The sequence below is a fragment of the Carbonatibacter coralli genome, from assembly GCF_039592655.1.
Classification (GTDB): Bacteria; Pseudomonadota; Alphaproteobacteria; order Kiloniellales; family Kiloniellaceae; genus Carbonatibacter; species Carbonatibacter coralli.
In genome coordinates, this window is sequence record NZ_JBBUTJ010000007.1 from 1 (window position 1) to 57302 (window position 57302).

The 57302-nt window shown below is 53.5% G+C and carries 51 protein-coding genes (1 of these 51 running past the window's edge); 33 read left to right on the forward strand and 18 right to left on the reverse strand.

The window, feature by feature from the left end; translation table 11 throughout:
- Window positions 1-45: 45 nt before the first annotated feature.
- The gene (locus AAAH10_RS13975; protein WP_343564640.1) at window positions 46-1137 is read right to left on the reverse strand and encodes a putative sugar O-methyltransferase; all 1092 of its coding nucleotides are present in this window, start codon (window positions 1135-1137) and stop codon (window positions 46-48) included.
- A 647-nt stretch (window positions 1138-1784) separates the two neighbouring features.
- On the opposite strand from AAAH10_RS13975, the gene AAAH10_RS13980 reads away from it, so the two are divergent.
- Complete coding sequence (locus AAAH10_RS13980; protein WP_343564642.1) at window positions 1785-2069, forward strand: hypothetical protein; 285 nt, start codon at window positions 1785-1787, stop codon at window positions 2067-2069.
- A 267-nt stretch (window positions 2070-2336) separates the two neighbouring features.
- Here AAAH10_RS13980 and AAAH10_RS13985 read toward each other — a convergent pair whose 3' ends face one another.
- From AAAH10_RS13985 to AAAH10_RS13995, 3 genes are all read right to left on the reverse strand, one after another.
- Complete coding sequence (locus tag AAAH10_RS13985) at window positions 2337-2858, reverse strand: GNAT family N-acetyltransferase (RefSeq protein WP_343564644.1); 522 nt, start codon at window positions 2856-2858, stop codon at window positions 2337-2339.
- 72 nt (window positions 2859-2930) lie between these two features.
- The gene (locus AAAH10_RS13990) at window positions 2931-3188 is read right to left on the reverse strand and encodes a YjhX family toxin (protein ID WP_343564646.1); all 258 of its coding nucleotides are present in this window, start codon (window positions 3186-3188) and stop codon (window positions 2931-2933) included.
- Window positions 3189-3577: 389 nt separating this feature from the next.
- Window positions 3578-6091, reverse strand: a complete 2514-nt coding sequence (locus AAAH10_RS13995; protein WP_343564648.1) for a putative bifunctional diguanylate cyclase/phosphodiesterase — start codon at window positions 6089-6091, stop codon at window positions 3578-3580.
- A gap of 358 nt (window positions 6092-6449) precedes the next feature.
- On the opposite strand from AAAH10_RS13995, the gene AAAH10_RS14000 reads away from it, so the two are divergent.
- Both AAAH10_RS14000 and AAAH10_RS14005 read left to right on the forward strand, forming a co-directional pair.
- Window positions 6450-6758 (forward strand): hypothetical protein, encoded by a 309-nt coding sequence (locus AAAH10_RS14000; protein ID WP_343564650.1) that lies wholly within the window; start codon window positions 6450-6452, stop codon window positions 6756-6758.
- Window positions 6759-7395: 637 nt separating this feature from the next.
- Entirely contained in the window at window positions 7396-9516 is a 2121-nt protein-coding gene (locus AAAH10_RS14005; protein WP_343564652.1) for an O-antigen ligase family protein, read from the forward strand.
- A 175-nt stretch (window positions 9517-9691) separates the two neighbouring features.
- On the opposite strand, the gene AAAH10_RS14010 is transcribed toward AAAH10_RS14005, so the two are convergent.
- Both AAAH10_RS14010 and AAAH10_RS14015 read right to left on the reverse strand, forming a co-directional pair.
- The gene (locus AAAH10_RS14010; RefSeq protein WP_343564654.1) at window positions 9692-10228 is read right to left on the reverse strand and encodes a cytochrome b; all 537 of its coding nucleotides are present in this window, start codon (window positions 10226-10228) and stop codon (window positions 9692-9694) included.
- Between the two features lie 2 nt (window positions 10229-10230).
- Window positions 10231-10611 (reverse strand): antibiotic biosynthesis monooxygenase family protein, encoded by a 381-nt coding sequence (locus tag AAAH10_RS14015; RefSeq protein WP_343564656.1) that lies wholly within the window; start codon window positions 10609-10611, stop codon window positions 10231-10233.
- A 77-nt stretch (window positions 10612-10688) separates the two neighbouring features.
- On the opposite strand from AAAH10_RS14015, the gene AAAH10_RS14020 reads away from it, so the two are divergent.
- Window positions 10689-11114 carry a MarR family winged helix-turn-helix transcriptional regulator gene (locus AAAH10_RS14020; protein WP_343564658.1) on the forward strand — a complete coding sequence of 142 codons (426 nt, stop codon included), beginning with the start codon at window positions 10689-10691 and terminating at the stop codon, window positions 11112-11114.
- 23 nt (window positions 11115-11137) lie between these two features.
- Here AAAH10_RS14020 and AAAH10_RS14025 read toward each other — a convergent pair whose 3' ends face one another.
- The 4 genes from AAAH10_RS14025 to AAAH10_RS14040 form a co-directional block, all read right to left on the reverse strand.
- Window positions 11138-11731, reverse strand: a complete 594-nt coding sequence (locus AAAH10_RS14025; RefSeq protein ID WP_343564660.1) for a nucleotidyltransferase family protein — start codon at window positions 11729-11731, stop codon at window positions 11138-11140.
- Window positions 11732-11738: 7 nt separating this feature from the next.
- On the reverse strand, window positions 11739-12731 hold the full coding sequence (locus AAAH10_RS14030) for an XdhC family protein (protein ID WP_343564663.1): 993 nt from the start codon (window positions 12729-12731) through the stop codon (window positions 11739-11741).
- Window positions 12732-12853: 122 nt separating this feature from the next.
- A complete protein-coding gene (locus AAAH10_RS14035; RefSeq protein ID WP_343564665.1) occupies window positions 12854-15061 on the reverse strand; it encodes a xanthine dehydrogenase family protein molybdopterin-binding subunit in 2208 nt (735 codons plus the stop codon).
- A gap of 2 nt (window positions 15062-15063) precedes the next feature.
- Window positions 15064-15522, reverse strand: coding sequence for a (2Fe-2S)-binding protein (locus AAAH10_RS14040; protein WP_343564666.1), 459 nt, complete (start codon window positions 15520-15522; stop codon window positions 15064-15066).
- A gap of 166 nt (window positions 15523-15688) precedes the next feature.
- Here AAAH10_RS14040 and AAAH10_RS14045 point away from each other — a divergent pair, with 166 nt between their 5' ends.
- Window positions 15689-16612 (forward strand): LysR family transcriptional regulator, encoded by a 924-nt coding sequence (locus AAAH10_RS14045; protein WP_343564667.1) that lies wholly within the window; start codon window positions 15689-15691, stop codon window positions 16610-16612.
- A gap of 8 nt (window positions 16613-16620) precedes the next feature.
- Here AAAH10_RS14045 and AAAH10_RS14050 read toward each other — a convergent pair whose 3' ends face one another.
- Window positions 16621-17535, reverse strand: a complete 915-nt coding sequence (locus AAAH10_RS14050; RefSeq protein ID WP_343564669.1) for a LysR family transcriptional regulator — start codon at window positions 17533-17535, stop codon at window positions 16621-16623.
- A 107-nt stretch (window positions 17536-17642) separates the two neighbouring features.
- Here AAAH10_RS14050 and AAAH10_RS14055 point away from each other — a divergent pair, with 107 nt between their 5' ends.
- Genes AAAH10_RS14055 through AAAH10_RS14065 form a run of 3 tightly spaced genes read left to right on the forward strand, consistent with a single transcriptional unit; the run spans window position 17643 to window position 18554 of the window.
- A complete protein-coding gene (locus AAAH10_RS14055; protein ID WP_343564671.1) occupies window positions 17643-17951 on the forward strand; it encodes a putative quinol monooxygenase in 309 nt (102 codons plus the stop codon).
- Window positions 17951-18169 carry a DUF2798 domain-containing protein gene (locus AAAH10_RS14060; protein WP_343564673.1) on the forward strand — a complete coding sequence of 73 codons (219 nt, stop codon included), beginning with the start codon at window positions 17951-17953 and terminating at the stop codon, window positions 18167-18169. The genes AAAH10_RS14055 and AAAH10_RS14060 overlap by 1 nt, the downstream gene beginning before the upstream one ends.
- A 10-nt stretch (window positions 18170-18179) precedes the next feature.
- Entirely contained in the window at window positions 18180-18554 is a 375-nt protein-coding gene (locus AAAH10_RS14065; RefSeq protein ID WP_343564675.1) for a RidA family protein, read from the forward strand.
- A 13-nt stretch (window positions 18555-18567) separates the two neighbouring features.
- Here AAAH10_RS14065 and AAAH10_RS14070 read toward each other — a convergent pair whose 3' ends face one another.
- Window positions 18568-19407, reverse strand: coding sequence for a hypothetical protein (locus tag AAAH10_RS14070; protein ID WP_343564677.1), 840 nt, complete (start codon window positions 19405-19407; stop codon window positions 18568-18570).
- Between the two features lie 255 nt (window positions 19408-19662).
- Between AAAH10_RS14070 and AAAH10_RS14075 the strand changes: the two genes are divergently transcribed.
- Entirely contained in the window at window positions 19663-20547 is an 885-nt protein-coding gene (locus AAAH10_RS14075; RefSeq protein WP_343564679.1) for a CPBP family intramembrane glutamic endopeptidase, read from the forward strand.
- A 61-nt stretch (window positions 20548-20608) separates the two neighbouring features.
- On the opposite strand, the gene AAAH10_RS14080 is transcribed toward AAAH10_RS14075, so the two are convergent.
- On the reverse strand, window positions 20609-21481 hold the full coding sequence (locus tag AAAH10_RS14080) for a MurR/RpiR family transcriptional regulator (RefSeq protein WP_343564681.1): 873 nt from the start codon (window positions 21479-21481) through the stop codon (window positions 20609-20611).
- Window positions 21482-21695: 214 nt separating this feature from the next.
- On the opposite strand from AAAH10_RS14080, the gene AAAH10_RS14085 reads away from it, so the two are divergent.
- The 11 genes from AAAH10_RS14085 to AAAH10_RS14135 all read left to right on the forward strand — a co-directional run bounded on the left by AAAH10_RS14085 (window position 21696) and on the right by AAAH10_RS14135 (window position 35287).
- Entirely contained in the window at window positions 21696-22544 is an 849-nt protein-coding gene (locus AAAH10_RS14085) for an N-formylglutamate amidohydrolase (protein WP_343564683.1), read from the forward strand.
- A 22-nt stretch (window positions 22545-22566) separates the two neighbouring features.
- Entirely contained in the window at window positions 22567-23073 is a 507-nt protein-coding gene (locus AAAH10_RS14090) for a TRAP transporter small permease subunit (RefSeq protein WP_343564685.1), read from the forward strand.
- On the forward strand, window positions 23073-24398 hold the full coding sequence (locus tag AAAH10_RS14095) for a TRAP transporter large permease (protein ID WP_343564687.1): 1326 nt from the start codon (window positions 23073-23075) through the stop codon (window positions 24396-24398). The genes AAAH10_RS14090 and AAAH10_RS14095 overlap by 1 nt, the downstream gene beginning before the upstream one ends.
- A 94-nt stretch (window positions 24399-24492) precedes the next feature.
- On the forward strand, window positions 24493-25533 hold the full coding sequence (locus AAAH10_RS14100) for a TRAP transporter substrate-binding protein (protein ID WP_343564689.1): 1041 nt from the start codon (window positions 24493-24495) through the stop codon (window positions 25531-25533).
- A gap of 89 nt (window positions 25534-25622) precedes the next feature.
- Entirely contained in the window at window positions 25623-26999 is a 1377-nt protein-coding gene (locus AAAH10_RS14105) for a glutamine synthetase family protein (protein WP_343564690.1), read from the forward strand.
- Window positions 27000-27014: 15 nt separating this feature from the next.
- Window positions 27015-28400, forward strand: coding sequence for an aldehyde dehydrogenase family protein (locus AAAH10_RS14110; RefSeq protein ID WP_343564691.1), 1386 nt, complete (start codon window positions 27015-27017; stop codon window positions 28398-28400).
- Between the two features lie 2 nt (window positions 28401-28402).
- Window positions 28403-29548 carry an iron-containing alcohol dehydrogenase gene (locus tag AAAH10_RS14115; RefSeq protein ID WP_343564692.1) on the forward strand — a complete coding sequence of 382 codons (1146 nt, stop codon included), beginning with the start codon at window positions 28403-28405 and terminating at the stop codon, window positions 29546-29548.
- Window positions 29549-29759: 211 nt separating this feature from the next.
- The gene (locus tag AAAH10_RS14120) at window positions 29760-29897 is read left to right on the forward strand and encodes a hypothetical protein (RefSeq protein WP_343564693.1); all 138 of its coding nucleotides are present in this window, start codon (window positions 29760-29762) and stop codon (window positions 29895-29897) included.
- Window positions 29898-30000: 103 nt separating this feature from the next.
- Window positions 30001-30645, forward strand: coding sequence for a TetR/AcrR family transcriptional regulator (locus AAAH10_RS14125; protein ID WP_343564695.1), 645 nt, complete (start codon window positions 30001-30003; stop codon window positions 30643-30645).
- Window positions 30646-30751: 106 nt separating this feature from the next.
- The gene (locus AAAH10_RS14130; protein WP_343564696.1) at window positions 30752-31939 is read left to right on the forward strand and encodes an efflux RND transporter periplasmic adaptor subunit; all 1188 of its coding nucleotides are present in this window, start codon (window positions 30752-30754) and stop codon (window positions 31937-31939) included.
- Between the two features lie 165 nt (window positions 31940-32104).
- Window positions 32105-35287: an efflux RND transporter permease subunit gene (locus AAAH10_RS14135; RefSeq protein WP_343564698.1), complete on the forward strand. Its 3183-nt coding sequence runs from the start codon at window positions 32105-32107 to the stop codon at window positions 35285-35287.
- Between the two features lie 73 nt (window positions 35288-35360).
- Here the strand turns inward: AAAH10_RS14135 and AAAH10_RS14140 are convergent, their stop codons facing one another.
- Both AAAH10_RS14140 and AAAH10_RS14145 read right to left on the reverse strand, forming a co-directional pair.
- A complete protein-coding gene (locus AAAH10_RS14140) occupies window positions 35361-35600 on the reverse strand; it encodes a hypothetical protein (RefSeq protein ID WP_343564699.1) in 240 nt (79 codons plus the stop codon).
- Window positions 35601-35622: 22 nt separating this feature from the next.
- A complete protein-coding gene (locus AAAH10_RS14145) occupies window positions 35623-36804 on the reverse strand; it encodes an aminotransferase class V-fold PLP-dependent enzyme (RefSeq protein ID WP_343564701.1) in 1182 nt (393 codons plus the stop codon).
- Between the two features lie 251 nt (window positions 36805-37055).
- Here AAAH10_RS14145 and AAAH10_RS14150 point away from each other — a divergent pair, with 251 nt between their 5' ends.
- Window positions 37056-38468, forward strand: coding sequence for a sensor histidine kinase (locus AAAH10_RS14150; protein ID WP_343564703.1), 1413 nt, complete (start codon window positions 37056-37058; stop codon window positions 38466-38468).
- Window positions 38469-38538: 70 nt separating this feature from the next.
- Here the strand turns inward: AAAH10_RS14150 and AAAH10_RS14155 are convergent, their stop codons facing one another.
- Window positions 38539-39729, reverse strand: coding sequence for a mandelate racemase/muconate lactonizing enzyme family protein (locus AAAH10_RS14155; RefSeq protein ID WP_343564705.1), 1191 nt, complete (start codon window positions 39727-39729; stop codon window positions 38539-38541).
- Between the two features lie 385 nt (window positions 39730-40114).
- On the opposite strand from AAAH10_RS14155, the gene AAAH10_RS14160 reads away from it, so the two are divergent.
- A complete protein-coding gene (locus tag AAAH10_RS14160; protein WP_343564707.1) occupies window positions 40115-41542 on the forward strand; it encodes an MATE family efflux transporter in 1428 nt (475 codons plus the stop codon).
- 47 nt (window positions 41543-41589) lie between these two features.
- Here the strand turns inward: AAAH10_RS14160 and trpE are convergent, their stop codons facing one another.
- The gene (gene trpE, locus AAAH10_RS14165; protein WP_343564709.1) at window positions 41590-43119 is read right to left on the reverse strand and encodes an anthranilate synthase component I; all 1530 of its coding nucleotides are present in this window, start codon (window positions 43117-43119) and stop codon (window positions 41590-41592) included.
- Between the two features lie 2 nt (window positions 43120-43121).
- The gene (locus tag AAAH10_RS14170) at window positions 43122-45017 is read right to left on the reverse strand and encodes a peptidylprolyl isomerase (RefSeq protein ID WP_343564711.1); all 1896 of its coding nucleotides are present in this window, start codon (window positions 45015-45017) and stop codon (window positions 43122-43124) included.
- Between the two features lie 307 nt (window positions 45018-45324).
- Here AAAH10_RS14170 and tpiA point away from each other — a divergent pair, with 307 nt between their 5' ends.
- From tpiA to lipA, 11 genes are all read left to right on the forward strand, one after another.
- Window positions 45325-46089, forward strand: coding sequence for a triose-phosphate isomerase (gene tpiA / locus AAAH10_RS14175; protein WP_343564713.1), 765 nt, complete (start codon window positions 45325-45327; stop codon window positions 46087-46089).
- A gap of 182 nt (window positions 46090-46271) precedes the next feature.
- Window positions 46272-46610: a preprotein translocase subunit SecG gene (gene secG / locus AAAH10_RS14180; protein ID WP_343564714.1), complete on the forward strand. Its 339-nt coding sequence runs from the start codon at window positions 46272-46274 to the stop codon at window positions 46608-46610.
- Between the two features lie 212 nt (window positions 46611-46822).
- Window positions 46823-48451 carry a CTP synthase gene (gene pyrG, locus AAAH10_RS14185; protein ID WP_343564715.1) on the forward strand — a complete coding sequence of 543 codons (1629 nt, stop codon included), beginning with the start codon at window positions 46823-46825 and terminating at the stop codon, window positions 48449-48451.
- A gap of 188 nt (window positions 48452-48639) precedes the next feature.
- The gene (gene kdsA / locus AAAH10_RS14190) at window positions 48640-49497 is read left to right on the forward strand and encodes a 3-deoxy-8-phosphooctulonate synthase (protein WP_343564716.1); all 858 of its coding nucleotides are present in this window, start codon (window positions 48640-48642) and stop codon (window positions 49495-49497) included.
- Window positions 49498-49560: 63 nt separating this feature from the next.
- Window positions 49561-50838, forward strand: a complete 1278-nt coding sequence (gene eno, locus AAAH10_RS14195) for a phosphopyruvate hydratase (RefSeq protein ID WP_343564718.1) — start codon at window positions 49561-49563, stop codon at window positions 50836-50838.
- Window positions 50839-50996: 158 nt separating this feature from the next.
- Window positions 50997-51314, forward strand: coding sequence for an FtsB family cell division protein (locus AAAH10_RS14200; RefSeq protein ID WP_343564720.1), 318 nt, complete (start codon window positions 50997-50999; stop codon window positions 51312-51314).
- 315 nt (window positions 51315-51629) lie between these two features.
- A complete protein-coding gene (gene pdhA, locus AAAH10_RS14205; RefSeq protein WP_343564722.1) occupies window positions 51630-52658 on the forward strand; it encodes a pyruvate dehydrogenase (acetyl-transferring) E1 component subunit alpha in 1029 nt (342 codons plus the stop codon).
- Between the two features lie 72 nt (window positions 52659-52730).
- On the forward strand, window positions 52731-54176 hold the full coding sequence (locus AAAH10_RS14210; RefSeq protein WP_343564724.1) for a pyruvate dehydrogenase complex E1 component subunit beta: 1446 nt from the start codon (window positions 52731-52733) through the stop codon (window positions 54174-54176).
- Between the two features lie 15 nt (window positions 54177-54191).
- A complete protein-coding gene (locus tag AAAH10_RS14215) occupies window positions 54192-55526 on the forward strand; it encodes a pyruvate dehydrogenase complex dihydrolipoamide acetyltransferase (protein ID WP_343564726.1) in 1335 nt (444 codons plus the stop codon).
- A gap of 27 nt (window positions 55527-55553) precedes the next feature.
- Window positions 55554-56951 (forward strand): dihydrolipoyl dehydrogenase, encoded by a 1398-nt coding sequence (lpdA, locus tag AAAH10_RS14220; protein WP_343564728.1) that lies wholly within the window; start codon window positions 55554-55556, stop codon window positions 56949-56951.
- Window positions 56952-57151: 200 nt separating this feature from the next.
- Window positions 57152-57302 carry the 5' end (the start) of a lipoyl synthase gene (lipA, locus tag AAAH10_RS14225; protein ID WP_343564730.1) on the forward strand. The gene runs 887 nt beyond the window's last position, so the window shows 151 of its 1038 coding nt (coding positions 1-151); its start codon is at window positions 57152-57154; the stop codon falls past the right edge of the window.

Sequence of the window (57302 nt, forward strand, 5' to 3'; positions counted from 1 at the left end):
CTGCACCAACAACAATCTTGCCCCGTCCAGCTGTTCTGGCTTACGCTACGCTCCAGCCGCCACAGCTGGACGGCTCATGGTGTCAAAATCTAACTTAAAGGTTGGATCACCACATGGGGGCAGGTCAAGTGTCTCTTCGGTTTTGTCTGACATTTCCACAAGGTTTGAAACTGGTAGATTTATCTTTTCGAACTCTTTTGAGATAAGGTTTTCGATCAATTTCAGGGTAACGAGGTCGATTTGTCCACCTGTCTTGACTGTATTCTCTCCAATTGTGGACATGAGCCAATACCCTTTTTGAATCAGTTTTGAGGAGATGCTCAGGTAATTTCTGACAACATCGGGTTCCATCTCCTGAAATGAGTAGGCGTTGTGTAACCAGTCGTGTTTTTGGGAAATGTCCTCAATGGCCCAGGGCGGAAGGCAGCAACATGTAACTTTGGTGCTACTGGTTTCTCTTTCGCCATTTTGCTTGAAGTCAGTGTAATTCTGAACGTCAAGCACATCGAATGTGCTCAGGAACTGTGTTGCAAGGTAGAGAGTGGCAGGGATGTCAATATTTGTCACCCGTTTCAGCTTGTCATTCAGGATAACATGGCACAGCGTTGAAAGGCCAAGTCCGGGTCCAATTTCAAGCAAGGATTCTGGTTTGTCTTCTCCTGTTGTGCTGTAGAAATAACAGGTTCTTTCCAGATAGGGGACAATCTTTGCAATGACTTTGAAGTCGTTCCATTCAAAAACATCATCTGCATTGCCGGCATCCAGATCAAAACTGAGGGGAATTTCTCCGAACTGTTTCTCCAGATACTGCAAGCGTGTTTTCGCGTTTTCTATTTTGAGCTTTCTGTAGTTCTCATAATACTTTTCCAGCAGGTGCTGATGTTCGGCAACAATTCTGTTGAAAACCGGCAGTTTGGGGAAGGTTTCAAAGATAAATCTTTTAAGAGCGTTCTCAGGGGGAATCACCCGGGGTTTTCCACCTTCTGCGAAACCTTTCAAGAGCTTGTAATTGCTTAGGAGACTCCCAATTCCGTTCCGGGTGATCTCCCGGACAATACGGTTGTTGTAGGTTTGCCAGTAGGGAGTGATTTTGTATGGACCTTCAGCGAATTGGTGGTCCTTTAACAGGTTTGCCAACAGTTGCTCGTCAGACTGTATTGGGGGCGTGAGATGTCCTTGAGGAGTATTTATTTTTATTGAAAAACAGTCACTTGTTCTAATCTGGATTGAACCCTACCCCTTTTGGGTTTTGATGGCAACTTTGCATCATTTGTGAAGGGATAAAGGATTTGTTCTGGACCACCTCTGTTCAAGATGATGAGGGGGCTGATTGTGGAAACCGGAGGATGGTCGGAGGCGGCGATATCCTCCGGTTTCCTGTTTTGAGAAAGGTCAATGAGTGGGCTGTTTGACCCTTCTGACTGGAAGATCATTGAGGGTAAAAACAGTGAAGTAAAGAAGGATAATTATATTTTTTGAGTTCTGAAATAATGCTGTTTTTCAAACGTTTAATTTTGAATGAGTAAATATTTCAGGAAGGAGAAATGTGCTGTTTGAAAGATCGGCTGCTGTGTGTAAAACAGGGCTTTCTGTTCCTTGAAACAGGATATTTCTGTGAAGCAATATTCCATCATTACCTTGGCTTGAGTGTCGCTGTGACAGGGGCCGGGCACTCTTCTGGCTGTCTTTTGGACGGGACATGATCTCAAAAGAGATGAAATAATATTGTTTTTTATACGTAGATTCATCTGTCAGCCCATGGGGTGTTGAGGTGACAGATGCGATTGGAACTGATTCAGCAACAGCAGAGAATACTGATTTATCAAAATGTGCTGGCCGGGCGCTACTTGATGACGTTCTTTGAGGATGATTTGGAGGTTCTTCGGGAGATTGTTCCCGTCCTCAAAGACGTTTTGCGACTTTTTCGATCCTGGAAGGAGACGGGGCAGTTAAACCAGAAAGAGATACTGTATCTGCATGAGATAAATATCATTTTCCGGGTACTCTATGGAAACGATCCCTGTACGCCGATTGATTTTGATCTTTTCTTTGTTCCGGAAGAAGAGTGAGGTCATTCACGGCTTTCCCGGAAAAAGAGGGCGAGCCTTTCTGCGGCTTTGTGCATTCAAATCGTCCTGTGATCCGTATCATGACTGCCTCCGGAAAGAGGAAAAGGGAATGCAGTTCCAGAGTTCCCGAATGGTATTTATTTTGTCTTCGGGTACTCTGCAGCAGCGTCTGCCCTGTGGCTGAGATGATGATCAGAAAGCTCGTGCAAAATCCTGTTGCATTGCTTCAGAAGAGATGACGGGGAGCCGGGCTCCCCCTCGTGTTTTTCAGGACGGTCTGCCGGAGGTGTCCCAGAACTCCCGCTTCATAATGGGTTTGGCAGCCATTGATGTGCCGCCCGCTCCAGACATTGAGCCGGGTTTGATTTCCAGCATTTTCCATGCTTCGTGATGTGTCATGACCTCGTGATACGGCGAAAGAACCCGGGCTGGTTCAAAGCCTCTCAACGCGTAGTATCGGGGGTGACCCAGAACAAAGATGGCATCTGCATCCAGTGATTTCAGGTGTGCGATGCCTTTTGCAATCAACTCTGCTCCCACACCCTGCCGCTGGAATTCGGGCAGGACACCCAGTGGAGCGAGCAGAAAGCAGACCTTGTCGGGATGATCGATCAGGTGAAAGGGCGTGAAGATTATGTTGCCGATCTCTTTGTCACCGCGTTCAACACAGATTGAAATGCTGTCGGGGAGGGACAAAAACGCACCAGCCAACTCTGAGACGATTGGGCCTTCAGTATCACCGAATGCTTCGAGATGGAGATTTCGGATGCGTTGTTCTTTGCTCGTCATGTTTGTTTTCCTTTTGGAATAGCTCTTTGACCGGGATGCAGGACTGTCGGTCCGGGCTGGTTCAGGGTTGGATTATCTTTGGTTCATTTGTGAGCGCACAGAACGGACCCCCAGTCGCGTGATGCGATAGGGTTGACCCTTTTTCGAGCTGACAAATTTCTTGCTTTTCAGGCTTTTGAAAACAGCGAGCGTACAATCAGACAGCACATGGCCATCCCGTGTGTGGCAAGTGACTTCACGGATTTTGCTGTTTTCGTTGCGGAGATAGCGAATTTCGCCACCAAGAGCGAGTTCGTGCAGAACGCGCTGTTCATGCTTTGATATGTTCAATGGAGAGTCTCGTCTTCAGGAATCGCAAAACCAGACCACTCAGCTCTACGCGTGAGGGTCTTTGGGTTCAGGTGTTCCCGCTATCCGGTCTGGATCAGGAACGTGCGATTGGCCGGGACTCTTGCAAAAAATCTCCATTGAATGAGAACGTCTGTTTCAAGTGCGCCGCAACCTATCACGGTGAGGGAGCCATGACAAGCCAGGCTGTGAAGCTTCCTTCCGATTGCGTTTATCTGGCAGGGTTGTCCTTTCCCTCAATTCCCATTCAATTGAGGTCCGGGTGCCTGCGCCCAGCATAGCAGTTTTAAGAGGCTTTTCTTTTGTCTGTTTTTGAAATCAGGGACCGGCCTGTCAGACAAAAGATTGTTGTGCTTTCCTGCGGGACGTTCTCAAAAGGCAGGTCGCCAGGCGAGTTTCGTCGGGTTGTCGTTTTCATCCGTGGAGTTCAGAAAACTTTCGTAATCTTCAGGGGACAGGGGTTTGGCGTAGAGATATCCCTGGAACTGATCGTATTCCAGCGATTTGAGGTAACTGGCCTGCTCGCTGGTTTCTACACCTTCTGCAATAATCGTCAGATTGAGGGCATGGCCCAACCCGGAAATGGCCTTGGCGATGGCCAGGGCTCCGCTTTCCGGCAGGTCCTTGACGAAGGACCGGTCCAGCTTGAGGTGAGTGACAGGCAAATCCTTGAGGTAGCTCAGAGAGGAATAACCGGTCCCGAAATCATCAATCGCAATTGCTGCACCCAGTTCCCTGAGCTGGACAAGCTTGGGAATGATGAGTTCAAGCTGTTGCATGGTCGTGCTTTCCGTGATTTCTATCTGCAGGTCACTGGGGCTGAGACCATAGCGCTCGACGACAGACAGATAGTCGGCATAGAGATCACTGTGCAGCAACTGAATGGCAGAAACATTGATGGCAATGTGCCCTGCATTGAGGTGGTTTTTCCTCCAGGTCGCAAGCTGTTGCCCGGCCAGATGCATGATCTTTCGTCCAAGAGGCACAATCTGCTTGCTCTCTTCTGCTATGGGAATGAAGCGATCCGGAAAAATCGGACCTTGCCGGGTTTGCCACCGAACCAGTGCCTCGCAGCCGACAGGTCGTTCTGTGCGCGCATCCAGTTTGGGTTGATAGAGCAGGAAGAACTCGTTGTTCTCAATCCCGGATACGATCCTTTTCTCCATTTGAATGTTTTCGAAAAGCTTTTGGTCCAGTTCTGGGTCGAAGACCTCTATGCCCGGCAGGTTTTCCTGCTTGGCGTATTTGTTGAGCTGTTCGCATTTGTTGAGGAGGGTTTCTGAATCCTGTCCGTCTCTGGGATAGACACAGGCCGAGAAGGTGGCTTGAAGATCGAGGGGGTAGGCTGTTTCATCTTCGGAGTTGCAAAGATGTGTGTCCCTGTGTCTGAACCTGAGAACTTTGAGGATTTCCTTGCGCAGATGGCTCAGTTGCTGATGGGACAGATCCGGAGGAGACAGAAGAATGAAATGCCCGCTTCCCAAATGGCCGATTGTCCAGGCAGATCCGAGTGATTCCTGCAATCTCTGACTGATTTCGATCAGGATTTGATCGCCCGCTTCCCGACTGAGAAGTTCATTGATTTTGTGGAAGGAGGAAATATCAAAATAGAGAATATAGAACTGATCCTGATCGGAGGTTCTGGCCTTGTGTTCAAGGTGCTCGAGAACAAGCGTTCTGTTGGGCAAGCCTGTCAGACTGTCACGTGTTGCTAGAGACCTGAGTTCCCTCTCAGCCTGGACCTGACAGGTTACATCAATGAGAACGGCCTGCTTTTTCAGGGAACCATGCCATTCAATGGTGTGAATGTTGTTGTCCAGGAAAATGGTTTCTCCATCCCGGCGCAAGCGTTTTTCTGCTGCGAAGTGCACGAAACCTTCTGTGGGAATTTTGCTTTGGGCGACGAGATTGGCCTGATCAGCAAAGGTCTTTGAATAGTCCCTGGTTTTGATGAAGTCCTCCGCAGTCTCAAATCCGAAAATCTTTGCGGCTGCCGTATTGGAATAGAGGATTGTGTTGTCTTCATCCGTGACCACAAAGCCCTGGAGCGAGTTTTCCAGCAGAGCCTTGAAACGCTGTTCGGAGGAGCGGATTTCCCTGTTGCTGCTGATCAGTCGCTGAACAAACATCTCAAGCGTTTCAGTGATGTGTGCGATCTCGTCCTTGCTGTTCAGACGGCTTGTCCTGACAGGTTTGAACTGCAGGGGATTGTCGGGATCGAGGGTATCAATGTTCCTGCTGATCTGTGACAGGGGGCTGGTGACAAAGAGGTGCGTTACCAGAAGGCTTGTGAAAAAGATGATCGCACTGATCGTAAAGATTGACTGTGTCAGGGAGGCAACAAGGACGGAGCTGTCTTTTATCTGGTAGTCAACAGACCCGTTGATCACAAGTGTTCCGACGGGTTCTCCTGAAAAGTCCTTCCCTTCGGAGACTTTGTAAAACAGATCCAGAGAGATCGGGGCCAGATTTTCATAAACCAGAGAGACAATGGTCCTTCTGATGATCGCGTCAAAAAAGGATTGTTCGTGGAGAGGTGTTGCTTGTGCTGTTCCCCAGGCAACAGGCTCGTTTTTTTCGTTGAGGATTGTGGCAGATTGTATTGCAGGATCTGCAGTCAGGGCAGTGACCAGTGATTGAACGGATGCTTTGTCATAATTCCACAGGGCAACTGATGCGGCATAGGATGCCAGTTCTGCTTTTATCTGAAGTTTTGCCTGTTGTTCCTGAAGTGTCATTCTGGTCAGGCTTTGCCCCATATACCAGCAGACAAGACCACCAACGCTCAGACAAAGCGCAAAAAATATCAAGGCGATCTTGAGACCAAGTCTTTGATTGTGTTTCTTGAAAAAACCGGAATTCTTTTGAATAAAAGAACCGTTCATGAAAGAAATCCCTCACATAAAACTACTCGACCTGTCTTGTTTTTATGCACTGATTCACACGAGCTTAGGTGTTATTTGTAAAAATATTATGAAATCTCTATATGTGCGAATGATCAATTTATTGAGGAGGGCAGGGAAGTCACGTTCCTGGGGTTGATCCGAGATTCTTTATTTCTGTTATCCTGCTGTTGTTATTATCTGAATCCCGCTTGCCTGTCGTTGAGGCCCACGATTGAAAAAGAGGCTTGATGATCCTCTGGCATCCTTGAAAAGGGCTGTTGTCTCAGTAAGCATGAAATAATTTTGTTATGAATACGTAGATTTATCGGGATTTCAGGATTTTGATAGGGGGGGGCTGATGCTGGCGTTGCTGAGACGATTCCGGGCAAGGAGAAAGCTCAGAAAGCAAAGACATCTTTTCAACCGGACGATGAAGGCGGGCCGTTTCCTTGAGGGGGCTCTGGAACATGATGAAAAAAACCGACGCTCCATTTCCCGGATCAACCGGCAGGTGCGCAAAATTGCTGATCAGCAGGCCGGGGAAGAGCTGTTCTGTGCTGTGAGTATGCACTTTGTTGAAGAAGCGCAGTCCCTGTTTCGAAGGATCTATTACGAGAAACTTGAAGAACCGCTGGAAGACTTTGATCGCAAGTTCAAATCCGGATGAACGCGGCCCTGTTTTCAGAGCGGCCAAGAGAGGGTTGAAGACGAGAGACTCACCTGTGGAAACCGGGAGCAGGTTGATAGAGTGGGAGCCTTCTCCCGGTCTCCTGTCAAAGGAGCGTCCAGGTCCCTGAATGGACCACTTTGACAGCGTTATGATTGGTCGCTAAGGGATTGAAGTAAAGTGTTTTTTTATATTTTTAAGCTTTTGAAATAAACGCGTTTTTCAGACGTTCTATATAAATATGCCCGCCTTTTCTTCTAGGAATTTCTCTATGAAGATATAGGAAGGGCAGGGCTTTGACCTTGTTGATAAAAACAGGAGAACAGGAAGAAAATGATTGGCTGTGACTTCCTCTGTTTCCAGATTTTTGACACTCAACACAGAGGAGAATATTGCTCGGGCAAGAGATCGTTTGGGGCAGCTCGGTTTATCTGAAGACGTGAGAGGTTTTGAGGAGGCTTTTTGCTGCCAGTCTTCGGAGCTTTTGTTCTCAACATGGTTATACATACATAATGGAATGTTTTTGAATAGTTTTTCCGAAATTGCAAAAGTATGCGGAAATGCTTGGAAATATTGAAATGATTAAGCTTTCCAGACGTTTTGCTCAGCAGTTTTTCCGCTTTTGTACTGATGTAAAATGGATTTGATTTTCAAGACAATTCTTGTCGTCGCCCTGATGTTTATGATGCAGCTTCTCAGCAGCCTGAGATACTGGATTATCATGAGGGATTTTGTTTCGGAATTGACCCTGAAAGAGGCGCACAGAATCAACATCAAATCCATTGTTGTCAGTCAGGTTTTCTTTAACTTTTTTGGGCAGGTTTTTGCACGCGCTGCCCTGACGGGGACATCTTCCGGCAGTCGGTCTGTTTCGGTGCTTGTCACATCCGTTGAGCGGGCCTGCGGCATTGGCATACTGATCATTCTGACGGTGCTCCTGACTCTGTGGATCACAGGAAATGTCCAAAGCCTGCTTCAGGACAATCTGGCTGTTCTGGTCTACTTTCCTGTGATTGTTGTCCTTCTTCTGCTTGTTTTTCTTTTCCGGCTGCACAGCCGGGCACGGCGACTGGTTGTAGCGCTTGCGGCGCGTTCGACGCTCAGAGCGCTGGGGATGTCACTGGCTGTGACACTGGTCATGCATTTACTGACCCTGTTCTGTTATCTGCTGCTTGTTTCTGAAAGTTACGGACTTTTGCTGGACAGCAAGACGCTTCTGGCGTCGCTTTTTACCATGACATCTGCCTCTCTTCCTGTTGTTCCGGGGGGCTGGGGGGTACGTGAAGCCAGTGCGGCCTTTGCCTTTTCACAGGCAGGGTTTGATGTTGTGAGGGGCGTTGCTGTTGGTCTGGGTGTCGGGATTACAGCGATGGCAGCGCTTGCCATCCATGTTCTGTGGATCGGGTGGGGGCACTTTACTGCTAAGGCAGAATATGGCGAAGGTCCTGAGGGCATTCCTGTACCACAGACAGCTGCTTCACGTGCGAGTCTGTTCAGTCTGGCCACTTTGTCCTGGATGGCGCCCCTTGTGGTCGGGATCCTGCTGGCCTTTCAGTTTCGGGTTCATTCTGCCGATGTTGCGATTTCCCTGAATTTGGCTGACCCTCTTGCGATTGTTGTCGGGTTGTCTGTCCTGCTCTTTGCCCACAAGAACCTGTTGGTTCCTGCCAACTGGGTTTTTCGCGGTTTTTCGCTGTCATTGTTGCTGACTGGCGGGAGTATCCTGATCGCCTTTGTTATTGGTTACTGGCGCTACGGGCTGATCGAGTGGGCGCTTTTCAACAGGCTGATTGGCTTTGGTGTTCTATTGTGTGTGTTCCTGTCCGGAGCCTTTCTGGTGCAGATGAACGGCAGCTGGACTATTCGCAAGATGCTGGATGTTCTGTTGTTTGTCTCAGCCATTGTTGTATTGCTGGAGTTTGTAACGCGCTTTGTGGCACCGCCTGATTTTATGAAGCTGCTGGAGTGGGAGTATCACCAGTACTCCGGCTTTTTGCTGAACCGGAATGCCTGGGGGTTCTTCCTGCTGATTGTGAGCTTTTCCTGGATTGGAGTGAACAGCGATGTGAGGTTCAATCCCTTTGTGGGACTGGCCTTGCTGGGTGCCTATGCGACGTCTTCCAGAACAGCGCAGTTGAGTCTGGTCATCTGCTTTGTCGTGCTGCTGTTGCTTGATTTCAGGAAATTCAGGGTTGTTCTGGTTTCCTTTTTGGCAGCTCTGGTTCTTTATCACCTGACTCATTGGCTGCTTGCCCAGTTGCAGATGATCGGTGCTCTGTCAGAGCTGTTTGAAACCTTGTCGATACAAAAACAGGGGATTGTTGCTGGTTTGGAGGGGAGCCGACCACAGTCAAGTGATCATGAACGGCTGGCAACATTTCGGCAAGGCTGGCAGCTCTTTACAGAAAATCCGCTATGGGGGGCCGGATTGGGACGCAATATGCAGCTTCCTGTCGGTGACCGTCAGGCTTTAATGGTGATTCACAATACCTTCCTGTGGGTGCTGGCAGAGTTTGGCCTGTTGGGTTTTGTGCTCTTTTTTGCGCCCCTGTTTCTTTTGCTGGTACAGTTTTTCAGGCAGAAAATGAGTCTGAAAGAACCGACCGTTCAGGCCCTGTTTTTCTGTCTCGTGATTTTCGGAGCCTTTTCAATGGTTCACGAAATGGCCTATCAGCGTATCTTCTGGTTTGTGCTGGGACTGCTGAGCGCGTCTGCAGGCGTGTTTCGTAAAACAGGAAGAGGGTCTCAGACACTGTGAGAACCTTTTTGAAACATTGACTGTTTCTGATCCGGATAAGGAATAGCGCGCAAGAACGCGTGTCTGTTGATCAGAAGTATGGCTCCCGGTCATATTCATTTACAGGCTGATTTTTCATGAGCAGAAGTTTCGGGCCCCGAACAATTCAGGGTGTTCGGGGCCTGAAACTGCGTTGCTATTTTGTGAACCACATGCGTTTCAGGGTGCCATCTCTTTTGAGGAACTGGTGATAAAGGGCTGCACCGGCATGGAGCAGGATTAAAACCATGAAGGCGCGTGCGCCAATACCGTGTGGAATCCTTGGCAGATAGTTCTGAAAATCGGGCAGCTGTCCGGGAGCGCCTGCAAAAATGATGCTTCCGGCGCCTGAAAGAATGAGCATGCCAATCCCGCTTGCAATCATGCCGAGGATCACAGGATAGAAGAGAAGGTGCACAAGACTGGCACTGAAGCTCTGGAGTTTCGAGGCACCTGGGACAGAGTCAGGTTTCCTGTCGACAAAGCACCACCAGAAGATCCGGGCCAGTGTCAGCAGCAAAAGGGCAACTCCTGCCAAAACATGAAAGCGGAGAATCAGCGTTTTGATCCCGGGATCAATTGTGCCATCTGCTCTGAATCCGGAGCCCAGCAGGGCGATGATCAGAAAGGCGCTGAGCCAGTGGATAGCAACCGCGACATTGCCATACTGTGACCTGTTGCTTTTTGCGGGCATTGTCAGTCTCCCCGGTCTGTCCTGATAACCGTATAGAGAGCGGGGTTTGCAACCAGTCCTTCAAGAGGCTTGATCCCGCTTTGGGTGCGCAGGGCATGACTGGCTTCCCTGAAAGCCTCGATGCTTTCCCACCTTGCGATGTTGATCAGTTCGAACTGCGCATCCGGTGCAATGGATTTGTGCAGGGCAGTGGAGATATAGCCCGGTTGTGTCCGCATAAAGGCTGCCGCTTTTTCCCAGAACCGGATGGCCTCCTGCTCCTTGCCTTCGGGAACGCTGAAGGCGTTGATAAGAGTGACAGCGCCGGAGCTGTCCTCAGAAGCGTGAGCAGGATTGAGGGTTAACGGCAGCATTGCGGCAATTGCCAGGATCATTTTCTTCATTTCCGGTCTCCTGAAATATTTTACATAGCATGCTATATATCATTGAATAGCTTGCTATGTAAAGTTAGAAAATAATCATGACTTTTTTGAAAGAACAATCTGCAGGTTTCCTCATCAACCATCTGGCACGACTCTTTGCCAGTGCGTTGCAGCAGCGTATCCAGCCACTGGGTATTGTGACCGGTCAGTTCCCGATCCTTCTCGAGTTGTGGGAGGAAGACGGGGTGACCCAGCGGCAACTTCTGGAAAAGCTTGATATCGAGCAGGCAACACTGGCCAATACTCTGACCCGAATGCAGAGAGATGGTTTGATCATCAGGACCAAGCATCCGCTGGACGCCAGGGCGCAGCAGATCTGGCTGACGGACAAGGCAGCGGCGATCAGGGAGGAGGCCTATCAGGCAGCCTTTCAGGTCAACACTGCTGCGCTTTCCGGACTGAAGCAGGAGGAACAGGAACTGTTCCTTGATCTGATGCGCAGGATCATTGTAGGCATGCGATAGACACAGGAACCGGATGGTAGAGCTTACAGGCGGTCCGGATGCAGGCGGGCCAGATGTTCGTTCCTGTCCACATCGAATGCTGCTTCCTCACAGGGTACGGTCACCAGTTCTTCAGCGGATAGCTGCTTCAGCAAAACACGTGCGCCCTTGTCGCCTTTGATCTGCTGGAGTTGTGATCTGTAGCGCAGAGGGAAGAGAGCGGGCACTCCGGCAGTGATCGTGCTGTGTGCTGTGGCGACAACCTTTTGGGGATGCAGGCCTTGTCGTCGCACCAGTTCCTCGTAATGAGAGGCCGGGATCAGAGGTTGATCACTGAGACAGAGCAGGATGTGCGTAGTCGCTTCGGGCAAGACGTCCAGGCCTGCCTTGAGGCTGGCGCTCATGCCTTCGTTCCAGTCCGGGCAGTGTGTGATCCCGACAGGAAGATGACAAAGGAGTTCCGTGATCTCCTGGTGGATTGCACCTGTGACAACCTTCACAGAGGCGGTCAGGGGGAGGATCTGTTCACAGAGCCGCAGGATCAGGGGTTTGCCATCCAGTTGAACCAGTTGTTTGGGCTGGCCCAGTCTGCGACTGGCTCCGGCTGCCAGAATGATGGCCGTGACCTGCGGTTGCATGGTAGTCCTAACCTGTTGTCGGGCTGTTTTCCCTGCGTCTTGCCTGAAGAGTCATACGCGAAAGATGGGGTTGCCTGAAGCAGGAAATAATGGAACCCATGATCGAGGTCGCAATCTCTGCAGGGGTGGAAGCGCCAATGTCCAGACCGATGGGGCCTTCGATCCGCTCGATGGTCTGATCATTCATGCCGAGAGCCTTGAAGAGCCTGATACGGTTGGAATGAGTCTTTCTGGACCCCAGAGCGCCAATGTAAAAGGCCGGACTGCCCAGTGCCTTTTGCAGCAGCGGTATCTCCTGTTCATGATCATGGAGGAGGGTGACGTAGGCGGTCCAGCGGTCCAGTCCTGAAACAGCCGAGATGCGATCACTCAACAGGGTCTCAAAACCGTGGCTGCGGGCAAAGAGTTCCAGATAGGGGGAAATTGCGTTGTTTTCTCCGGCCAGGACCAGACGCGTTTGCGGGACCAGTGTCTTGCTGTATCCCAGAAAGTTTTCTGCGGCGATCTCACCGTTTTTCCAGTGTGCTTCAAAGTGATCGGTCTGTCCTGATTCCGGAGCAGGTTCGATCCGCTTTTGCCGGCTTTTGTGGTCATAATGCAGGGTAATGGCCTGACGTCTTGCTGAAGCTTCCAGAATTTTCAACAGGATTTCTTCGGGCCAGACAGGATCGTGCAGCACAAGAATACTGCTGCCGCAAGGCAGGCGCAGGTCAATGTAGTGGCTGCCTTCACCATAGGTCTGAAGTCTGCTGCCGCTCTCCCGGGTTTCCAGCAGCTGCAGCCCGTCCAGTGCAATGGCCGGATCCACACAGCCACCACTGATCATGCCGGCTGTGTGATCTGATGAGCGACTGACGATCTGCGAGCCGACCGGTCGCGGAGAGTTTCCAACCAGACCAACAGAGGTGGAGACAACCAGAGGGGCAAGGCCCCGACCACGGACCGTCCGGATCAGACTGGCCAGATGATCTGTAAAGCAGGTGGTGGTGGCTGATGACATAACGCTTTTCCTGTCTTTGTGCATTCTGCCGGGTAAAGGCAAAGGCTTTTCCCGATGTCCGGCCCCGGAATTGGAGAGCAAACGGGGCCGGCTCGGAAAGAAGGGATTGATCCGCCGGATGATCAGGCGAAATAGAACCCTTCCTCTGACAGAGGCATACGGGTTTTGTACTCTCCCGTGATGCTGGCAATCGCATTGATCACAGCCGGTGCAATCGGTGGCAGACCCGGCTCACCAATACCTGTCGGGGTATCGAGGGAACTGTCCACGATATGAACCTCGACGGCAGGCATCTGCGGCATGCGAAGGGGATCGTACGTGGGGAAATTGTCTTCCTGCGGATAACCTTCATCAAGTGTGACAGCCAGCTGCATCATGGCACCGAGACCATAGACAATCGCACTTTCAACCTGTGCACGGATGACATCCGGGTTGATTGCAAGACCACAGTCCACGGCAGAGGTGATGTGATCCACGCTCAAACCGCCATCTTCATCAAGGGTGATATCAACCACGTGTCCGACAACAGAACCAAAGGACTCATGGACGGCAACACCACGCCCCTGGTTCTTGCCCAGAGGCTGACCCCAGCGGGAGGATTCCCTGAGCTTTTGCAGGACGTCGCTGTGACGCTTGTGGTCCTTGAGCAGTTCAATACGGTAATCAAGTGCATCCCGACCAGCCTTGCGGGCCAGTGCATCGATTGTCACTTCTGCTGCAAAGGCTGTATGTGTGTGCCCAACAGAGCGCCACCACAGAGCAGGAACAACGGAAGCCGGGCTGTGCAGTTCGCCGGTGATGTTCGCAACAGGATAGGGTGAGTCGGACAACCCCTCGACGGAGGTCAGGTCAATGCCGTCCTTTACAAGGAAAGGCTCGAAGGGAGTGCCTGTCAGGATGGACTGCCCGACAATGCGGTGATGCCAGGCTTCCGGCAGGCCGTTGTCGCCCAGTCTGGCCTTGACCCTGTGCAGGTTCAGGGGACGGTAACGTCCGCCCTGGATGTCGTCCTCGCGCGTCCAGACCAGATGTACAGGAGTGCCATCGCCCAGTCTGTGTGCGATCTCGACAGCTTCGGCAATATAGTCGGCATCCGGTGTTGCGCGACGGCCGAAGCTGCCCCCGGCATAGACCGTGTGGATATGAACATTCTCCGGCTTCAGGCCTGTGATGGCTGCGGCTGTGGATTGCTCAATGGTCGGGAACTGGGAACCCGCCCAGACCTCGCACATGCCGTCGTGAATATGTGCAACAGCGTTGAGGGGCTCCATGGGCGCATGGGCCAGATAGGGGAACTGGAAGGTGGCCTCGAAATCTGCATCGCCTGCAGCGAGAATGGCTTCGGCATCGCCTTCTTTTTTGTAAGGTGCGCCGGGTGTCTCTGCCAGCTTTGCATAGTCTTCGAAGATCTGTGAGCTGGAGCGTTTTTCTGCTGCTGTGTCATCCCATTCGATGTCCAGCAGGTCGCGGCCTTCTTTCGCAGCCCAGGTGTCCCGTGCGAGAACGGCCACACCACGGGATGTTTCCAGAACCTTCAGAACGCCCGGAACAGCCAGAGCGGCTGTTGCATCAAAGCTCTTCAGCTTGCCGCCAAAGCGCGGACTGCGTGCCAGAACGGCTGTGACCATTCCCGGCAGCCGTACATCCATGGCAAAGATCGCTGTGCCGTCTGTCTTGGCCGGGCTGTCCTTGCGCGGGATGTGGCGGCCAAAGAGAGCGAAGTCCTTGCTGTCTTTCAGCTGTGGCTCGCCTGTGATTTCGACCCGGGCGGCTTCAGCGGTCAGTTCGCCAAAGGTCGCGGATTTTCCGCTGCCTGCATGGGAGACGACCGAATTGGAAACGGCAAGTTCGGAGACGGGAACCGACCAGCGCTTTGCTGCTGCCTGCAGCAGGGCTTCGCGTGCAACTGCACCAGCCTGACGAAGCTGCATGTAGGAATTGGCTGTGGCTGTGCTTCCGCCTGTTCCCTGCATCGGTCCCCAGAGCAGATTGTTGTAGCGGGTTGCATCTGCAGGCGCCCACTTGACGAAAACCTTGCTCCAGTCGGCACCCAGCTCCTCGGCGACGATCGTGGACAGACCGGTTGTGGTGCCCTGTCCCATTTCGAAGTGTTTGGCAATCACAGTGATGGTGCCGTCTGCATCAATGCTCAGGAAGTCCTGTGCATATTGCTCTGCTGCGGCAACGGCTTTTTTGTTCGCAAGCACAGGTGCGACAGAGACTGTCAGGGCACCGGCAGCCAGAGAAAGCAGAAACTGGCGGCGGGTTGGCTTGATCTGTTCTGCTGCGGCTTTGACCTGTGGTTGTGTCGGGTCGAGATATTTGAACATGATCAGGCCTCCATTTTCTCTGAAGCGAGGTGGATGGCGGCACGGATGCGCTGATAGGTTCCACAGCGGCACAGGTTGCCTTCCAGTGCATCGTCAATGTCTTCATCGGATGGCTTGGAATTCTCGCGCAACAGGGCGGTTGCGGCCATGATCTGACCGGACTGGCAATAGCCGCACTGAACGACATCCAGCTCGCGCCAGGCTGTTTGAACAGCCGTGAACGCCTTGTCTGACTGGCCTTCGATGGTTGTGATCTCGACACCTTCGGCATCTTCAAGGCGGAACTGGCAGGAGCGTGTTGGTTCGCCGTCGACGTGAATGGTGCAAGCCCCGCAAGAGGCAACACCACAGCCGAATTTGGTTCCTGTGAGGTTCAAGTGATCCCTGATCACCCATAGCAAGGGCGTGTCGGGCGTAGCGTCGACCTGAACGGTTTGACCGTTGATCCTGAGCGTTGTCATGACATGTTCCTGAACGTTAATGGCTTTGGTAAAAGATATTGTTTTTGTTGTGAGCTTAATGTAGGCGCGGAATATTTTTTTATAATGCTTTAAAATCGGTATAGACTTTTAAGTCTGGCTTCATAAATATCCGAAAGGTCTGGTGGCTCTTTCAAGGGATATTGCTGTGGAAAAGGATTTTCTGGATGGTTTGCCTGTTTTTCTGGAAGTGGCGCGGCAAAAGAGTTTCAGCCGTGCAGGAAAAACGATCGGGATTTCTGCGTCGGCTGTGAGCCAGACAATCCGGCAGATCGAAGGGCGTATCGGTGTTCCTCTTTTTTACCGGACGACCCGGAGCGTTGCGCTGACCGAGGCCGGACAGGAGCTTTTTGCCCGTGTTGCACCAGCCGCGCAGGAACTGAAACAGGCTTTCGAGCATGTGCATTCTCTCTCGCCTGTTCCCAAGGGGCTGTTGAGGATCAATGTGCCCAGCATTGCTATCCGGTCTGTTCTGGAGCATGTCACCATTGATTTTTGCAAAAAGTACCCGGACATCACGCTGGATATTGTGATGGAAAACCGAACCATCGACATTGTGGAGGAGGGCTTTGATGCGGGGATCAGGCTTGGTGAAATGGTGCAGCCCGATATGGTCTGGGTGCTCTTGATGGGTACGATCCGTTCCATGCTTGGGGCTTCGCCTGCCTATCTGGAACAGTATGGAACCCCGCAGACGCTGGAAGATCTGGCAAATCACAACTGCATCCAGTTCCGCTTGCCCTCGACAGGACAACCCTATCGCTGGCATTTCATGGATGGGGAGAAGGAAATACAGCTTGCGACAAACGGAAATCTGATCGTGAACTCAACCGATTTGATGCTGCGGGCAGGACTGGACGGGCTCGGGATTATCTATCTGCTGAATTTCGGTTCCATCCGCTATTTTGAAAGCGGGCAGCTGGTTGAGGTCCTCAGGGAGTGCTCTGTTCCGGAGCAGGGGCTGGGCCTCTACTTCCCGAGGCGGGCCCAGCAAAGCACCAAGCTGCGTGTTTTTGTCGATTTCCTCCGGGAAAGAAAGCATCTGTTCGGACAGTCCCGGGAACGGGTGTAGGGACTGTTTCAAACTGTGTGTCCAGGCAAGGCCCCCTGCAGAACAGGAATGGCTGCGATGTAGTCCTGCATAAAATCCCGCAGGCATTTCGCGCGTGCGCTCAAAAGTCTCTCGCTGGGCCAGACGGCATGGATCTCACGGACGGGGCCACACCATTGTGGCAGGATGTGCTCAAGCTTTTCCCTTTCCAGCAAGGTGAGCAGTTCACTGGCGGGCAGCAGGGCAATGCCGTGTCCGTCACTGGCAAGCTGTGCGGCCAGTCCGATATCATCCACCAGCACCTGCGCCGATGGCCGCAGAACCTCCTGTTGAGAGGATTGAGTTCTGTCAAGCTGCCAGTCGGGGAAATACTTCACTGCAATAACCCTGTGCTGTTCGAGTTCTTTCGGGTTTCTGGGAGAACCTGCCTTTTGCAGATAGTTTTTTGATGCGACGAGAATGCTTCGGGTTTGCCCCAGTTTTTTCTGGGTGAACAGCGAGTCAGCCTGCGGCCCGACACGCAAGGCGATATCTGCGCGTGTCCTGAGGAGATCGGCAACAGAGTTGGTGAGCTGCAGGTCCAGGGTGATCTCGGGATATTTCCGGACAAAGGCTGACCACATCGGCTGCAGAATGCCAACGGAGATATTGGTGGGGGCCAGAACGGTCAGTCTGCCTTTGAGGGCGTGAATTTCCTGTCCCAGTGTACTGGCGGCCTCGTCAAACTGGCGGATCAGATCGGCATAGTTGTGATAATAGCTTTCCCCTTCCGGTGTCAGAATGAATTTCTGGGCTGAACGGTGGATGAGCTTGCAGCCCAGATCTTCTTCCAGCTTTCTGAGACGGCGTGTGACCGTTGCAGAAGAGAGCTTCATCTGCTCTGCCGCTGCCGAGAGGCTTTTGAGCCTTGCGATGGTGATGAAGAGTGCAATGTCGTCGTACATGATTTCTTATTTGAAATTAATGTTCTCTTTTAAGGTTATATTCTTCATATATGAAAATTACTAGTCTTCCGGAGTTAATTTGAAAAATCCTTTTATCGGAGCAAGAAATGAAAAAACTCTGGATTAGTGCCGGTATTCGTCTGGCTGAAGGAGCCGATGTGGCAGAAGCCCGCGAAGGGCTGTCCCTGCTGGTCGGGCAGACAAGGGGAGAGGAGGGGTGCCTCCTGTTCGAGATTCATCAGAATATTGAGGACACCGAACGCTTTACGCTCTGGGAGTGCTGGACCGGAGAGGATGCACTGAAAGCCCATTTCGAGGCAGAGCATACGCGGGCCTATCTGGACAGGAACCTGACCACAATTGAGTACATTGATCGCCTTGGCGGTGATCTTGGTTCAACGGAGAGACAGGTTTGATGCCATCGTTCAAACAGCGACTGGTTTCATCCCTGCTGATGTCCTTTCTGTTGTCGCTGGCTCTGTCCTGCTGGGTCAGCTTCATCAATCTGGGCCCCGGTCCGGGTTTTGTTGAAAGCTGGTTCAAGGCCTTTGCCATGGCCTGGCCAGTTTCTGCGGGGATGGCGTTTTTGTGTACGCCTTTTGTGTCCCGAATAACATCCCGTTTGCTTTCCTGAGGAGAAGACAATGGAACTGAAACGATCCAGCCTGCCGGAACTTGGGCCTCCGGCAGGCCCCTACAGCCATGCAGTATTGTATGGAAGCACACTCTTTACGTCCGGTCTGACAGCATTTGGTTCAGAGGCACAACAGGCTTCTGTCCAAAAACAGGTTGAAGAGATTTTCCGGCAACTGGCCCTGATTGCCTCAGCCCATGGAACGGGGTTGAACAATCTGGTCAAGGTGACTGTCTTTATTCCGGACCTGTCGGTGGTTCCTGAACTCAGAGAGGCTCTCTTCGTTCAGTACGGTCAGGACATTCCCGCCAGTTCGATGGTGATGGTTGCGGGCCTGTTTTCACCGGACCTGCTTGTGGAGATCGAGGCTGTTTTCGCCGTTTGATCGCTGATGAAGCCTATTGTGCCGGGGCAGCTCCTGTAGCTGTTCCGGTACGGCTTTTCTCCTGCGGGATGTATCTGATCACGATCAGGTTTGCCTGAACCGGAGCCGATTGTGTGTAGGGGGTCGTTCCCTGATAGGATACATTTGACAGTCCCAGACGTTTCATATCTGCCAGACTGAAGGTCCAGCCCTTTTTGCCGCTGGATTTCAGTTCGTGAAGATAGAGCGGGCGCATTCCGTGAAGAGTGAACTCCTTGTCAATGCCCAGTTCGTCAAAAAAGGCGGCTTCGTCCTGACGGGAGTTCCGGGATGTTTCCAGTCCTTCCTCCAGCAAGCGGGGGAAATCAGCTTTGGACAGGCCGTTTCTGCGCAGGAGCTCTGTGCTTTCCTGCAGGACTTCAGACAGTTCCTGCCGTTCCAGATCCGCACCGCTTCGATCAGGATCGCTCAGGGCAATAACATCAAACTGTGTTTCAGACCCGTGCCATCCGACAAAGGCGTCCGCCCGGATGATTTTGGCGTTGCCTGCCGGAAAGATGTAATTGGCGCAGGATGAAAAACACAGCTTTTCCACCTCGACATCCAGTCCCATCCGGTGAACCCATCTGCCCAGGGTTCGCGCCGAACGGGTTTCTCCGCCACCCGAACGGATCACGATCCGTTCAAGGTCTCCGGGGTTCAGCTCTGCAACCCTTTCCAGAAAGCTGTTCACTGTTTCTGTTTCAAGCTCGCCTTCAAAAAAGACAGTCCTGTCATCCGGAAACAGTCTTGTGTCCCGTGCAGGAAACTCTGTGCAACCTGTTGAGCCAGCGAACAGCAGGGAGAGAAGCAAGGGTCGGTATCTTCGGGGCATGTTGTCGGGCACTCTCATTCCGTTTGTCCATGTCGTTTGCAGGGCTGATACAGTAATGACCTTTTCCTGTTAGGCGGGAAAGGGAGGCTTGTGGATAAAATGGCTACAAATGGTTGCTATCTATGTCTTTTTGTTTCGAAAAAACCTGCTTTTGACCAGAAGTAGTCCGGTGCAATTTTCCATGGAAGGCTGTAGAGTGTTTGCGATGAAAAAGTTGGCGTAATTGAAGTCTGGTCTGTGAAGGGGGATCGGAGGATGGAGGAAATACTTTATCGGTACGACACCCCGTTTGTTGTGGTGTTCGGATTGTTTGTGTCGGCTGTTCTGTTGCTCTGGTCGCCTTTGGCCCGGCGTTGCTATCTGCCGTGGATTTTTCTGGTCGCTGCGCTGACAGCAGGACTGTTCTGGGATTTTCTGCAGCCATTTTCTCTTGTGGCTGTTGGTCTTTTCTATCTGTGTTATCTGGTTTTTGCGCGCTATCGACACCAGACTGTGCTGGTTGCTGTGGCGGGATTTGTCCTGCTTGTGCTCGGCTCTTCTCTTTTGCTGCACCGTTTTCCCGGGTTTGACAATCCTGTTGTGGTCGAAGCAGTGGCCCTGTCTGCAGACAGTGTGCCCTACCGGATGTACGCCAATTTTGACAAGGGACTGCTGGCTTTCTTTCTGGTTCTGGTTTTGTCCGATCCGTTACAGCAAGATCGCGGGCTTTTCCTCACATTGAAACGCTCTGTCCTGCCGACTGTTATCACTGTTGCTTTGCTGATCGGTGCTGCGATGCTTCTGGGGTTTGTCCGCTATGATCCCAAATGGTTTGACTTCTTCCGGGTCTGGCTGCCCGTCAATCTGACCTTTGTCTGCATCGCAGAAGAGGCCTTTTTTCGCGGATTTTTGCAACGCTGTTTGCAGGACAGGCTGTTAGGGTTCCGTTTTGCCGGGGGCGTGGCGCTTGTTCTGGCGTCCGTGATTTTTGGTGCGGCCCATTATCAGGGCGGACTGCCGCTGATCGTTCTCTCGACACTGGCGGGGCTGGGATACGGCTGGGCCTTTTTGCGGACAGGACGGCTTGAAGGGGCGATTGCCGTTCACTTCCTGCTCAATGCTGTTCATCTGATGCTGTTCAGCTATCCGGCCCTCGCGTGACCGTAAAATTCCCGGAAAGAGGCAGCCTGTCTGTCACAACAGTCGAGCTCCTGTAAGGATACTAACTGAATTTCCGGAATGTCTTGGTGCGGTCGAAATAGGTTTCGAGCTCTTCCATGCGCGGCCGTGTGGAAGACCAGTTCACTTCCTGGGTCTGGGCAATGACACTTTCGATCAGAAGCATGATCGCAGCATTTGAATCCCAGGCCGAGGGTGCTTCGATCCGGCAGTTGAAGCTGTGCTTGGCGTACTGCGCTGCCGGGGAACGCCACTGATCGGTAAAGAGGATGATCTCGACACCCCGTTCCTTGGCCATTTCTGCCATGCGCAGCAGGGAAGTTTCATAGCGGCGGATGTCAAACAGCACGAGAACATCGCCTTTGTTCATGTCCAGAATGTAATGTGGCCAGGCATTCGAGATCGACTGGACGTGTGTCACCTTTGGGCGAATGACCTGCATGTGTAAAAAGAAGTAATCCGCCAGGGCACGTGTGATACGACCGCCGGCGATATAGAGCCGCCTGTCTGTATCGGCAATCAGTTCGCAGCTCTGATCAAAGGTTTCCGGTTCAATCTGCGCCAGGGATTGCCTGATGTTGTTGATCACAATCTCGGTAAAGCGGTTGAGGATGTGTTCGTCCGGGGCACTGCCAACCCAGCTGTCATGCTTTGCGATCGGGCCGGTGATCTTGGCTTCCAGTTCAAGGCGGACCTCGGCCTGGAATTCGGGAAAGCCCTTGAAGCCGAGCTTCTGGACCATGCGGGCCACTGTCGGGGTGGAAACTCCGGCATCCTGTGCCACAGCCGTAATGCTGCCCAGAGCGGAAACCGGATAGTTGGACAGAATGGAACTTGCCAGCTGCCGTTCTGCACGTGTCAGAGTGTCATAGGCCCTGTTCAGGCGATCCGACACGGTTTCCGAATTTTTTGACAAGACTGTACCTCCCTGATTTGGCGGCAATCTATTGCCTGTAGGCGACATTGTGAAGAGGCAACCGGACATACCCTGAAATTATTTTTTCAGCATTTTTGTTAATTTATCGACAGAATGAGAATTTGTGAAGAAAATTTTTCAGAAACGATATTGACAGTTTTTCAAAGTTAGAAGAGATTTGTTCAGAATTAAAAAAATGAACAGGGAAGCCTTCATGTCTGCGACTACTGGACAAAGCTATGGGGAAAGTCAGGCCATTGCTGATCTGAGAGCAAGCGGCCTGCCTGCGGCTTTTGTGGATTGCAAGGCTGACAAGCTGAAGGAAAAAGACAGCGAGACTGTCGGTTGTCTGAATCCGGATGGCGTGTCGCCCTTTCTTCTGGTGTGCGAGCACGCTTCCTTTGACATCCCTGAACGCTACAATGGACTTGGGTTGAGCGAGGAAGATCGCCTCAGTCATGCTGCCTGGGACCCCGGTGCAGCAGAGGTGGCAGCCCGTATGGGGCGGATGTTGAATGCCCGCCTCGTTGCCGGGAAGGTCTCCCGCCTTGTCTACGATCTGAACAGGCCACCGGAGGACGGGCAGGCGATGCGTGCTCAAAGCGAGCGCATTCATATCCCGGGCAATGTCGATCTGGATGAACAGGGCAGGCAGGAACGGGTTCAAACCATCTACAATCCCTTTTGCGAAGCGGTTGATGCGGCCATTCAGACCTCTGTACGACAGCCAATTCTGGTCACCATTCACAGCTTTACTCCGGTTTTTAACGGCAGGGAACGTGCTGTTGAAATTGGCGTTCTGCACGATGAGGATCACCGTTGGGCGGATCAGATGCTGGACTCTGCCGGCCGTTTTACCTCTGCCAGAGTGGAGCGTAACGACCCTTACGGGCCCGAAGATGGTGTAACGCACACGCTCAAGCTGCATGGTCTGAAAAACAAATTGCACAATGTCATGATCGAAGTTCGAAACGATCTGATTCAAACGGCTGAAGAACAAGAAAAAATGGCGCGTTGTCTGGCTGACTGGCTTGATGATGTGAGACAGAAACTGGGACTCTAGACGAACAGGGGAGGCTTCCCGAATGCCAGGTCTGATACGCCAGTATGTGCGTGTTGTGGATGCGGTGAATTACCGTATCGGGCGCGTGATGATGTACGGCATCTTTGTGATGATGGGGATCCTGTTGTGGTCTTCCGTCTCCAAAACCTTTTTCCTTCCATCGCTCTGGACGCTGGAAATGGCGCAGTTTGCGATGGTCGCCTATTACATTATGGGCGGGCCCTATTCCATTCAGATGGGATCGAATGTTCGCATGGACCTCTTCTACGGTTCCTGGTCTCCCAAACGCCGGGCACTGGCTGATTCCGTAACAATTTTCTTCCTGATTTTCTATCTTGGTGTCCTGCTTTACGGAGCTTTCGACAGCACCAGCTATTCGCTCGAGTATGGCGAGCGCAGCCCGACGGCATGGCGCCCCTTCCTCTGGCCTATCAAAGTTCTGATGTGTTTCGGCTTCTTCCTGATGCTGCTTCAGGCCTTTTCCGAACTCTTTAAAGACCTTGCGCGCATCAAAGGGGAAGAAATCTGATGTCCTATGAGTTGATTGCCATTTTGATGTTCTCGACCATGATGCTGATGCTCATGACGGGGCAGCGCGTCTTCGGTGCGATCGGGGCCGTTGCGGCTGTCGCTGCCCTGACCCTGTGGGGGACAGGTGGTTCAGACATTCCCTTCTCGTCGGCGATGAAGCTGATGAAATGGTACCCGCTTCTGACACTGCCGATGTTTATTTTCATGGGCTATGTCCTGTCCGAGTCCAAGATTGCCGATGACCTTTACAAGATGTTCCATGTCTGGATGGGACCTGTGCCGGGCGGTCTGGCGATCGGGACCATTTTCCTGATGGTTCTGGTCTCGGCGATGAACGGACTGTCGGTTGCAGGGATGGCGATTGGTGCCACAATCGCCCTGCCGGAGCTGCTGCGTCGCGGTTATGACAAGCGCATGGTCACAGGGGTGGTTCAGGCCGGTTCCTCGCTGGGGATTCTGGTGCCGCCATCTGTTGTTCTGGTGCTCTATGCCATGATCGCACGTCAGCCGGTTGGCCAGCTGTGGCTTGCCGGTGTGATGCCGGGGCTTCTGATGGCAGCACTGTTCATCCTTTACATTGTCATTCGCTGTCGCTTGCAGCCGGAGCTTGGTCCGGCGCTGAAAAAGGAAGACCGCAGCCAGATTTCCCGGGCCGAGAAACTCCGCCTGCTGCGCGCCGGTATCCTGCCGATTGTGATCTTTGCGACCATGATGGTGCCTTTCGTCAAGGGTTGGACCTCACTGGTTGAAAGCTCTGCCATCGGTGCCATTGCAGCCTTTGTTGCAGCGGTGATCAAGGGCAGAATGACCAGAGAGGTTTTTGAAACCTCGGTGCGTCAGACCCTTGGTATTTCCTGCATGTTCATGTGGATCATTCTGGCGGCTCTCGGCTTTGGTGCTGTCTTTGACGGGCTGGGCGCTGTCCGTGCCATCGAAAACCTCTTCACCGAGCAACTGGGCCTGAGCCCGTGGATGATCCTGATCCTGATGCAGCTGTCCTTTATCATCATGGGAACCTTCCTGGATGACACGGCCATGCTGGTCATTGTGGCGCCGCTTTACGTTCCGCTGGTTCACGCGCTTGGTTTCGATCTGATCTGGTATGGCGTGCTCTATACGATCACAACGCAGATTGCCTATATGACACCTCCTTTCGGTTACAACCTTTTCCTGATGCGGGCCATGGCTCCTCCGGAGATTGGATTGCGCGATATCTACGGCTCCATCCTTCCCTTTGTGATGGTGATGGTTCTGGCCCTGTCCCTGGTCATGATCTTCCCGGAAATCGCACTGTGGCTGCCTGAAACAGTCTATGCCAAATAAAAACGACAAGAACCCCGGGAAAGACCGGGGCACCACAACCGGGTTTCGTTCGGGAACCCAACTCATATCTTCTACTGAGCAAGGAGACTTCGATATGACTACAACGAGACGGACGTTCCTCAAGGGTGCTGCACTGGCAGCGCCTGCGACAGTAATCTCTGGCGCTCCAGCGATTGCACAGTCCAAAATCCGCTGGCGTATGCAGACCTATGCCGGTTCCGCACTGGCCGAGCACGTGATCAAGCCGGCGATCGACAGCTTCAACAAGATTGCTGGCGACGAGATGGAAATCGAGCTGTTCTATGCGGATCAGCTGGTTCCGACAGGCGAGCTGTTCCGCGCCATGCAAAAGGGCACAATCGATGCGGTTCAGTCCGATGACGATTCCATGGCTTCCCCGACAGAAGTGACTGTTTTCGGCGGTTACTTCCCGTTTGCAAGCCGTTACTCCCTGGATGTTCCGGTGCTGTTCAACCAGTACGGCCTGAACGAGATCTGGGATGCGGAATACTCCAAGGTCGGCGTGAAGCACATCTCTGCCGGTGCCTGGGATCCCTGTCACTTCGCAACAGTTGATCCGATCAACTCCCTGGAAGACCTCAAGGGCAAGCGTGTCTTCACCTTCCCGACTGCCGGTCGCTTCCTGAGCCAGTTCGGCGTTATTCCTGTAACCCTGCCATGGGAAGACATCGAGGTTGCGGTGCAGACCGGCGAACTGGACGGTATCGCATGGTCCGGTATTACCGAGGACTATACTGTTGGCTGGGCTGATGTGACCAACTACTTCCTGACCAACAACATTTCCGGTGCATGGGCTGGTTCCTTCTTTGCGAACATGGACCGCTATCAGGAACTGCCGGATCACCTGAAAGAGCTGTTGAAGGTCTGCATGGACAGCTCTCACTACTATCGTCAGTGGTGGTACTGGGGTGGCGAAGCCTCCTTGCGTGTGAACGGTGACAAGATGAAGCTGACAACCATCCCTGATGAAGAATGGGCACAGGTGGAAAATGCCGCTGTGAAGTTCTGGGATGAGGTCGCTTCCGAGTCCGAAACAAAGGCGAAGGTTGTTGAAATCTTCAAGCGCTATAACGCCGACATGCAAAAGGCAGGTCGCCCGTATCGCTACGGTTAAGTCCGTATCCTTTGATCATGCTTGTGGGGAACCCGGCTCTGTTTCAGAGCCGGGTTCTGATAAAAACTCTTTTTTGAAAGCCTGAAAGAATGTCTGTTTCATCCCGATCCCTGTCTTTCGAAGATTTGAAAGCCCGCGTTGACGATGGCTCTGTCGATACTGTTCTGGTGTGTCTGGTGGATATGCAGGGACGTTTGATGGGCAAGCGTTTCCATGCCCGTCACTTTGTTGATTCTGCCTGGGACGAAACCCATTGCTGTAACTATCTCCTGGCAACGGATTTCGAGATGTACACCGTTTCAGGCTACAAGGCGACAAGCTGGGAAGGCGGGTATGGCGACTATGTCATGAAGCCGGACCTTGCCACGATCCGCATGACGCCGTGGCTCGAAGGCACTGCGATGGTGTTGTGTGATGTGTTGGACCATCACACGCATGAAGAGATCGCTCACTCGCCACGCGCCATGCTGAAAAAGCAGGTTGCGCGTCTGAACAAGCTTGGCTTCAAGGCCATGACAGCGACCGAGCTGGAGTTCTTCTATTTCGAGAAGAGCTTTGATGAAATCCGCAAGGACAAATACCGCGATCTGGAGCCGATTTCCGGCACCAATCAGGATTACAACATTCAGCAGACAACCCGTGAGGAATACCTGCTGCGCCCGGTGCGCAATCACCTCTATAACGCGGGCATTCCGGTGGAAAACACCAAGGGTGAAGCCGAGACAGGTCAGGAGGAGCTGAACATTCGCTATGCCGATGCAATGGATTGTGCGGACTACCACACCATTGCCAAGCAGGCGATCAAGGATATCGCCTGGCAACAGGGGCACGCGGTGACTTTTCTGCCGAAGTGGCACCACGAGAAAGTGGGCAGTTCCTCTCACATTCACCAGTCTCTCTGGACCGAGGATGGAAAGCCGGCCTTTTATGATCCTGATGGTCGCTTCGGCATGTCCGAAGTCATGGGACAGTATGTTGCCGGGTTGCTGAAATATGCGCCCGATGTCATGTACTTCCTGGCACCCTATGTGAACAGCTACAAGCGTTTCCAGAAGGGAACCTTCGCACCGACAAAGACAGTCTGGTCCGTTGATAACCGGACAGCAGGTTTCCGTCTGTGTGGTGATGGCACCAAGGCAATCCGCATGGAATGTCGCGTTGGTGGATCCGATCTCAACCCTTATTTGGCGATTGCAACACAGCTTTCTGCTGGTATTAAGGGCATTGAAGAGAAACTCTCGCTTCCTGAACCACAGGAAGGAGATGTCTACAGCGCAGAAGATGCAGGCGAAATGCCGATGAATCTGCGCGATGCACGCGAATGTCTGAAGGCTTCTGCCATGTTGCGCGAGGCTTTTGGCGATGACGTGGTTGACCACTATGCCCGTGCGGCCGAGTGGGAACTTGAAGAATTCGACCGAATTGTCACTGATTATGAAGTCGCCCGTGGTTTTGAACGGGCCTAGTTTGAGGTTTTCTCTATGACAAAAGTGCTGAAGTGTATCTCGCCGATTGATGGCTCGGTCTATGCCGAACGTCCGGTGTTGAGCGCTGAACAAGCCAGAGAGGCTGTTGCGCGTGCAAATGCAGCCCAGAAGGAATGGGCTTCACGCCCCCTGGACGAGCGTATTGCACTGGTTCGTGCCGGTGTTGAGCGCGTGGGCGAAATGAACGATGAAATCGTGCCGGAACTGGCGCACCAGATGGGACGTCCTGTTCGCTATGGTGGTGAATTCGGCGGCTTCAAGGAGCGTGCCGGTTACATGGCCGACATCGCACAGGAGGCTCTGGCGCCGATTGAAGTGTCAGACGATGGCGCCTTCAAACGCTATATCAAGCGCGTGCCCCAGGGCGTTGTTCTGGTCGTCGCACCGTGGAACTACCCTTATATGACAGCGGTGAACACAGTTGCTCCTGCCCTGATTGCCGGAAATGCTGTCCTGCTGAAGCACGCAACCCAGACACTGCTGGTTGGCGAGCGCATGGCGAAGGCCTTCCATGAAGCAGGTGTGCCTGCGGATGTGTTCCAGAATGTTTTCCTTGATCACGACACAACATCCGATCTGATTGCATCCAGAGCTTTTGGCTTTGTGAACTTCACGGGCTCTGTCGGTGGTGGTCAGGCCATGGAAAAGGCGGCTGCCGGGACCTTCACAGGTGTTGGAACCGAGCTGGGAGGCAAGGATCCGGGCTATGTCATGGAAGATGCCGATCTGGATGCTGCTGTTGATACACTGATCGACGGGGCCATGTTCAACTCCGGCCAGTGCTGTTGCGGTATCGAGCGTATCTACGTTCACGAGAACCTCTATGATGCCTTCCTTGAAAAGGCCGCTGCCATTGTCAACGGCTACAAGCTGGGCAATCCGCTTGATGAAGCGACAACAATCGGACCGATGGCGCATGTTCGTTTCGCACAGGAAGTTCGTGAGCAGGTCAGCGAAGCGCTGGCTTCAGGTGCCAAGGCCCTGATTGATCCTGCCAACTTCCCGGAAGATGACGGCGGTGCCTATCTGATGCCGCAAATTCTGGTTGATGTTGATCACTCCATGCGCGTGATGCGCGATGAGAGCTTTGGCCCGGTTGTCGGTGTCATGAAGGTCAGCAGTGATGAAGAAGCTGTTGCCCTGATGAATGACAGCAGTTTTGGTCTGACGGCCTCTCTCTGGACGAAGGATGTCGAGCGGGCAGAGCGCGTTGCAGATCAGATCGAGACCGGCACAGTCTTCATGAACCGCTGTGACTATCTGGACCCGGCTCTGTGCTGGACCGGCTGTAAAGACACCGGCCGTGGTGGTGGTCTGTCCGTTATCGGCTTCCACAATGTCACGCGTCCGAAATCCTATCATTTGAAAAAGGCCCAATAACCATGAAGCTCTTTGGAAACTGGTCTTACCCGACGGCTGTTCGCTTTGGTGCAGGCCGTATCAGTGAACTGGCAGAAGCCTGTGCGGCAGCCGGTATCAAGAAACCTCTTCTCGTCACGGACAAGGGGCTGGCGTCCCTTCCTGTGACCCAGTCCACTCTGGATCTGATGGAGGCGGCCGGTCTGGGTCGCGCGATGTTCTCGGAAGTTGATCCGAACCCGAGCGAGATTAATGCTGAAGCGGGTGTGAAGGTCTATCGTGAAGGTGGGCATGACGGGGTCATTGCCTTTGGTGGCGGCTCGGGCCTTGATCTGGCCAAGGTTGTGGCCTTCATGGCCGGTCAGACACGTCCGATCTGGGATTTTGAGGACATTGGCGACTGGTGGACACGTGCTGATGCGGATGCCATTGCTCCCGTGATCGCGGTTCCCACAACAGCGGGTACAGGCTCTGAAGTTGGTCGTGCCAGCGTGATCACAAATTCTGTGTCACACGAAAAGAAAATCATTTTCCACCCGAAAATGCTGCCGGTTACTGTGATCTGTGATCCGGAGCTGACTGTCGGTATGCCGAAGATGATTACAGCCGGTACAGGCATGGATGCCTTTGCGCACTGTCTGGAAGCGTTCTGTTCGCCGCACTATCATCCCATGAGCCAGGGTATCGCCCTGGAGGGGATGCGTCTGGTGAAGGACTATCTGCCGCGTGCCTATGCTGATGGCACTGATCTTGAAGCGCGTGCGCACATGATGTCTGCTGCTGCGATGGGCGCGACTGCTTTCCAGAAGGGGCTGGGTGCCATTCACGCTCTGTCTCACCCGATTGGCGCGATGCACAACACGCACCACGGCACAACCAACGCCGTCGTTATGCAGCCTGTGCTGACCTTCAACCGCTCTGCGATTGAAGAGCGTCTCAACATGGCGGCAGCCTATCTCTCGATTGAGGGGGGATATGAAGGGTTCTACAACTATGTTGGTGAGCTGAACCGTTCCCTGTCCATTCCTGCAAACCTGACAGAGCTGGGTGTCACCAACCCGGATCTGGACAAACTGGTCGCAGGTGCCCTGATCGATCCTTCTGTCGGGGGCAACCCGGTTGAGATGACCGCAGAGAACACACGCAAACTCTTTGAGGCGTGTTTCTAGGAAAGGATACGGCAGGGGTTTCCCTGTTGTGTTGGGAAAGGGGCTGCTTCGGCAGCCCCTTTTTTTTGCTTTCAAGTGTTTTGTTTTTAAAGGGTTTTTGAAAAATTTCCATTTTTGTTCTCATTTTGTTCTTGATTTGATTCTGGTTCGGATATATCAATTGTTCATGAAATGTTCTTGTTTTGACGCCAGATGAAATGGGAGATTGATGATGCTGAAGCCAATGGTACAGGAGCAAAATGGTCTGGACTTTATGCTGAGTACAGCGGCAGCGCTTGGCAGCTTTACCTTCTTTCTCTTTGTTTTGTCCTATGGCTGGTATTCAGCCTTTTCTGTCATGGGGTCCTGATCGGGCGGCTTCGACAAAAAAGGCAGAAAAAAGACAGAGTGCTCTTGACCATTCAGTCAAGAGCACTACTTATATGGGGAGTTTGAAGTAATGGAGCTCCTGCATGCCGACAAACAACACCAAGGAAAGATTGCTGGAAACTGCGACAGAGATGGTCTGGCGCAACAGCTATGGTTCTGTGAGTGTTGATGAAATCTGCAAGGCTGCGGATGTCAGGAAGGGAAGCTTCTATCACTATTTCAAAAGCAAGGCTGATCTGGCACTGGCCTGTATGGAGAGGGAATGTGATGAGGCCATTGGCATCATGGACAGGATCTTTTCACCCGGCAAGCATCCGATCCAGCGCGTTCTTGATCTGAGCAGGGAAGCTCTGATCCATCAGCGCGAGGTTCAGGAACTCTATGGTCAGGTTTGCGGCTGTCCTTTTATGACCCTCGGGTCTGAAATGGCCGGCCATGATGCAGAAGGGCTCTGTGCGAAATCCGATGAAGTGTCCCGGATGTTCGAGGCTTACTACATCAATCTGGTTCGTGACCTGGGGGCACAGGGGTATCTGCCTGCAAGCATTGATGCTGTCAGCCGCGGGGAAGAGACCTACCGCTACGTTGTCGGCATGATCATGGTGGCCCGGGTCCAGAATTCGCTGGTGGCTGTGGAACGTGACCTGCTTCACGGACTGTTCCGCATCATTGGATTGCGGGATGAGGATGTTGAAGCCTTCCTGCGTGAAAAGACGCCTGCTGCCTAGGGGAAGGTGCAGCAAGAGTGTGGTGGTAACAAATGGCTGTGGGGTGCAGCCCTTTATTTTGACTTGGGATTTGACCAAACGGTCAAGTGGGTAAGAGAGATATAAAATGTCTGTATCTGGAAACAAAAAGAAGCTCTTGCTGGCAACAGGCCTTGTCGTGGCCCTTGGAGCACTGGGTGCCGGTATCTATTCCGAAGGCCAGACCGTTGAGGCGGCTGATGCTGAAGCTGTTGCACAGGCTGCTCCGCCAGCTGTGCCGGTGGCGGCGATCCATGCCAAGGCTGAGCCTGTTCAAATCTGGTCCGAGTATTCCAGCCGGCTGGAAGCGGTGGATTTTGCGGAAATTCGTCCGCAGGTCAGCGGTACGATTACCGATGTCCTGTTCGAGGATGGGCAGGCTGTGGAGAAGGGGGAGGTTCTCTTTGTGATCGATCCCAAACCCTACGAGGCAGCAGTGGCGCAGGCCAGGGCAGGGTTGAGTTCAGCAAGAAATCAGGCGTCCTTTGCAAGCAAACAGCTGAAACGGGCGCAGGGGCTGATCAATTCTGCAGCAATCTCCGAACGTTTGCTGGATGAGCGCAAAAACGAGGCCAATGTATCCCATGCTTCTGTCAAGGCAGCCGAAGCACGTCTAATTCAGGCAGAGATCGATCTGGATCGCGCCTATGTCAAGGCGCCGATTTCCGGGCATGTCAGCCGTGCTGAAATCACACGAGGCAACCTTGTTGAGGGTGGTGGAAGTGCTCCGGTTCTGACCTCCATTGTGTCCAATGACGGGATCTATGCGGCTTTTGATGTCGATGAGCAGACCTACCTGAACCATATCCGCACCGTTGGAACACAGGATCAGGCAGAAGCCGACAGAATTCCTGTCCGTCTGACACTGGGAAGCAGCGGACAGCTTTTCGAGGGCTTCGTACACAGCTTTGACAACCGCATTGATGCGACCTCCGGCACAATCCGCGCGCGTGCCTATTTTGCGAACCGCGATGGTATGCTGTTGCCGGGGATGTTTGGCACGGTCCAGATCGGCAGTGCCAGGGCTGAAAAGCATATTCTGATTTCAGAAACCGCAATCGGCACCAATCAGGATCGCAAGTTTGTTTATGTGGTTGATGCCGAGGGCAAGGCGGCTTATCGGGAAGTCTTGCTGGGTGAACGTTTCGAAGGAAAACGCATCGTTACCAAGGGCCTCAACGATGGTGATGTGGTCATCACCGAGGGGCTGATGCGTATTCGTCCAAGCATGCCTGTGGACCCGCAGTTCGCCGACAAGGTTGCCAGCGCAGGTTAATATTTTGGAACGCAGGAAGAAGACCCTTCTCCCTGCGTTTCTCCCTTCCCGGGCAACAAGCCGGAACACATAAAGAATGACATGTCCTGACGGCAGAGGCCCGGGGGTGTGTCGTCCAATCCTGCGCATCAAGCTGATGCACTCCCTTTCTGTTGAGACATTGCCATGAATATCTCCGGATTTTTTGTGAACAGACCTATCTTTGCTTCTGTTCTGTCCATTCTTATCTTCATTGCTGGCGCCATTGCCATGTTGCGCCTGCCTATTTCCGAATACCCGGAAGTCTCTCCGCCGTCTGTGGTGGTCAACGCCCAATTCCCTGGGGCGAACCCTGCAATTATCGCCGAGACAGTCGCAACACCGCTGGAAGAGCAGATCAACGGTGTTGAAAACATGCTCTACATGAACTCTCTGGCGTCTTCGGACGGAGCCATGCAGTTGCGTGTGACCTTTGCGATCGGAACGGATCCGGATCTGGCTCAGCAGCTTGTTCAGAACCGAGTGCAGCAGGCGCTTCCCCGCCTGCCGGAGGTCACGCGTGATCTCGGGGTAACGGTGACCAAGTCGTCTCCCGATCTGACAATGGTGGTTCACCTGCGTTCGCCCAACGGCAGCTATGACATGCTGTATCTGCGGAACTTTGGAACCCTGAACGTGCGGGATGAACTCGCGAAAATTCAAGGGGCGGGGCAGGTGCTGATGTTCGGCTCCGGTGATTACGCAATGCGTGTCTGGCTGAACCCTGACAGAATTGCCGAACTGGATCTGACAGCCTCGGAAGTGGTGGATGCCATTCGTGGGCAGAACCTCCAGGTTGCAGCGGGTGTGATCGGTGGGCCTCCCTATGATGACGGCATCCAGATTCAGTCTCCTGTTAACGTCAAGGGGCGCCTGCAAAGCCGTGAAGAGTTCGAGCAGATCATCATCAAGCGCGATGAAAACGGGACAATCACCCGTCTGTCCGATGTGGCGCGGGTCGAGCTGGATGCCCAGACCTATGCCCTTCGTTCCCTTTTGAACAACGAGCAGGCGGCGGCCATTGCTGTCTTCGCCTCTCCGGGGGCGAATGCCCTGAACATTGCACAGGATGTCCGCGCAACCATGGAGCGCCTGAAGCAGACTTTCCCGGATGATGTGGACTATTCCATCGTTTACGATACGACTGTCTTTGTCAGTGATTCCATCGAAGCGGTCATGAAGACCCTGCTTGAGGCGATCCTGCTGGTGGTGCTGGTGGTGATCATCTTCCTGCAGACCTGGCGGGCCTCCATCATTCCTCTTCTGGCCGTGCCTGTTTCGATTGTTGGTACCTTTGCCTTCATGTATGCCTTCGGGTTTTCGATCAACGTGCTTTCGCTTTTTGGTCTGATTCTGGCCATTGGTATTGTTGTCGATGATGCCATTGTTGTTGTCGAGAACGTCGAGAGAAACGTGGCCAGTGGCAAGACCCCGAAGGAGGCCACCATCCAGGCGATGAAAGAGGTCACAGGGCCCATTATTGCCACGTCGCTTGTTCTTGCCGCTGTCTTTGTCCCGATTGCCTTTGTCAGTGGTCTGACAGGACAGTTTTACAAGCAGTTTGCCCTGACCATCGCGATTGCGACCTTCATTTCCACCATCAATTCCCTGACGTTGAGCCCGGCGCTCTCTGCCTTGCTGCTCAAGCCGGAGCACGAGCAAAGGGACTGGTTGACAAGGCTGCTGAATTTCCTCTTTGGCTGGTTCTTCAGGCTTTTCAATATCGGGTTCGGGAAAAGTCAGAATGGCTACGCAAAGGCTGTTGGTCTTTTCACAACGCGCAAGGTCATCATGATGGCGATCTTTGGTGGTCTTGTTTACCTGACCGGGCACACCTTCATGTCGGTTCCCAAGGGTTTTGTTCCCGCGCAGGACAAGGGCTATCTGATCAGCTTTGCCCAGCTGCCTCCGGGCGCTACACTGGAGCGGACTGAAGAGGTGATGCGCGAAATGGCGGAAATTGCCCTGCAACAGGAGGGTGTTGCCAGTGCTGTTCAGTTCCCGGGCCTGTCTGTGAACGGGTTTGTAAACAGCCCGGCCTCAGGTATTGTCTTTGTCACACTGGATGACTTTTCCGAAAGAACAGCGCCCCATCTCAACGGCTTTGCCATTGCGGGAGCCCTGCAGCAGAAGTACAACACGATTGAGGAGGCCTTTGTTGCGATCTTCCCGGCTCCTCCGGTCAGCGGTCTGGGGAACACGGGCGGCTTCAAACTGCAGGTTCAGGACCGCAATGACCTTGGTTATGAAGCTCTGGACAATGCGGTTCAGCAGGTGCTTGGCAAGGCCTATGCCGATCCTGCCCTGACCCGTGTTTATACCAACTACAACATCAGCTATCCGCAGCTTTTTGCAAATCTGGATCGCACCAAGGCGGAGCGTCTGGGGATCTCGGTCGAAGAGGTCTTCAGGACCATGCAGATCTATCTTGGTTCCCGGTTTGTAAATGACTTCAACCAGTTTGGCCGGACCTATCAGGTCATTGCGCAGGCTGACAAGGAGTTCCGTTCCGAGCCGGATGACATTCTTGCCCTGCAAACCCGCAATCTTGAGGGACAGATGATTCCTCTTGGTTCTGTGCTTGAGGTTGAGGAGACCTTCGGTCCGGAAATCGCATCGCGGTACAACGCCTATCGCTCGGCTGATATCAACGGAGATGCCGCGCCGGGATACTCTTCCGGTCAGGCACAGGATGCCATCGTCAGAATTCTGGAGGAAACACTTCCACCGGGGATTGACTATGAGTGGACCGAGCTGACCTATCAGCAAATTCTGGCAGGCAACACGGCGGTCTTTATCTTCCCGCTCTGTCTGTTCCTTGTCTTCCTCGTTCTGGCTGCGCAGTATGAGAGCCTGACCCTGCCTCTGGCGGTGATTCTGATTGTGCCCATGGCCATTCTCTCGGCCATGCTGGGGATCAAGTATACCGGGGGAGACAACAATATCTTCACGCAGATCTCGCTCTTTGTTCTTGCCGGGCTTGCCTCGAAAAACGCGATCCTGATTGTCGAGTTTGCCAGGGAGCTGGAGCGTGAGGGCCGCTCAATTGTTCAGGCCGCTATCGAGGCATCACGCCTGCGTCTGCGACCAATCCTGATGACCTCCATTGCCTTTATCATGGGCGTTCTTCCCCTGGTGGTCAGTCAGGGCGCCGGTGCTGAAATGCGTCAGGCCATCGGTGTTGCGGTCTTCTATGGTATGATCGGTGTGACAGTCTTCGGCCTGATCTTCACGCCTGTTTTCTATGTTCTTCTTCGCAAGCTCGAAGCTGCCCTGAAGAAAAAGGACAATCCAGTGCAGGAGCCTGCGGATGTGAAGGAAGCGGGCTGATCCGTAAAGTGTTTCAAAAGGAAAAGCCCCCTGCTTTGATGAGCAGGGGGCTTTTTTCTGACTGTCTTCCTTTTCAGGCACTGCCGCTTGTCTGGCCCATCTGATCGGCGACCTCGCCGAGAATGCGGCCTTCCAGGGAAAGTTCCAGAAAGCGGATATAGTCGGCCTGATCGGATATCTTCCGGCGGGCTGTATCAATAACATCCAGAGGGTGGGCAGCATCCAGTCCGTATTTCTGGATCAGTGTGATCATTTCTGCACTGAGATCGTTCAGGCGTTTTTGAATGTCTGCAATGGATTGTGGATGGGACATGAAAGGGACTTTCCGGTGAGGATCAGGCCGTCAGCTTTTTGAGCGTGGCCACAAAGGCTTCGATTTCGTCCTCTGTGTTGTAATAGTGCACGGAAGCGCGAACAACCTTTTTCAGACCCCGTGCCTCGAAGGAAATCAGTGAACCCGAGCCTTGCGAGCGGGAGACATTGATCTGTTCCTTTCGCAGGGCTGTTTTGATCTCGTCAACGTCGTGTCCGGCGACTGTAAAGGTAACAATCCCGCATTTTTCCAAACCAAGATCGGTCAGGGTTGCGCCCGGAATATCCTGTTTGATCCTTGTACGCAGAAGATCTGCCAGGAAATAGATGCGGTCCCTGATGCTGTTCAGATCAAGGGACAGGGCATAGTCGATTGCAACGCCCAGTGCTGCCATTCCGGCAAAGTTTTTTTCCCAGTTTTCAAAGCGTTTGGCATCACCTCTCAGTGTGTAGGCTGTACGGCTGGTCAGGGTTGCAGCGTGCTGGTCCAGAAGCACCGGGTTCAGTTTGTCGATCCAGTCCCTGCGGATGTAGAGCAGTCCTGTCCCGCGCGGTCCGCGCAGATATTTTCGTCCGGTTCCGGTCAGAAAGTCACAGCCGATGTCCTCCACGTCCAGAGGCAGTTGGCCAACGGACTGGCAGGCATCCAGAAGGAAGGGAACCTTGTGCTTTTTTGCAATCTTTCCAACCTCTGCGGCCGGGTTGACCAGTCCGCCTCCTGTTGGAATGTGACTCATTGTGATCAGGGCTGTGCTGTCATCAATGGCAGCTTCAAGCGCCTTGAGGTCGACAGCTCCGTTTTCATCATCCGGGATGAAGACAATCTCGGCTCCGCAGCTTTCGGCCCTGTGCAGATAAGCAATGACATTGCTGCCGTACTCGGCTTCACAGGTCAGAATTCTGTCACCGGCCTTCAAAGGCAGGCTGTAGAAGATCATATCCCATGCGCGCGTTGCATTTTCTGCAAAGGCGATCTCGTCCGGAGAACAGTTCAGCAGTTTGGCCGAGGCTTTATAGAAGTTCTCCAGCCTGTCAGAGAGCAGCTCTGCTGTCTCGTAGCCGCCGTACTGTTCTTCATGGTCCAGATATTCATGCAGGGCGTCCGAGACGGGAGCAGGCATCAGTGAGGAGCCTGCATTGTTAAAGTGGATCAGGCGGTCACACGCGCGGGTTTCTTCGCGGATTACTTCCAGATCAAGTGCCATTTCCCGTATCTCCAGCCATTTCTATTCGTGATTTCACGTGGATAGTAATACGGGAATAAATAAAATGAAATAAAACAGAGCCTTCCGGTTTTTTTTGTGTTATGAGCCTCTCGAAATGGGGGAATGATGTCCGGACTCTGTGGGGCGGTCTGTACAGACAGATCAGGTTTCAGGACAGACTTTCTCCTTATCCTGTCGTGTGTTGTTGAGGATTTTGCTTTTCAAGAGAAACGAAAACAGGATTTGGGGCTGTGTTTCTGTTATCGGAGGTTGATCCGAAAACCCTTGTCTTTGCCTTGGGCTTCGGAGAATTTTTTACTGCTATTGCGATGGTGATGTTTCTGTTCCTCTTTTTGCAGAGGAAAGAGCAGGCACTGCTGTGGTGGGTGGTCAGCAAGGCGTTCATCGGTTTGGGGCTTCTGTCGCTTTTCTATCGACAGGGGTTCGAGTCGACGTCCCTGTCTGTTGTCCTGACCAATACGCTGATCATTCTGGGGCATCTGGCACTGGTCTATGCCGGTCGCGTCTTCTGGGAAGAGCAACAGGCTTTTCTGTCGTCGCGGATCATGCTGACCCTCAGTGTTATTGGTATTTTCTGTTTTTCAGCCACACTCTTCTGGACCTTTGCGGAACCGCAGGTCATGAAGCGAACCATTGTGACCAGCTCCTTTTATGCCCTGTGTAGCTGGGTCTATGGCATCCATTTCTATCTGCACTACAAAAAGGCCCTCCTGAGAGGGGAGCGTTGTCCGTCCAGTCTGGCAATTGCCTGTCTGATGGGACTGAACGGTTTGTTTCATTCCTACTTTTCATTGAGCCTGCTGGGCGTTTCGACCGGCGGAACCTATTTTGATCTCCCTGTTGTTTCAATCCAGTTCCTCTGGTTCTTTGCGTTCTTTATTGGTCTGGCGCATTACATTGCGGTCATCGGTGCCTGTTTTGAAAAACAGCAGCAGGCCCTCCGCAAAGCCCTGAAAAAGGCCGAGCATCTTCGTGCAGAAAAACAGAAACTGATCTACACACTCATTCACGAGTTCCGCAATCCCGTTACGATGATTGACCGCTCCATGCAGCTTTTTCTGATGACGGCAAACGGCGCTTTGAAACCAGAGCAGGAACAGCGTCTGGAAGAGGTCCGAAGCAAGGCTTCACAGCTTCACCTGCTCATGGATCATGTTCTGGTCGACAGTACGGATCTGGAAAAGGAAGAGGACCCGATGCGCTCACTGGATGTTGCTCTTATGCAGCAGCGTATTTTCCAGAGCCTGAGCGAACCCCTCGAGCGCCACCGTTTGCAGATCTATGCGGATGAACTGGAAGGGCAGGAGATTGTTTGTTACCCGAACAAGCTTGTCATTGCGCTGAACAATCTGGTGGCCAATGCCCTGCGCTATTCCCCGGAAGGCAGTCCGGTGGAGCTCTGGATCGAAAGGAAGAACGGTACTGTTTCCTTCGTTGTCGAAAACAGGGGACAGAGCCTGAGTGAGGATGAACTGAATCAGGTGCGCATGCAGTTCTTCCGCGGGGAGAACACAGAAGGGCAGGACGGATTGGGACTGGGGCTTTCCGTGGTTCAGTGGGTGGCTGAACGCCATAGCGGCTATTTTGAACTCAAGGGCCTCGGAGGAGAGGGAACCCGCGCTGTTCTGACCATTCCCCAGTAATGAATGGATTTCTTGTGAAATGAAAAGCCTGCTCTTCAGGAGCAGGCTTTTCTGTTTGAAGCTTGAAATTCTAATGCCAGAGCGGCTTGTCGAGCATTTCCAGATGCATGCCTTCACCTTCGAAGGGATGAGCCCTTGCAACATCTTCATCCAGTTCGACCCCGATCCCGGGTTCTGTTGGAGGGATAAGATATCCTTCTTCCCATTGCAGAGGCTTTTTCAGGATTTGGGCGTGGAAATCGTCAAACTGCTTGATGCTTTCCTGGATCAGGAAATTGGGGCTGGCTGTGTCGACCTGGATGTTTGCGGCAGCCTCGATGGGCCCGCAATAGCAGTGAGGTGCAATCTGGGCGTAGTGCGCTTCAGCCATGGTCGCGATTTTGCGCGCTTCCGTGATGCCGCCCACACGGCCTGAATTGAACTGGAGGATGGAGGCGGCTTCCTTGCGCAGAAGTTCGCTGAACTCATATTTGGTTGTCAGGCGTTCACCGGTTGCAACAGGGATGGATGTGCTGCGTGCAACACGCGCCATGGCGTCTGCATTGCCCGGAGGAACAGGCTCCTCGAACCAGAGCGGATCATAGGGTTCCAGATATTTGGCCAGTCTTATGGCGCTTGCCGGGGACATTTGTCCGTGTGTTCCAAACAGCAGGTCGGCCTTGCTCCCGACCGCTTCACGGATCCTCTTGCAGAACGTTGCAGAACGCTCCATGGCTTCCAGGGAAATCATGCTGGGATCAAAGGTTGTATAGGGGCCCGCGGGATCAAACTTCAGAGCTGTGAAACCCTGTTTGACATATTCTGCTGCGCGCTCGGCTGAGGCATCAACATCATGGTAGAAATCGTCCTTGTCGGTCTCTCCCGGATAGAGATAGGTGTAGCTTCGAAGGCGGTCATGAACCCTGCCTCCGAGGAGATCATAAACAGGACGGTCAAGGGCCTTGCCCATGATGTCCCAGCAGGCCATGTCCAGCCCGCTTGCAATGCCCATGAGTGAAACATCGGGACGCTGTGTAAAGCAGGTGGAATAGATGCGTCGCCACAGGGCCTCGACCTGAAAGGGATCACGTCCTTCGAGGTCGCGTTCGAAAACATCCCTGATCATCAACTCAACAACCTTCGGATTGAAGGGAACAGCATAGACCTCGCCGTAACCGACAATGCCGTTGTCTGTTGTCAGCTTGACGAACACCCAGTACCGCCCGCCAAAGGCCGGGGGAGGAGGGGCGACCACAAAGGTTTCCAGATCGACGACTTTCATAGGAGCTATCCCTGTTGTTCCTGTTTTGTGTGTTGTGTTGAAGCGTGCCAGACCTGAGGAGACATTCAAGGAAATTGATGGAAGCCAAGGACAAAAAAAACGGGAGGGATGGCTCAGTTTTTTGATGTCTCGGGAAGGAAAGATGGAAAAATCTGTTGGGGCTGTTACTATTTTTGTCTCTGTTGTTTTTCATTTGTAGCAAAGACCTGATATAAGCCTTGTCTCACTTGAAAGCGGAATACACAGGCCTATGGCAGGACAAGAACAGAACAGCGAAGCTGAAACGCAGGACATCCTCACGGATCAGACGGGGGAAACTTCAAATGGGAAAAAGGCAGTAAAATCGAGGTTTGTTGAAGGCTCGATCATGCGACATGTGGTGGTAATGTCCTCGGCGTCAGCCGTTGGGCTGCTGGCCGTTTTTGTCGTTGACCTTGTTGATCTCTTTTTTCTCTCCCTGCTGGGTGAGGAGGAGATTGCTGCGGCTGTCGGATTTGCCGGAACCGTTTTGTTTTTTACCATTTCCCTGTCGGTCGGGCTGTTTATCGGGACCTCTGCGCTGGTTTCGCAGGCCATTGGAGCCGGGGATGACGAGGCTGCTCGGCGTCTGACCGTAAACGGCATGATGCTCGGTGTGCTCTGTTCGCTTGTCGTCGTCAGCTTTTTGTGGCCGTTTTTGCCGGAGGTTATGACCCTGCTGGGAGCAGAAGGCCGGACACATCAACTGGCTGTCGATTATCTGCGCATCATTATTCCCACCATGCCGCTTATGAATATCGGCATGCAGTGTGGTGCCATCCTGCGCAGTCTGGGCGATGTAAGACGATCCATGCGCAACAATGTCTATGCGGGCATTGTGAATGCTGTGCTTGATCCGATCCTGATTTTCGGTCTGGCTCTGGGCATTGAAGGCGCTGCGCTTGCTACGGTTTCAGCCAGAATGGTGATGGCCGGGGTCGGTCTGCTGGATGTGTTCGGATATCACAAAATGGGGCACGCCTTTCGCTGGAGCCTGTTCTTCAGGGATGTGCTGCCGCTTTCCAGGATTGCCGTGCCTGCTGTTCTGACCAATCTGGCGACGCCATTGGGAACGGCCTATGTGACAGTGACGATGGCTCAGTTCGGTGTTGCTGCCATGGCGGGCAACGCCATTATTGCGCGGATCACGCCTCTTGCCTTTACGCTTTTCTATTCCCTGTCCGGAGCGGTGGGGCCGATTGTCGGGCAGAACTACGGGGCAAAACGCTTTGACCGGCTCAGGGAAACGATTTTTGCCTCCATGAAATTTCTGGGAGCCTATACTCTGGTTCTCTGGGGACTTTTCCTGATCGGGGAAGAGTGGATTGTTGTTGTTTTTGATGCGTCGCCGGAAGCGGCGGAACTGATTTCTGTCTTTTGCCTTCTTCTGGTTCCCCTTGCCTATTTTCAGGGAATTCTCTTTCTGGCAAATGCGGCGTTCAACAATCTCGGCAAGGCGCTTTATGCGACAGCTTCAAACATTGGTCGTGCAACTGTCGGGACCATCCCCTTTGTCTATCTGGGGGCGGTCTGGTATGGCGCTGAAGGCGCACTGATCGGACAGTCGATCGGTGCGGCAATTATCGCCGTTCTGGCTGTAATCCTGTGTCTGGCTCTCATCAATCGTTTGGAGCAACATCATCTTTCCGGTGTTGAAAGTGACGTTAAACCCCCGGTTGGAGGGCGCGTCCGCATGCCGCTTTGGCCTTTTGTTTCAAGCCGGATGGTCAATGCTTCCTCCATTGAGGAAGAACCCTCAGCAGCCGATGACAAAAACAGAAAGGGTGGAGCCTGATCAGGCTCCACCCCTTGCATGGTCCGGAAGGTCAGGTTCCGGTCAGATCAGAGATTGTCCTTGCGTGTGGCAAAGCGGACGGCAGCTTCGGCTGCGCGGACCAGAGCCCGTGCCTTGTTGTGACATTCCTGATGCTCGTTTTCGGGCACAGAGTCTGCAACAACCCCGGCGCCGGCCTGAATATAGATGGTCTCGTCCTTCACAATCGCCGTGCGCAGGGCGATACAGGTGTCCATGCCGCCTCCGGAGCCGAAATAGCCGACAGCGCCGCCATAGATGCCGCGTCTTTCAGGCTCCAGCTCTTCAATGATTTCGAGCGCACGTACCTTTGGAGCACCTGACACTGTTCCGGCCGGGAAACCTGCTGCCAGAGCGTCGATCAGGTCAGCGCGTTTTTCATCGAGCGTGCCTTCGACATTGGACACGATGTGCATGACGTGACTGTAAAGCTCGATGATCATGCGCTCAGTCACGGAGATCGAACCGATCTCGGCGACGCGGCCGACATCATTCCGTCCCAGATCGAGCAGCATCAGGTGTTCAGCCAGCTCCTTCGGATCGTTGAGAAGGTCCTCTGCCAGTGCCTTGTCCTCTGCATCATCCGCACCGCGTTTGCGGGTTCCCGCGATGGGACGGATGGTGACCTTGCCGTCGCGGACACGAACAAGAATTTCAGGGCTGGACCCGACCACGGAGTAGTCCCCGAAGTTCAGGAAAAACAGGAACGGCGAAGGGTTGATCCGCCTCAGGGCCCGGTAGAGTGCAAAGGGAGGCAGGGCAAAGGGAACCTTGAAACGCTGCGACAGGACAACCTGGAAGATATCGCCTGCCAGAATGTATTCCTTGGCCTTGTCCACCATGGCGTGGAATTCTTCCCGCGTCATGTTCGATTCCGCTTCAGGGGGAAGCAGGTCCTCGACAAGATCCTCGTCCGAACGATCAAGGGGAGCCTTCAGATCTGCGGAAGCATTCGACAGACGCTCAAGAGCCGCTTCATAAGCGTCTCTGGCAGTGTCGTGCTGTTCCGGCCATACCGCTGTCGAGAGGATGATGTGATCCTCGATACGGTCAAAAATCGCTGTAACTGTCGGACGGATAAAGAGGCCTTCGGGAACATTGTCTCCCAAAGGCGCAGGCTTGTCTGTCGGGATATCCTCCATCAGACGGACGGTCTCGTATCCCATGTAGCCAACCAGGCCGGCTGCCATGGGGGGGAGGTGATCCGGCAGATCAAACTGGCAGGCCTTGATGAGGGCCCGCAGACTGTCGAGTGCCGGTTTGTCATCGGGAACAAAGGCGTCTTTGTCGCTTTTGTAGCTTGTGTTTATTTCGGCTTGCTGGCCGTTGCAGCGCCAGACGAGATCGGGATCAAAGCCAAGAAAGGAATAGCGGCCGATTGTCTTTCCGCCTTCGACAGATTCAAAGAGGAAGGAGTTCGGGCGCGATCCAGCCAGTTTGAGAAAGGCCGAGACCGGCGTGTCGAGATCGGCAATCAGCGTGGAGCAAACAACCTGGGGTAATCCGGATTCAAAGGTTTTCCTGAAGTCTTCAAAGGCCGTTGTTTCAATTCTGGACATGCCTAGTGTCCTCCGCGTGCAGGAACGCCGGAGTAGATCAATTCGAGAACATCGGCGTTGATGGAAACGCCAATGGCCTCTTCCTGGGAACTCAGGTAGCCGTTGTACACATCCTGCTGGTATTGCGCAGCCAGATTGTCCCGCAGTTCAGCAACGCTTTTTTCAGCTTCTGCACCCTGGGGGAAAGAGCGGGAATTGACGCGCACGACAAAGGTTGAATTGTTTGCATCGGCTTTGAGGCTTTCCCCAATTCCTGCAGCAAAGATCGCGTTAACAGCCTGTGCTGCAGCCTGACCGTCCAGTTCCTGGGTGGTGCGGGACAGGAGGGTGTTTTGCTGAACGGACACGCCGTTTGAAGCCACAGGCAGGTTACCGGCCTTCAGATCGTTCAGGAGCTTGTCAGCTTCGGTGTCCGCAGCCTGACGCTGCTGATCCGCTTGCCAGAGGGCGATCACCTCGTTTCTGACTTCGTTCAGAGCACGTGGAGCAGGAGGCGTAATGCTCTCAACGCGAACGATGAAGTAGCCTCCCTCGTTCAGTTCTTCCAGCAGGCTTTCAGAGCCTGCTTCCGTGGCAGCAACAGCAGCGGCAAACTGTTGGTTCAGTGCGAGATCAGAGGCGGGGTTTCCATCCTTGCCAAGGCCTTCTGCGTCAACCGCGTTCAGCGTCACAAGCTCAAGGCCGAGATTGTTTGCTGCTTCCTGCAGTGTTGAACCGCCGCCCAGTTCGTCATCAAGCTGGTTTGCAACAACGACCAGATCTTCGGTCGCAAGGCGGAGAGCTGTGTCCCGGGTGATCTGGTCGTGCACTTCTTCAAGAGTGACCTCTTCACCCGGAGTGATGCTTTCGACCTTCACGACATGCCAGCCGAGAGGGGATTGAACGGGGGCTGTAATCTCACCTGCAGCAATGGCAAAGGCCGGGCCGGTCAGTTCCGGAAGGAAGGAGCCGGATGTCACGTCACCGAGATCAACGGGTGGCAGGCCGGCAAGCTCTGTAATGACAGCAGCAAAGTCTTCACCGGCATTGATACGATCTGCTGCGGCCTGTGCGTCTGCCTGATCACCAAAAATGCCCTGGGACAGTTTTCTGCTTTCCGGTTTTGCCAGCAGGCTTTGCTGAGCGAGGAATTCGTCCTGAATCTGTTCTTCGGTCGGTGCGATTTTGGCGGCTGCAGAAGCCGGATCCAGATGAATGTAGCTGACAGCCCTGTATTCCGGGGCCATGAAGCTGTTGCTGACGGTCTCGTAGAAACTCGCCAGAACATCGTCTGCCGGTGCAGCCGGTGCAGAGAAGGCTGAGTGATCAATGCGAACCACATCCACGGAGCGTTCTTCTGACTGGTATTGTTGCAGAACACGCGCCAGTGCTGTCGGCATTTCAACACCCTGGCGGACAGGGGCAAAAAGCTGATCACGGGCAATGTCGTTGCCAAGGGAAACAAGGAACTGTTCTTCGCTCAGACCGTTCTGGTAGAGGATGTTCTGGAAGCGGTTGGCATCAAAAACACCTGATTCGTTTTTAAAGGACTCAACCTTGACCAGTTCCTTTTGCAGAATCTCGCGAGGGGCAACCAGCCCCATTTTCTCGCTCTGGATTTCAAAGAGACGGCGGCTGACAAGTGTCGCCAGAACCTGATCGCCAAGGCCCAGGGCCTGTGCCTGTCGCAGAGAGATGGCCTGGCCGAACTGGCTGGAAACCTGCTGGATGCGGTTGGAAAGATCCCGGGCGAATTCCTGCTGGGAAACCTCGCGATCACCAACCTTTGCAACGGGCTGGTTGTTGCCGAAGTTTGTGAAGATGTCTCCGATACCGAAAGCTGCGAAGCTGAGAATCAACAGCCCGAACAAGACATAAGCCATTAATTTCTTCGCAAGGGAGGAACCTGTTTTTGCCATTCTTTTCTTCCGATCAGTCTTCACTGCAGCGTTTTTCCAGGCTGCTTGTCAAAATTCCTGTCAGGGACGAAGCCCTTTAAGCTGTCGCATATTATGGAGGGAGAGGGGGTGGAGCAAGTCTTCTGAAGCCTCTTTATGGTGCTTCTGTGGCATTTTGGGTGAAAATTCACTTTTTCAATGGCTTTCAGGGCATTAAGAATAGGGGCCTGACAGTCATCGAACCTATCTCTCGACGAGACGCCCTCTCAGGTTGAGACTGTTGCTGAAAAACAGACGACCCAAGACAACAGAAAGGGCGGGAATCGATATGGCGCGCAAAGTTATTGCTGGAAACTGGAAAATGAATGGTGACAGGTCCTTTGCTCAGGATCTTGTAAAATCCCTTTTGTCCAGGCCGGAGTGGGGAGATTTGAAGGCGGAGGTCGTGGTTTGCCCTCCTGCACTTCTCGTTTCATCTGTCGCTGAGCAGACTGCCGGAACACCGATTCATGTCGGGGGGCAGGACTGTCATCAGAACGCCCGGGGAGCCCATACCGGGGATCAGTCTCCGGAGTTGCTGGCCGATCTGGGGGCAAGCCATGTGATCGTCGGGCACTCCGAGCGCCGACAGGATCACGGCGAAACTGATAATCAAATCAGATCCAAGGCCGAAGCCGCCTTGCGTGCGGGGCTGACACCGATCTTCTGTATCGGGGAAACCGAACAGGAACGTTCCGATGGTCAGACACTGGCTGTTGTCGAAAAGCAGATCAGGGATGGTCTGCCGGATCTGTCGGCTGCTGACTCTGGCGCAGACAGGCTGATTGTGGCCTATGAACCTGTGTGGGCGATCGGCACTGGCAAGACGGCAACGGCTTCCGATGTGGCAGAGGTCCATGCTGCGTTGCGCAGATTGCTGATTGAGTTGCTGGGTGAGCAGGGCGGCCAGACGGTTCCGTTGCTCTATGGTGGCTCGGTCAAGCCGGACAATGCTGATGAACTGCTTTCTGTCGACGATGTCGACGGGGCGCTGATCGGCGGGGCAAGCCTGAAGGCCGACGATTTCTGGGCCATCGCGCTTGCGACTCTCTGACGTCAGTTTTTCTGTTCGCCCTTCGCTCAAACATCAGGCTTTGTGCGAAGGCGGCAGAAAAATTTCAGTTAGGTCTGGTCATTGTGGTGTGAACAGGCTAAAACCCCTTTCGTTGCGATTCAATCGGGTCTTGCCCGAGAGAAATCGCTCTGAACTTTTGAAGCTTTAGAAAGAGATCCCTGATGAGCAATGTCCTTTTGGTCATTCATCTCTTGGTCGCGCTGGCACTGATCGGTGTGATTCTCCTCCAGAAAAGCGAGGGCGGTGCCCTTGGGATCGGTGGAGGCGGCTCTGGCGGCGCAGGTGGTATGGGTGGACTGATGTCCGGCCGTAGCACAGCAAACCTGCTGACACGCACAACAGCCATTCTCGCGGCTTGTTTTATCGGTTTGAGCCTGTTGCACACCATTGTTGCCGACAACGGTTCGCGCACCTCATCAATCACGGATGGTCTTGTGGTTCCGTCTGTAGAAGACGTGCTGCCTGAAGACGCACCACTGTCTCCGCCTGTTTCCGAGTAAAGAGGCTGGTCGCAGATTGCTGACGTATCCGGATTGTGTGGCCATTGTTTGGGTTTCCAATCCGGATATTTTGAAAATTTCCTAATTGTATGTCCTTCGGGCTTTGTCCGGAGGCATGCTTTGTTGTATCGTGCCCATGCCCGGCGCTTTTCTGAATGAAGAGCCCAAGTACGGGCGTTGGTCATAACTCTATCAAGAGATCCTGCTCCTCTATGACGACACGCTTTATTTTTATCACTGGTGGCGTAACCTCTTCCCTTGGAAAGGGGCTGGCCGCAGCTTCGATTGCTGCGCTGTTGCAAGCGCGCGGTTACAAGGTCCGCCTTCGCAAGCTCGATCCCTATCTCAACGTTGACCCGGGGACCATGAGCCCCTATCAGCACGGTGAGGTCTTTGTGACGGATGACGGGGCTGAAACAGACCTCGATCTGGGACACTACGAGCGTTACACAGGTGTGCATGCCCGCAAGGGTGACAACGTGACCACAGGCAAAATCTACTCTGAGGTTCTGGCCAAGGAGCGCCGTGGTGACTATCTGGGTGCGACCATCCAGGTGATCCCGCACATCACCAATGCGATCAAGGAATTCGTTCTCTCCGACCTGACAGATGAGGATTTCGTTCTCTGTGAGATCGGCGGAACTGTGGGTGATATTGAAGGCCTGCCATTCCTTGAGGCGATCCGTCAGCTGGGGAATGAGCTGGGGCGTGAAAAGAGCATGTTCATTCACCTGACGCTGATCCCGTACCTGAGATCGGCCGGTGAGCTGAAAACAAAACCGACCCAGCACTCTGTGAAGGAACTGCAGGGTATGGGCATTCAGCCGGACATGCTTTTGTGCCGCTGTGAGCAGGAAATTCCTGCCAGTGCCTGCCGCAAGATTGCACAGTTCTGTAATGTTCGTGAGTCAGCCGTTATCCCGGCGCTTGACGTTGACACAATCTATGCGGTTCCGCGCGCCTATCACGAGCAGGGGATGGATGAGGAAATCTGTCGCCACTTCAGCCTTGATCAGTCCGAGCCGGAACTGACCCGCTGGGACGAGATTTCCCAGATCATCCGCGAGCCGGATGGCGAAGTGACCATCGGTGTCGTTGGCAAGTACACCTCCTTGCTGGATGCCTACAAGTCCCTTGCTGAAGCGCTGGTTCACGGTGGTATTGCGAACAATGTCCGCGTGAAGATCAAGTGGCTTGATTCCGAGATTTTTGAAGGTGATGGCACGGCAGAAGCCCTGTCTGAAGTCCACGGCATTCTGGTTCCCGGCGGCTTTGGCGAGCGTGGTTCCGAAGGTAAGATTGCTGCTGTCGGTTTTGCCCGCGAGCACAAGGTGCCTTACTTCGGTATCTGTTTCGGCATGCAGATGGCGGTTCTGGATGCAGCGCGCAACCTGGCTGGCATCAAGGGCGCATCTTCGACAGAGTTCGGCCCGACGACAGAGCCTGTTGTCGGTATCATGACCGAATGGACACGCGGCAATGAAACCGAAGAGCGCAAGGATGGCGATGACCTCGGTGGTACAATGCGTCTCGGGTCCTATCCCTGTGCCCTGACAGAAGGCTCTCTGGCACGTGAGGTTTACGGTTCCGATACTGTACAGGAGCGTCACCGTCACCGTTATGAGGTAAACATCAACTATCGTGAAAAGCTCGAGGCTGCTGGTTTGCGTTTCTCCGGTCTTTCTCCGGATGGCAACCTGCCGGAGATCGTCGAGAACCCGGATCATCCCTGGTTTATCGGTGTTCAGTTCCACCCGGAGCTGAAGTCCAAACCCTTTGATCCGCACCCGCTCTTCACATCCTTTGTCAAGGCGGCGATCGAGCAGTCCCGCTTGATGTGAACCGTCCCGGATTGAACTGATTTGATGAAAAGGGCGAAGCTGATCCTGCTTCGCCCTTTTTGCTTGCGATGCTGGGCAGGAAAAAGACACGGGCGTTTTGAATTGCCGCGCTTTGGCCTTTCTTTTTTGGTTTTTTCTTTTTATTGTCCACTCAAGCTTTTCAAGCCGAAATGAAGGAATAAAAATCGATGACAGCTCAAGCCGTGCCGACACGTCACGTTCAGGTTGGAAATGTAACCTTTGGCAATGATCTGCCGTTTGTGTTGATTGCCGGTCCCTGTCAGATGGAAAGTCGGGAGCACGCCTTTGAAATGGCCGAGGCTCTGAATGAAATCTGTACCGATCTTTCCATTCCGCTGATCTACAAGAGTTCTTTTGACAAGGCAAACCGCACAAGCCTGAAGGCCGAGCGTGGTATCGGTCTGGAAAAGGCTCTTGAGGTTTTTTCCGATATCAAGGCCAGGTTCGGGTGTCCGGTCATCACGGATGTTCACTCTCCGGAACAGTGTGCTGCTGTTGCAGAGGTTGTTGATATCCTGCAAATTCCGGCTTTCCTGTGCCGTCAGACCGATCTGGTTGTCGCAGCGGCGAAAACAGGGGCTGCGCTCAATATCAAGAAGGGGCAGTTTCTGGCGCCGTGGGACATGAAGAACGTTGCCGACAAGGCACTGAACAGCGGCAATGATCGCGTGATGCTTTGTGAGCGTGGAGCTTCTTTCGGTTATAACACTCTGGTTTCCGACATGCGCTGCCTGCCAACCATGGCGGAGCAGACCGGCTGTCCGGTTGTTTTTGATGCAACGCACTCCGTTCAGCAACCGGGCGGGCAGGGTGGCAGTACTGGTGGACAACGTGAATTCGTGCCGGTTTTGTCGCGTGCTGCTGTCGCTGTCGGTGTAGCAGGTCTGTTCATGGAAACGCATGATGATCCTGACAATGCACCGTCTGACGGACCAAATATGGTGCCTGTCAAAAAAATGAAGGAATTGCTGGCTATTCTGGTTGAGCTGGATCGTTTGACCAAGGCCAATCCCTTTTCTATGTAATTCAATCGAGGCAAGCCCTCTCGTGCCTCCCCCACACCCGTTACAATGGAGTAAGAGATCACAATGAGCATGATCGTAGATATTCGGGGCCGCGAAATCCTTGATTCACGCGGTAATCCAACTGTGGAAGTGGACGTCGTTCTGGAAAGTGGCGCTTTCGGGCGTGCTGCGGTTCCATCCGGTGCATCCACCGGTGCGCACGAGGCTGTCGAGCTGCGTGATGGTGACAAGTCCCGCTTTAACGGGAAAGGCGTTCTGAAAGCTGTTGAAGCCGTGAACACGGAAATTGCCGACGCTCTTCTCGGCTTTGATTCCGATGACCAGATCAGCATCGACAAGACCATGATCGAGCTGGACGGGACGGAAAACAAGTCCCGTATCGGTGCCAATGCCATTCTGGGCGTCAGCCTTGCTGTCGCGCGCGCATCTGCAGAAGATGCGGGCATGCCGCTCTATCGCTATATCGGTGGCAGCTATGCACGTACCCTGCCGGTTCCCATGATGAATATCATCAACGGTGGCGAGCACGCGGATAACCCGATTGATATCCAGGAATTCATGGTGATGCCTGTGGGTGCCGAAAGCGGGTCCCATGCAATCCAGATGGGCTCTGAAATCTTTCATGCCCTGAAAAAGGCGCTGAGTGATGCCGGCCACAACACAAACGTTGGTGACGAGGGCGGGTTTGCACCGAGCCTGAAATCAACAGACGAGGCTCTGGGCTTCATTGCCAAATCTGTCGAGGCAGCCGGTTACAGGCTGGGTGACAATGTCATGCTGGCGCTTGACTGTGCATCCACCGAGTATTTCAAGGACGGCAAGTATGTCATGGCCGGTGAGGGCAAGACCTTCGGTTCCGAGGAAATGGCGCAGTACCTGGCTGATCTTTGCAACCGCTACCCGATCCTGTCTATCGAGGACGGCATGGCCGAGGATGACTGGGCAGGCTGGAAAGCGCTGACCGAACTGGTTGGTGACAGGGTCCAGCTGGTTGGCGATGATCTTTTCGTCACCAACCCGAAACGCCTTGCCAGTGGTATCGAGCAGGGTGTTGCGAACTCCATTCTGGTGAAGGTCAACCAGATCGGAACCCTGACAGAGACACTGGAAGCTGTGGAAATGGCACATCGTGCGGGCTACACTGCCGTGATGTCCCACCGTTCCGGTGAAACGGAAGACAGCACGATTGCCGATCTGGCTGTTGCAACAAACTGCGGTCAGATCAAAACAGGCTCCCTGTCCCGTTCCGACCGTCTGGCGAAATACAACCAGTTGATCCGTATCGAGGAAGAGCTGGGCTTTGCCGGTCTCTATGCAGGGACATCTGTTTTGCGCAAATAATGCGCAACGCTTTACAAAGCTGATCCGGAAAAGGGCACCCTGGGTGCCCTTTTCTTTTTACCTCTTTGGTTTTATAGGGTATTTTGTTAACAGTTCTGTTACCAACTCCTGCTATTTTGCAGATATCTCTGTATCCGATTTTTTCCGGTTCCGTTTTTATGTCTCTGGTTCGTGAAATTCAAAAGCGCTCACGTGTTGTCGTACCGCAGGTTCTTGCGGCTGCGCTTGTGGGCTATTTTGCCTATCACACCATTGAAGGCGACCGCGGTTTCTGGTCCTTGCTGGTTCTGAAACAGGAAGTTGCCGAGAGAGAAGCTGCGCGAGATGCTGTTGCTCTGAAACTGGAACGCCTTGGGAAAAGAGTGGCCCTTCTGCGTCCGGAAAACCTTGACCCGGATATGCTGGAAGAGCGCGCCCGCATTGTTCTGAATTACGGGCGCAATGAAGACCTGGTTTTCCTGCGAAACCCGCAATAGGTTTTTGCAGCTGTTTGGCCTGCTGATGGCCCCCTGGGTGCGTGACTTTGAATTATGGTTCCCTGATCTGATTTCTGTACTGTTGTGTTCACAGTGCGTCCGCCTTTGTTTAACCCGTATTTCTGTCTGCAGCTTTCTTTAAGGGAAAAGATAGGGGATTCGCTTCCGATTCATTGGTTAACCTATATCGGGTTAATTTTAAAAAATCGTTTATAATCAAATAATTAACTTGATATTTACGCTATTGTTTTTTGAGGCGATGTCGCTTAACTTTGAAGGGAATAGTGTTCCACCGTTGGATAAAAGGGTTTGCACATGGCAACACCGTCAAAGGGCTCTGCTCCGCGTAAAAGTCGCAAGGCAGCAGGAGCAAAAGAACTTCCAAACGAACTGTCCCAGAAATTCTATCGCGATATGCTGCTGATCCGCCGTTTCGAGGAAAAGGCCGGACAGCTTTACGGCATGGGTCTGATCGGCGGCTTCTGTCACCTCTATATTGGTCAGGAAGCTGTTGTTGTCGGCATCCAGTCCGAGATGGATGACAAGGACACTGTGATCACCTCCTACCGGGATCACGGACACATGCTGGCCTGTGGTATGGATGCAGATGGTGTGATGGCCGAGCTGACCGGACGTGAGGGCGGCTACTCCAAGGGCAAGGGTGGCTCCATGCACATGTTCTCTGTCGAGAAGGGCTTCTATGGTGGTCACGGTATTGTCGGTGCCCAGATCCCTATCGGTGCCGGTGTTGCCTTTGCGCACAAGTATCTCGGCGAGGATCTGGTCAACGTTGCCTACATGGGCGATGGCGCGCTTAACCAGGGACAGGTTTACGAGACCTTTAACATGGCGTCTCTCTGGAAGCTGCCGGTTGTCTTCGTTATTGAGAACAACCGCTACGGAATGGGGACAGCGACAGAACGGTCCTCTGCGAAAAGCACCGAGCTTTACAACCGTGGCCAGGCTTATGACATTCCGGGCATGCAGGTTGACGGAATGGATGTCTTTGCTGTCAAGGAAGCTGCGGCCAAGGCCATCAAGCATGCCCGTGAAGGCAATGGACCTTTCATTCTCGAAATGCTGACCTATCGCTATCGTGGTCACTCCATGTCCGATCCGGCAAAGTATCGTTCCAAGGAAGAAGTCCAGAAGGTTCGCGAAGAGCGTGATCCGGTCGAACGTCTGCGCAACATGATCCTTGCACAGGGTATTATGGACGAGGCGGGCCTGAAGGAAATTGACAAAGAGGTCAAGGCAATCGTTTCCAAATCTGCCGACTTTGCGCAAAGCAGCCCCGAGCCGGATCCTTCCGAACTCTACACAGACGTTTACAGCGACGCCTGAGGGCGCAGGACTTGTGCTGCCCCGGGATGGTGGCAGCACGGTTGTCCATGATCTTTTTGGAGAACTGACACAATGCCAATCGAAATTCTGATGCCTGCGCTGTCGCCGACCATGACCGAAGGGACACTGGCGCGCTGGCTTAAAAATGAAGGTGATGCTGTTGCTGCAGGCGACATCCTTGCCGAAATTGAAACCGACAAGGCGACGATGGAAGTCGAAGCTGTTGATGAAGGCGTGCTGGGCAAAATCCTAGTTCCGGGTGAAACGGAAGCTGTTGCTGTCAACACACCGATTGCCCTGCTTCTGGAAGAGGATGAAGAGGCTTCTGCACTGGAGGGTTACACACCGAAAGCAGGTGCAGCGCCTGTGGCTGAAGAAGCTGCTCCTGCAGCGGAGATGAGCACACCGGCAGCGCCAGCTCCGGCTCCTGCTGTTTCCGCTGGTCAGGACGCACCGGCTGAAGAGATTTCCATCAACAGCATTTCCCGTCTTTCCCTGTCTCAGGGTGTGGAGGCTGAAGCGGAATGGACCGGTCCGGTCAAGCAGTTGACAGTTCGTGAAGCCCTGCGCGATGCCATGGCCGAGGAAATGCGCACAAACGAGCGCGTTTTTGTCATGGGTGAGGAAGTTGCGCAGTATCAGGGGGCCTACAAGGTCACCCAGGGGCTTCTGGCCGAGTTCGGTGACAAGCGCGTCATTGACACGCCGATCACCGAACATGGTTTCACAGGCCTTGCTGTTGGTGCCGCGATGTACGGCCTGAACCCTGTCGTCGAGTTCATGACCTTCAACTTTGCCATGCAGGCGATTGACCACATTATCAACTCGGCTGCCAAGACGCTTTACATGTCGGGCGGGCAGATCAAGGCACCAATGGTCTTCCGTGGACCGAACGGAGCAGCATCACGCGTTGCAGCCCAGCACTCCCAGTGCTACGCAAGCTGGTACGCCCATATTCCGGGTCTGAAGGTTGTATCGCCCTATTCCGCGGCCGATGCCAAGGGCCTGCTGAAGTCGGCCATTCGTGATCCGAACCCGGTTGTCTTCCTTGAGAACGAACTGCTTTACGGCAAGACCTTTGACGTTCCCGATACCGATGACTGGACTGTTCCACTGGGCAAGGCGAAGGTCGTGCGACAGGGAAGTGATGTCACAATCGTGACCTTCTCCATTATGGTTGGTCGTGCACTGGAAGCGGCTGATGCACTGGCCGAGCAGGGGATTTCTGCCGAAGTGATTGACCTTCGCACCATCCGCCCGCTGGATATCGACACCATTCTGGCGTCCGTTCGCAAGACAAACCGTCTTGTGACTGCGGAAGAGGGCTGGGCCTATTCCGGTATCGGTTCCGAAATTGCCTCGCTGGTGATGGAATACGCCTTTGACTGGCTTGATGCGCCGGTCAAGCGCGTGGCAGGTGAGGACATTCCGCTGCCTTATGCCGCCAATCTGGAAAAACTGTCTCTGCCACAGGCGGACGCACTGGTCGCAGCGGCAAAAGCCGTTTGCTACAAGTAAGGGGAGAGTAGTCTCATGGCTGAAAAAATCCTGATGCCCGCACTGTCTCCTACCATGACAGAAGGCACGCTTGCCCGCTGGCTGGTGAAAGAAGGTGATGCAGTGCAGTCCGGCGATGTTCTGGCTGAAATCGAAACCGACAAGGCAACCATGGAGGTTGAAGCTGTTGACGAAGGGGTTATTGCCAAAATCCTCGTTGAGGGCGGAACTGAAAATGTTGCTGTGAATTCCCTGATCGCTGTGCTCAGGGAAGAGGATGATGATGACGCTGCAGTGGAAGCCCTGTTGTCTTCCGGGGACGCTGCTCCTGCAGCTCCGGCCCCTGCTGTACAGGAGGCTCCGGCTCCCGCAGCACCTGTGGCGAATGAAGACCAGGCAGCATCTGCACCATCACCTGCGTCAGCGGCTCCGGTTGCGAATGCGGGTGGACGCATCTTTGCAAGTCCTCTGGCGCGTCGCATGGCGTCCCAGGAAGGTCTGGATCTGGCACAGCTGTCAGGTTCCGGCCCGAAAGGCCGTATTGTCAAAAGTGATATCGAGGATGCGCTGGCAAAAGGTGTTGGCAAGGCTGCTTCCGCTGCTCCTGCTTCTGCACCGTCGGCTGCGCCGGCAACACGCTCTGTTGCTGCCGGACCAAATGCGCGTGAGATGGCGGATATGCTGGGTATGTCCTACAGGCTGGAGCCGCTCAGTTCCATGCGCAGGGTTATTGCCAATCGCCTCAGTGAGTCCAAGCAAACTGTTCCGCACTTCTATCTTTCCGTTGATTGTGAAATCGACAATCTGCTGAAAGTGCGCAAGGAGCTGAACGCAGCTTCCGATGACTTCAAGATTTCCGTGAACGACTTTGTCATCAAGGCTGTTGCCCATGCGCTGAAAAAGGTTCCTGCTGCGAATGCGTCCTACAGTGAAGAGGGTATCCTTTTCTATGATCATGCGGATGTCTCTGTTGCTGTTGCGACGCCGACAGGTCTGATCACTCCGATTGTAAAGGCTGCAGAAACAAAGGGTCTGGCGACCATTTCCAGCGAGGTCAAGGATCTGGCAGGCCGTGCACGGGATGGCAAGCTGAAGCCGGAAGAATACCAGGGCGGGACCTTCTCCGTTTCCAACCTGGGCATGTATGGCATTCGCGAGTTCTCTGCGATCATCAACCCTCCGCAGGCCTGTATTCTTGCTGTCGGAGCGGGCGAACAGCGTGCTGTTGTGAAGGATGGCGAACTGGCTGTTGCGACTGTCATGACCTGTACGCTGTCAGTCGATCACCGTGTCGTCGATGGCGCTGTGGGGGCCGAATATATGGCCGCCTTCAAGGCCGTCATTGAAAATCCGCTGAGCCTGATGCTCTGAACCTGTTGAAGTGGAAGGAATTGAACCGTGAGCACTTCTTTTGATGTCCTGGTTCTGGGCGCAGGTCCGGGTGGTTATGTAACGGCGATCCGCTCTGCGCAACTGGGGCTTAAGACTGCGATTGTCGAACGCGAACATCTGGGTGGGATCTGCCTGAACTGGGGCTGTATCCCGACCAAGGCCCTGCTGCGTTCTGCAGAGGTCTACCGCAATATGGAACACGCTGAGTCCTATGGCCTGAGTGCCGGCAAGCCGGGGTTTGACCTCCAGAAAATTGTGGAGCGCTCCAAGGGTGTGTCCAAACAGCTGGTGGGTGGCATTGGTATGCTGCTCAAGAAAAACAAGGTCACGGTCCTTGAAGGTGAAGGGCAGCTTGCCGGTGGAGGAAAGCTTTCTTTCAAGGGCAATGACGGCAAGGCTGAAACGCTGACTGCCAAACACATTATTGTGGCGACGGGTGCTCGCGCCAGAACGCTTCCGGGGCTTGAGCCGGACGGCAAGCTGGTCTGGACCTACCGCGAGGCCCTGCGTCCGGATGTGATGCCAAAGTCCCTGCTGGTGGTTGGTTCCGGTGCAATCGGCATCGAGTTTGCCAGTTTCTATGCCACCTTTGGCGCTGACGTCACAGTTGTCGAGGTGATGGACCGGGTGCTGCCGGTTGAAGATGCAGAAATCTCCAAGCTGGCGGAAAAGTCCTTCAGGAAACAGGGGCTGAACATCCGCACAGGTACCAAGGTTGCCAAGCTTGACCGTCACGATAACTCCGTCACTGTAACACTGGAAAAGAATGGCAAAACGGAAACGGTAACCGTGGATCGCGTCATTTCGGCAGTGGGTGTTGTCGGCAATATCGAGAACATCGGGCTGGAGAAAACCAAAGTCAAAACCGATCGTGGCTGTATTGTTGCGGATGAGTTCTCCCGTACGGATGAACCCGGTGTCTATGCAATTGGTGATGTGGCCGGCCCGCCAATGCTGGCTCACAAGGCCGAGCATGAAGGCGTGATCTGTGTTGAGAAGATTGCCGGTGTGGAAGGCGTTCATCCGCTGAACAAGGCGCAAATTCCGGGCTGTACTTACTGTCATCCGCAGGTTGCATCCATCGGCATGACGGAAGACAGGGCCAGGGAGGCCGGACGGGATGTCAGGATTGGCCGTTTCCCCTTCGTTGGCAATGGCAAGGCGATTGCCCTTGGGGAGCCGGAAGGGCTGATCAAGACAATTTTTGATACCAAAACCGGTGAGCTTCTGGGCGCGCACATGATTGGTGCAGAGGTAACCGAGCTGATTCAGGGCTTCATCGTTGCCATGGGGCTGGAAACAACCGAGGAAGAACTGATGCATACAGTCTTCCCGCATCCAACCCTCTCGGAAATGATGCATGAGTCCGTTCTGGATGCCTATGGTCGTGCTATTCACTTCTGATTGAATGGCTTTTTCGAATGAAGGGAGGAACGGCCCTTCCACAACCGTTCCTCTTTGATCTTTCGTGATCGGAAGATCAACAAATGGTGTACCATGCTTTAGCTGGACTTTTCCAAAGTCTGGCCCTATATGCCTCATAAAGATCTTCCCCTGAAGACAGAAACAGGGGATTTGTGGAGAGAGACTGGTCGGAGAAAACGATGACAGATCGTCCTGTAACAGACAACGTATCACCCATTCATTCAGAGGCTGCAGAAGGCTCTGAACGTGCGCGCCGTGTCATTGAAGGCAAGGCAGATCGTGCGAAGATGCGTCATCCTGAAAAGGCGAAGCGTCCCGACAATCCGGTCA

What these genes read in the sequence shown, in the direction of transcription:
- AAAH10_RS13985 (WP_343564644.1), bottom strand. Translation starts at nt 2,858, where the DNA reads ATGACGAGCAAAGAACAACGCATCCGAAATCTCCATCTCGAAGCATTC.
- AAAH10_RS13995 (WP_343564648.1), bottom strand. Translation starts at nt 6,091, where the DNA reads ATGAACGGTTCTTTTATTCAAAAGAATTCCGGTTTTTTCAAGAAACAC.
- AAAH10_RS14000 (WP_343564650.1), top strand. Translation starts at nt 6,450, where the DNA reads ATGCTGGCGTTGCTGAGACGATTCCGGGCAAGGAGAAAGCTCAGAAAG.
- AAAH10_RS14005 (WP_343564652.1), top strand. Translation starts at nt 7,396, where the DNA reads ATGGATTTGATTTTCAAGACAATTCTTGTCGTCGCCCTGATGTTTATG.
- AAAH10_RS14010 (WP_343564654.1), bottom strand. Translation starts at nt 10,228, where the DNA reads ATGCCCGCAAAAAGCAACAGGTCACAGTATGGCAATGTCGCGGTTGCT.
- AAAH10_RS14015 (WP_343564656.1), bottom strand. Translation starts at nt 10,611, where the DNA reads ATGAAGAAAATGATCCTGGCAATTGCCGCAATGCTGCCGTTAACCCTC.
- AAAH10_RS14020 (WP_343564658.1), top strand. Translation starts at nt 10,689, where the DNA reads ATGACTTTTTTGAAAGAACAATCTGCAGGTTTCCTCATCAACCATCTG.
- AAAH10_RS14025 (WP_343564660.1), bottom strand. Translation starts at nt 11,731, where the DNA reads ATGCAACCGCAGGTCACGGCCATCATTCTGGCAGCCGGAGCCAGTCGC.
- AAAH10_RS14030 (WP_343564663.1), bottom strand. Translation starts at nt 12,731, where the DNA reads ATGTCATCAGCCACCACCACCTGCTTTACAGATCATCTGGCCAGTCTG.
- AAAH10_RS14035 (WP_343564665.1), bottom strand. Translation starts at nt 15,061, where the DNA reads ATGTTCAAATATCTCGACCCGACACAACCACAGGTCAAAGCCGCAGCA.
- AAAH10_RS14040 (WP_343564666.1), bottom strand. Translation starts at nt 15,522, where the DNA reads ATGACAACGCTCAGGATCAACGGTCAAACCGTTCAGGTCGACGCTACG.
- AAAH10_RS14050 (WP_343564669.1), bottom strand. Translation starts at nt 17,535, where the DNA reads ATGTACGACGACATTGCACTCTTCATCACCATCGCAAGGCTCAAAAGC.
- AAAH10_RS14055 (WP_343564671.1), top strand. Translation starts at nt 17,643, where the DNA reads ATGAAAAAACTCTGGATTAGTGCCGGTATTCGTCTGGCTGAAGGAGCC.
- AAAH10_RS14060 (WP_343564673.1), top strand. Translation starts at nt 17,951, where the DNA reads ATGCCATCGTTCAAACAGCGACTGGTTTCATCCCTGCTGATGTCCTTT.
- AAAH10_RS14065 (WP_343564675.1), top strand. Translation starts at nt 18,180, where the DNA reads ATGGAACTGAAACGATCCAGCCTGCCGGAACTTGGGCCTCCGGCAGGC.
- AAAH10_RS14070 (WP_343564677.1), bottom strand. Translation starts at nt 19,407, where the DNA reads ATGCCCCGAAGATACCGACCCTTGCTTCTCTCCCTGCTGTTCGCTGGC.
- AAAH10_RS14075 (WP_343564679.1), top strand. Translation starts at nt 19,663, where the DNA reads ATGGAGGAAATACTTTATCGGTACGACACCCCGTTTGTTGTGGTGTTC.
- AAAH10_RS14085 (WP_343564683.1), top strand. Translation starts at nt 21,696, where the DNA reads ATGTCTGCGACTACTGGACAAAGCTATGGGGAAAGTCAGGCCATTGCT.
- AAAH10_RS14090 (WP_343564685.1), top strand. Translation starts at nt 22,567, where the DNA reads ATGCCAGGTCTGATACGCCAGTATGTGCGTGTTGTGGATGCGGTGAAT.
- AAAH10_RS14095 (WP_343564687.1), top strand. Translation starts at nt 23,073, where the DNA reads ATGTCCTATGAGTTGATTGCCATTTTGATGTTCTCGACCATGATGCTG.
- AAAH10_RS14100 (WP_343564689.1), top strand. Translation starts at nt 24,493, where the DNA reads ATGACTACAACGAGACGGACGTTCCTCAAGGGTGCTGCACTGGCAGCG.
- AAAH10_RS14105 (WP_343564690.1), top strand. Translation starts at nt 25,623, where the DNA reads ATGTCTGTTTCATCCCGATCCCTGTCTTTCGAAGATTTGAAAGCCCGC.
- AAAH10_RS14110 (WP_343564691.1), top strand. Translation starts at nt 27,015, where the DNA reads ATGACAAAAGTGCTGAAGTGTATCTCGCCGATTGATGGCTCGGTCTAT.
- AAAH10_RS14115 (WP_343564692.1), top strand. Translation starts at nt 28,403, where the DNA reads ATGAAGCTCTTTGGAAACTGGTCTTACCCGACGGCTGTTCGCTTTGGT.
- AAAH10_RS14120 (WP_343564693.1), top strand. Translation starts at nt 29,760, where the DNA reads ATGCTGAAGCCAATGGTACAGGAGCAAAATGGTCTGGACTTTATGCTG.
- AAAH10_RS14125 (WP_343564695.1), top strand. Translation starts at nt 30,001, where the DNA reads ATGCCGACAAACAACACCAAGGAAAGATTGCTGGAAACTGCGACAGAG.
- AAAH10_RS14130 (WP_343564696.1), top strand. Translation starts at nt 30,752, where the DNA reads ATGTCTGTATCTGGAAACAAAAAGAAGCTCTTGCTGGCAACAGGCCTT.
- AAAH10_RS14135 (WP_343564698.1), top strand. Translation starts at nt 32,105, where the DNA reads ATGAATATCTCCGGATTTTTTGTGAACAGACCTATCTTTGCTTCTGTT.
- AAAH10_RS14140 (WP_343564699.1), bottom strand. Translation starts at nt 35,600, where the DNA reads ATGTCCCATCCACAATCCATTGCAGACATTCAAAAACGCCTGAACGAT.
- AAAH10_RS14145 (WP_343564701.1), bottom strand. Translation starts at nt 36,804, where the DNA reads ATGGCACTTGATCTGGAAGTAATCCGCGAAGAAACCCGCGCGTGTGAC.
- AAAH10_RS14155 (WP_343564705.1), bottom strand. Translation starts at nt 39,729, where the DNA reads ATGAAAGTCGTCGATCTGGAAACCTTTGTGGTCGCCCCTCCTCCCCCG.
- AAAH10_RS14160 (WP_343564707.1), top strand. Translation starts at nt 40,115, where the DNA reads ATGTCCTCGGCGTCAGCCGTTGGGCTGCTGGCCGTTTTTGTCGTTGAC.
- trpE (WP_343564709.1), bottom strand. Translation starts at nt 43,119, where the DNA reads ATGTCCAGAATTGAAACAACGGCCTTTGAAGACTTCAGGAAAACCTTT.
- AAAH10_RS14170 (WP_343564711.1), bottom strand. Translation starts at nt 45,017, where the DNA reads ATGGCAAAAACAGGTTCCTCCCTTGCGAAGAAATTAATGGCTTATGTC.
- tpiA (WP_343564713.1), top strand. Translation starts at nt 45,325, where the DNA reads ATGGCGCGCAAAGTTATTGCTGGAAACTGGAAAATGAATGGTGACAGG.
- secG (WP_343564714.1), top strand. Translation starts at nt 46,272, where the DNA reads ATGAGCAATGTCCTTTTGGTCATTCATCTCTTGGTCGCGCTGGCACTG.
- pyrG (WP_343564715.1), top strand. Translation starts at nt 46,823, where the DNA reads ATGACGACACGCTTTATTTTTATCACTGGTGGCGTAACCTCTTCCCTT.
- kdsA (WP_343564716.1), top strand. Translation starts at nt 48,640, where the DNA reads ATGACAGCTCAAGCCGTGCCGACACGTCACGTTCAGGTTGGAAATGTA.
- eno (WP_343564718.1), top strand. Translation starts at nt 49,561, where the DNA reads ATGAGCATGATCGTAGATATTCGGGGCCGCGAAATCCTTGATTCACGC.
- AAAH10_RS14200 (WP_343564720.1), top strand. Translation starts at nt 50,997, where the DNA reads ATGTCTCTGGTTCGTGAAATTCAAAAGCGCTCACGTGTTGTCGTACCG.
- pdhA (WP_343564722.1), top strand. Translation starts at nt 51,630, where the DNA reads ATGGCAACACCGTCAAAGGGCTCTGCTCCGCGTAAAAGTCGCAAGGCA.
- AAAH10_RS14210 (WP_343564724.1), top strand. Translation starts at nt 52,731, where the DNA reads ATGCCAATCGAAATTCTGATGCCTGCGCTGTCGCCGACCATGACCGAA.
- AAAH10_RS14215 (WP_343564726.1), top strand. Translation starts at nt 54,192, where the DNA reads ATGGCTGAAAAAATCCTGATGCCCGCACTGTCTCCTACCATGACAGAA.